The following is a 55,213-nucleotide window of genomic DNA, read 5'->3' as shown; positions in this document are numbered from 1 at the left end:
AAGACGACACTGCTCAAAGCCGCCGCAGGGCTAATCAAGCCAACTGCAGGAAAAATGCGGGTGGCAGGTGATGCGGGGATGCTCCTGCAGAACCCTTCGGACCAGCTCTTCGAGCGTACCGTAGCCCGGGAGGTCGCCTTTGGCCTTCCCAAGAAGAGCAGCCAACGTGCCCGCGTGCCGCTGGTGCTTGAACAGCTGGGCTTGGAATCCTATGCGCAGACCCATCCTTACGAGCTGCCGGCTTCGGCCCGCCGGCTCGTTGCCCTGGCCACCGTGCTGGTGCGCGAACCGCAGTTGCTCCTCCTTGACGAACCAACCGAGGCGTTGGACTCGGCTGGGCTTCATTGCCTGCACGGGGCCATCGATTCGATTCTCGAACGCGGGGGAGCGGTGCTGTTCTCCTCCCACGATGAGCGATTCATGTCGTCCACCGCGCACAGAGTGCACCGCATGAGGAGCAGTGACTGAGCTCACCGACCTTTGATTGACACGTCATCGACTTTCGAGATAGATCGGAGTAGCGTCCAAGGTATGAGGCCAACGGAAATCCCGTGACCATCTTGAAACGGAAAGTGGGTCCATCATGGCTCAGTATGATGTAGCAGATCGTTCGGCAGTAGTTACTGGTGCCGGTTCGGGCATCGGACAGGCTATCGCCATCCTCTTAGCCGCCAACGGAACCAAAGTGGTGGTCCAGGACCTCAACGCCGAGGCCGCCGGCGCTACCGTGGAAACCATTAAGGCCGCCGGCGGAGAAGCCGTAGCAGTTGCAGGAGATGCCAGCTCTTCGGCTGTCATCGACGAAACCATCAAGGCCGCCAACGCCATGGCTCCATTGAAGATCGGCGTCAACAACGCAGGTATCGGCGGCCGCGCCGCCAAGGTGGGTGAGCTGACCGACGAGGACTGGGACAAGGTCATCTCGGTGAACCTCAACGCCGTCTTCCGCGGAACCCGCGCCCAGGCCAACGCCATGAGCGAGAACGGGGGAGGGTCCATCGTGAACATGGCCTCGATCCTCGGCTCGGTGGGCTTCGCCGGCAGCTCCGCCTACGTTTCCACGAAGCATGCCGTGGTGGGCCTGAGCAAGACTGCCGCCGTGGAGTATGCGACCCAGGGCGTGCGCGTGAACAGCGTGGCCCCGGGCTTCATCGACACCCCGCTGCTGCAGCAGATGCCCAAGAAAGCCTATGACGCGCTGGTCGACAAGCACCCGATTGCCCGCTTGGGCAAGCCGGAAGAAGTGGCCGCGCTCGTGGCATTCCTGGCCAGCGATGCGGCGTCCTTCGTGACCGGCAGCTATCACCTGGTTGACGGCGGCTACACCGCCGTATAGCCCATCGGATCAAGCGGATGCGGTGTGGAGTTGTGCCGCATCCGCTGGTTTCCTGCTCCTGGCGAACCCGCGAATCCAATCAATGAGCGTCAGGCGATTCGAATGCTCTGGAGCCGTTAGCCAGATCATGTTCTTAGCCGAAACGGAATAAGTTGCTTGCGGAGGTAGTTACGCTGTGCAACTACAATTTCCAATTCAGGAGTCCCGCCCCATGGATCTGTTTTCCCCTCTCGCCCTCGGCGACCTCAAGCTGTCCAACCGCCTGGTCATGGCACCGCTCACCCGCTCGCGTTCGGGCAAGGACGGCGTGCCCAACGCAGATGTAGTCGAGTACTACCGCCAGCGCGCGTCCCTGGGCCTGATCGTCAGCGAGGGCACCTACCCGAGCTTTGCCGGTCAGGGCTTCGTCCGCCAGCCGGGCCTGGTCACCGAGGAGCAGATTGCCGGCTGGAAGAAGGTCACCGACGCGGTGCACGCCGAAGGCGGCCTCATCGTTGCCCAGGTCATGCACGCCGGACGAGTCACCCACCCGGAAACCACCGGTGCCGACTACGTCGAGGCGCCAAGCGCCATTGCGGTTGAAGGCGAGTCGCGCACCTACACCGGAAAGCACGCGTACCCGGTTCCGCATGCCCTGGGCACCGAAGAACTCCCAAGGATCATCGAAGAATTCGTTGCCGCTTCGCGCAACGCCATCGCCGCCGGATTCGACGGCGTGGAGCTTCACGGGGCCAACGGCTACCTGCTGCACGAGTTCCTGGCGCCTTCGGCCAACACCCGCACCGACAACTACGGTGGTTCCCCGGCGAACCGGGCCAGCTTTGTCATTGAAGTCGTGACCGCCGTGGCCAAGGCCATTGGCGCTGGCAAGACCGGCCTGCGCATTTCGCCGGAACACAATGTCCAGAGTGCCGTGGAAAATGATCGTGCGGATGTGCTGGCTACCTACACCGCGCTGGTCCAGGGCATCGCGCCACTGGGGCTGGCCAACCTGAGCATCCTGCACCATGACCCAGCCGGCGAGTTGGTCCAGTCGCTGCGCAAGGCCTTTGGCGGACCGGTGCTGCTGAATACCGGCTTCGCGGAGATCACCACCTATGAAGAAGCCGCACGCGTGGCTGCCGAAGGCTGGGGCGAAGCGGTTGTCGTGGGCCGCCCTGCGATTGCCAACCCGGATCTGGTGCGCCGCTGGAAGGAACAGCTGCCGTTGAATGAACCAGATTTTGCGACGTTCTACACTGAAGGTCCAAAGGGCTACATCGACTACCCATTCTGGGAGAACTAGCCTCTAAAACTTCTGACTTAGTTTAGATGAAGCCACCGCTTCCGTTCGTAAACGGAAGCGGTGGCTTCTCCAGATCCAGCGAGCTACACGTCATGCTCTAGAAGAGTTTGAGTTGTCGCACAGAGATGTTCGACCTTTGGATAAAGCTTGCTCGGTAGTTCGCTGTTGCCTATGGCCTCGGATTCATTTTCGAAAACTTCTGCCATGGCGATAGGCAGAGCGTACGTCATCGCACTCACTGTCATCCGCAACCACTCTTCATCTATTTTTGCTTCACGAGCAAATCTTGACCAATGTTTTGATGAGACTTTCCCGAACTGTCGCTCGCCCCCGATGGACATGGCGGCCTTCCGCAATCCATCGTTTTTCTTCGGAAAACCGTCGTTACTAACGTGTTCGTAGGGCAAGCCAGATGCGATGTCATAAAATGGCGCAAGCTGCACACGGCCATCAGGGAGATGGAGTATCGAGTAGTTCTTGCCGTGTGCGTCGGGAGCTCCCAAAAGGTAATTTCCTATTAGGCCTTCAATGAATTTTTGAACTTCAGTTTCAGGAGCACGAGCTTCTCGAAGGGTCTTAATGATCTTGAGTGCGCTGGGTCCTCGGTTCGACTCGTACTTGTTTGTAGATAAGGTCGAAGTGGCCTGGCAGAAGTCTTCTTGATGGACCCGATAGACGTTGTTTCCCTCAATAAGCCGATCGTACCGTTTCACCACGATTGCCGATTGCCCGTCAAACTGCGTGAAGTTGGTTTCGGCAACTTGTAATCCCATGCGTCCCAAAGTCTTCAGACAGAGGTGCTCATTGAGTGCTTGATCTCGAAAATCTTGGATGCCGGGCTTGAAAATGTGGGTTGTCGGTTCGCTGCCAGTGGCTTCATGCCATCCGTCCTGCCATCTCAAAGCGAATTTGCTTTGAGCTCCAGCTAGTGACCACCGTTCACGACCGACAGTCCACGATCCTTTCGGAGACGAAGATAAAACCCTGATGCGTTGACCGATTTCATTGTCGTTGCAAGCCACGAGTTCACCTGCGGAACGCGTTAACTCGTCAATTTCATCCGGCCGTACGAACTGCACTGCTCCTGCACATTCAAACCCAATATGCTCAAGTAAGGCGAAGGGATTCTTTGCCGAAATGCCAAAGTCATCAGCGAACGACTGGCGGACAGCTTCGCCTTCCGGAATTAGCCCCTCGATGAACGGATCAGTAATAGAGCGCTGGTAAGGGGTCTCTCGATAGGGCATTGCCAGGGATAATCTGGCTTGTCTAGAATCTTGTGGGACGAATTGAAATTTTCTGTTACCGGAATGATCTTGTTGAAGGATTCCGACAGGCTGCCCGTATAAAAAGGTCACGAGTTCTTTCATCGCGGGCCCTGTTCGTTGTTCTCATCTTTATTGTCCGGTTCATTGCATTCGTCATTATCAAGAAGTGCTTGATCCTGCTCGCTTTCTACGTCGTTCGCGGTACTTGAGTTGCGATCGAAAGTCGAAGCATCTGAACTAGGCAACCCTTTTCTAAGGGACTGTTGCAACGCCGATTGACCGAGATCGGAGGCGGCTAGGTTTCGGATGCCCGTTTGGATGCGCAGTTCTTTGGCGAACTTTTGGAATGAGGATTCGCCGAGCCCCGATGTGGCTAGTTTTCGGAAGGCCGATTGACCTATGTTCGAGGGTGCCAATCTTGGGAAAGAGGACTGATCCAAACTCGAGGCTTTTCTAATTGCTTCCGACGCGGCCGGAGAGATACGAGCTATCGAATGGTAGCGGTCTTCATCTGATGACTCGATTTCGGGTTCAGCATTGAAAGAAAGATTTATTGATATCCCGAGTGCTTCAAAGGTATCTAACACCTTGCCGAGTTCAGCTCTCGTGCGTACACCCTGCTCCAGGCCTATAAGCCATTTGCGCGAAACGCCTGCGCGGTCGGCTAGGGCTTCTTGAGTGAGGCCGAGTTTCATCCGGGCATCATGCACGAATGCTCCGAGTTCCTTTTGGGTCGAAACGTCGCGATTCATGAAACCTCCTGTTGTGCACGTATATACACATTATTATAAGTGAACGTACGTGCACAATCAAGAAAGTGAATATACGTACACTTTTACGAAAGTATACGTTTGTTCACATTCATTAATGTGAATGAACGTGCACTTAGGCTAAGGTCACTGGACAACAGGGAGGTCTCAATAGCGAAAGCTTTTGCGTCAAATCGCTCTTGATGAGCTTTTTCATTTGCGCAAAGTCCAAGTCATCTCGATCGCTGAACTTCATCACCGGAGAAGATATGAGGATTTTCGGCAGTCAGAAGTGCTCTTGGTACCTCAAAATAGGGGAGTTGAACGCAGGCCAGGCGTAAAGAGAGCCGGCTATGGGTCCCTCCAATGCGATGGTATGAATTTCCCTTACTATCACTTTCTTAGAAAATGATTGTAAGGATCCGTGTTGCTATCACTTTCCGCTTGGTGGTTCGTGGGGCATGAAAATCAGTCGAGGGCCGGAATGCCGGACATGGCTCCAGCAAAACCAAGCATCCTTCATCATGATCCAGGCAATGACCTGATCCAACCGTTGCGCGAGTCCTTTTGCGGACCGATCCGCTGAGTATCGGTCCGCCTCAATCACGGCCAATCAAGAAGTTGGAGGAGGTCCTGCTGCTTGCAAGGAAAGCGGCAAGCTTCTTGTGGCTTCGAACTTATCCGAACCAGGGCTTCTCGGCAGCCGCGAGAGTCCCATCGTTCTTGGCCATGTTCAGCCACTGGTTCACGTATTCCTGGAACTCGTCATCGCCCAGCGGCAGCAGGTACGCCTTCTGGGAGAAATTGAATGGCTGATCCGGGTGCACCGCGCACAGCTCGGGGTGCTCGTTGGCCACCCAGCGGGTCTCCGAGGCGTCGGTGGTCATCACGTCGGCACGCCCGGCAATGATCTCATCGAAGATCTTGTTGTTGTCCTCGAAACGGATGATCTCGCCCTTCCGGTAGTTCGCATCAGCGAACTTCTCGTTGGTCCCGCCAATCGGCGTGATGGAACGGACCCCGGGCTGGTTGATTTCCTTGACCGTGTCGTACTTCTCCACGTTCTCGCACAAGGTGATGGGCGTCTTGCCCTCGTCCAGGGTGGCTTCGCTGTAGTAGGCCTGCTGGGCGCGTTCCATGGAAATGGATACCCCGCCCACGGCGATATCGCATTTTGAGAGGAAGTCCGGCATCAAGTCCTTCCAGGAGGTCTGGATGAACTCGGGTTCTGCGCCCATCGACTCGGCAAGATTCTTGGCCATCGTGATGTCGATTCCCGACCATTGCCCGGTGTCCGGGTCAAGATAGGTGAACGGCCGGTAGTCTCCGGTGGTGCAGACCTTCAGCGTTCCGGCTTCAGCTACGCTGGCCAGCCGGGTGCTCTCGGAAGCTGGCTCCTGGGCGTCGCCGGAATCCGGGGCTGGAGCTGAACAGCCTGCAAGGAACAAGGCTGCGCATAGGGCCAGCAATGGCAACCGGCGGGTAATGGACGGATTCTTCTGCGAACTGTCGGTCATAGTCCATCAATCTATAAGCGCTCCAAGTCAGGGCACAAGAGTTCCGGGTTTTCTTACGCGAGCAGAAATCAGCCGGCAGCAGGAACCGCTGCGGTCAGGTCCAGCGCGGCCACGAGATCCTTGCTGTGCTGATGTTCCGCATTGCCCAGGAAATCGTTGAGCGGCCGATGCTCCACCAGCACGCCCTCGTAGAACACGGCTACGTCGTCACTCACATAGCGGATCACGTCCATGTCGTGGGAGATGACCACCAGGCTCAGCCCCATTCGCTCGCGCAAATCAAGCAGCAGGTCCAGGATGTGGCGCTGGGCTACCGAATCCAGTGCCGAGGTGGACTCATCGCAAATCAATACCTGGGGGTCGGTCAGCAGCGCCCGCGCGATGGCCAGGCGCTGGAGCTGGCCGCCGGAGCACTGGCCGGGCCGGCGATCCAGTAATTGCTCGGCCAATCCCACCTGGGCCATGGCTTGCGCCATGCGCTCGCCGGCCTGGATTGCCGGCAGCCGGTGCACCGCCGCGCTCATTGACGTGCGGATGGAAAGCCGGGGATCGAAGGACGAGTACGGTTCCTGGGCAATGACCTGCACCCGCGTTGCTTCGCCATTGCGGCGCGTATCGATGATCTGTCCGGTCGTTGGCTCTTCCAACCCGGCCAGCAGCCGGGCGAAGGTGCTCTTGCCCGAACCGGAGCGGCCCACCACTCCCAGGACCTGGCCGCCGTGCAGGCGCAAGCTTGTGGGCTTCAATGCTGCCGGGCCCTTTGCGCGGCGCGTGTAGTTCTTGCCCGCATCCACTGCTTCCAGCAAGCATGCGGAATCCTTAACGCGTGGCGTGCGCAGGGGAGGCAAGCTGGCTTCCACCAGCTCGCGTGTCTTGGAATGGCGGTCCTTGGAGAAGATGTGCGCGGTGGGGCACTGGTCCACAATTTGCCCGTCGCTGACTACTACGACGCGGTCTGCGATGTGCTGGATGCTGGCGATGTCGTGGGTGATGAACAGGACGCCCACGCCACGTTCCTGCTGCTTGCGGCGCAACAATTGCAGCACTTCGGCCTTGAGAATCGAGTCCAAGGATGACGTTGGTTCATCAGCCAAAATGAACTCCGGGTCAGCGGCCAAGGCGATGGCCAGCATGGCGCGTTGGGCCATCCCGCCGGAAAGCTGGTCCGGGCGCTGGCCGGCAATCTGCTGGGCAGGGGACAGGCCTACTTCTTCGAGCAAGGACAGCACCTGCTGCTCGTGCTGGCGGGCTTTGCCCCAGCCGTGGGCTCCCAGAGCTTCAAGCAGATGCGCGCGGATGGTCAGCCGCGGGTTCATCACGCGCTTGGGCTGCTGGAACAGCATGCTGATGCGCCGTCCGCGCACCGAGTCCATGGCCTTCTCGCCCAGCTGGTCAAGGCGCTGGCCGTCAAGCAGGATCTGGCCCTCGGCACGCAGCTGCTGGGGCAGCAGGCCGATGATCGCCTTGGTGAGCAGCGTCTTGCCGGAACCGGAACGTCCGACAACCGCCACCAATTCGCCGGCTCGCAGGGCGCCGCGTGCTTCGGAGAGCAATCGCTGATCGCCGGAGCTGACCGAAAGATCAATGAATTCAAGTTCTCTAGTCATGGGCTTCCGCCTTGGCCTCGGTGGCAAGCACGTCCTGCCCGCCCAGCACGTGGGTGATTCGATTGCCCAGCAAGGTGACGCAGAAGCTGACCAGGAAGATGGCTGCGCCCGGCGCAATCAGGCCCCAAGGGGAACGGATGGCATGGGGCTGGGCTTCGGCCAGCATTGAACCCCAGTCGGACTGCGGCGGCTGCACGCCGATGCCCAGATAGGACAAGGAGCCGAGCAATACCAGCAGCAGCCCGAAGCGCAATGCCGCCTGGGCCAGCACCGGTCCAGCCACGAAGGGCAGGACGTGGTGGCGCAGGATGAACCAGCGCGAAGCACCGACATGCCTGGAGGCTTCGACGTGGTGGGTGGATAAGGCCTGGGCCGCCATGGAACGCACCAACCGTGCGGTGGGGGTCCATGCCACGACGCCCACGGAAAGCACCATGGTGAAGAATCCGGGACCCATGACCGCGATGATCAGCAACGCAATCACGATTTCGGGCAGCGCGAGCAGCAAGTCGTTCACGCGCAGGAAGAGCTCATCCAGCCACCCGCCGCGCACCGCGCTGAGCAGGCCCAGTGCGGTGCCAACCAGCAGCGCGAACAGCGTGGTGATCAGCGCTACCGATAGCGAGAACCGGCCACCGTGCAGCACGCGGCTCAAGGTGTCGCGGCCCAGGGCATCGGTGCCCAGCAGATGGGACAGGCTGGGTCCCTGCAACCGGTCCGCCAGGTTCTGGGCGTCGGGGTTGTAGGGGGAAATCCACGGAGCGGCGATGGTCAGGATGACCACCGCCAGCAAGATGAACGCGGGAGGGGAAAGCAGGATTTCCCTGGAATGATTCCTAGCCATGTCGTACACCAATCCTCACATTGGGATCGCTGATCCTGTGCACCAGGTCAACGATTCCGGTCACCACTACAGCACAGGTGACGACCACCACCACGCCACCCTGGGCGACCGGGATATCGGCATCGACGATGGAGTCGAAGATCAGCCGGCCCATTCCGGGAATGGCGAAGATGACTTCCACGATGACCGACCCGCCCAGCAGTCCGGCAAACCAGACACCCACCATGGTCCACAGCGGCAGCAAACCGTGGGGAACCACATGGCGGACCAGCCCCTGGGTGCTGCTCAGCCCGCGGGCGCGGGCGGCCAGCACGTGCTCGGAGTCCAATGCCTGGCGCACCCCAGAGCGCACCGCGACGGTGAAGAAGCTGATGGGGCGCAAGGCCAGAATGAAGACCGGCAGCACCATCGAGGCCGGGGATTCGAAACCGGCCGAGGGAAGCAGCGAGAAGCGCACCGCGAAGAGCAGGACCAGCAGCGGAGCCAGCGCATATTCGGGGATGGCAATCAACGCATGGGTCGCCGAGGTGATCAGCCTATCGGGCCACCTCCCGGCACGGGTGGCCGACAGCACTCCCAAGACAATGGACACGGCGATGGCCACCACCAGCGCGCTGCCTGCCAAGGACAGGGTGACGCCAATGGCCGGCAGCACCTGGTCGGCTACCGGGGTGCCGCTGATATGCGAGATGCCCATGTCTCCAGTGGCGAACCGGCCCAGCCACCGTCCGAACTGCACCAGCATCGGGTCGTGCAGGCCGAATTGCTGTGCGTAGGCCTGCACCGTTGCCTCGTCGGCGGCCCCGATGTCCATGCGGGCGCGCAGCAAGGACCGCACGGGGTCCCCGGGGGAAACGAAGGGGACCAGGAATACCGCGAAGGATGAAAGCAGAACTGCTGCGCCGAGTCCAATGGCCCGGCGCAGCATGGTGGCTAGAGGAGACACGCTAGCTGGTCTTCGCCAGATCCTTGGTCAGCACGTAGCGAGTCAGCGGGTCCTGGACGTAGCCCTGGACCTTGGCTCCCACGCCGTCGATAGCCTGCTCGTTGACCAGCCAGACGTTCGCTGCATCGTCGGCGAGCAGATTGCCTGCCTGGCGGTACAGGTCGTGGCGCTGGGCCTCGTCCTTCTCTGCCAGTGCCTGGCCGATCAGCTGGTCGTAGTCCTTGTTGCAGTAGTGGCTCAGGTTGTAGCCGCCCTCGCAGGTGTAGTCGGACTGCAGGAAGCCGATCGGATCAGCGATGTCGATCATCCGGTTGCGCTGGCTGAGGATCATGTCGTAGTTGCCGGCCAGTACATCCGGCTCCGCGGCGCCATAGGATTTGGTCACCACGTTTGCCTGCAAGCCGATCTGCTTGAACTGCTCCTGGATGATGGCGCCTACCCCGGCGAACTCCGCGCGTTCGGTGATCGCAATGATTTCCAGCGGCTTGTCCTGCTTGTATCCGGAAGCTTCCACCAGCTTCTTGGCTTCTTCGATATTCACCTGCGGTACGGCCAGATCCGGGTTGGCCCACGGCTCGCTCGGGGCGAAGGGGCCGGTGGCAGGCTGCGCTGCGCCTTCGTAGATGCTGGCGGCCATGGCCGGCAGGTCCAAGGCCATGGTGGCGGCCTTGCGCAGCTCCCGGTTCTCGAATGGAGCGCGCGAGTTGTTCAGGTACAAGGTCGAGGTGCGAGGCGAGTCGGCCTTGAGCACGCTGATCTTGCTATCGGCTTCCAGAGCCGCCAGGCTGGTGGCCGGGATGGACATGGAAATGTCCGCTTCACCGGTCTGCACCTGGGTGGCGCGGGTGGCGCCTTCGGTGATGTAGCGGATTTCGCCGCCAGCCAGCTTCACCTCTCCGTCCCAGTAATTCTCATTGCGGTCCAAGGTCAGGGACTGCCCGGCTTTTTCGGAGACCGGGGCAAAGGGTCCGGTGCAGTGCTTCATCGGGTCGATGCCCTTGCCGGTGTACGCGGCAGGGGAAAGCACGCCGGCGTTCACGCTGGCCATGCGGTAGGGCAGCAACGGATCCGCGGCGGGGGTGGTGACGCGCACGGTATCAGCGTCGACGGCCTGGACCTTCTTGATGGTCTTGGGGTTCACCGCACGGGCTGGAGCGGTGGCCTTAAGGACGTGGTTCAGCGAGCCGGCAACGGCCTTGGCATCCATGGCGGTGCCATCCTGGAACAGCACGTTCTTGCGCAGCTCGAAATCCCATTCGGTATCCGAGGACTGCTTCCAGGAAGCAGCGAGCATCGGTTCAACGGTTTTGGTGCTCTGGTTGTATTTGGCCAGGGTTTCCAAGCAACCGGCGATGGAGAGCACATAGGCGTCGTCGCTTTCCAGCGCCCAATTGGATACCGGGGCGCGGAAATTGGCCACAATCACGCGGGCTTCCGAGTCCGCGGCTTGTTCCGGGGCGGAGCTCGCAGGGGTGGAGCTGCAGGCGGTCAGCGCCAGGGCAATGGCAGCAAAACCTGCGGCAGCGCTCAATCGTCCAAGTTTCATGGAAATCCTTCGGCATTACGTGATGGATTGGCATCTAATGCAATAGAGCCTCGGTAAGCGTACCCTAATTAGTTGACTCGTTTTGCTGATTATGGCCCGGCAAGGAAAGCGGAGGAAAAGCCCCCGCAGGGAGCCTGGGAAGAGTGGAAGCTGAGTAGTGCAAACTTGGGGTGCCCCGTGGAAATTCTGCGAGGGCAGCGCGTCATGTGTCGCAGTTCACGCACCCTGGGTCTGCAGGCCTGAACGCCTCACGAGCGATGCGCCAAGCCAGGAAGCAACGACCAGCGGAATGATGAGAACCAGCCACGGCAGGAATCCGGGGACGTGGCCCTGGCCGGCCTGGGACAAGAGCCAGCCCACCAGCAAATTCCCCAGTAGCACCGCCAGGCCGCCGCAACTGGACAGCAAGCCGAAGTAGGATCCGGTACCCCGGTGTCCGGCGAATCCGGGAACGAGCGAAAGAGCTGCAGGGTGCACGCTCATATGCCCCAAGGCCAGCAGGGTGACCGCGCACAAGATGCGTACCGCCGCGGTATTCTCGCCAAAAGCCGTGGCGGGGAGAAATGCGAGTACGCCGAACCCCAGGGCGCTGGAGAAATATCCGCAACGCAGGGTCGCCGCCGAGCCGATCCGTGCGGCGAGCCATGCGATGGGCAATTGCAAGCCCAGAGTTAGCACGGAGATCCACGCGAAAACCAGTCCCAGCCACTGGGTGGGCAGGCCGGTGCGTTCCAATTCCAGGGGAATGGCCAAATAGAGCTGGTTGTATGCCAGCAGGTCCGAGGCATGCAAGGCGCAGAAGGCCACGAATTTCCGGTCCGCCAGGCAACGGCGCAGGCTGCCAGGCTGGGCCGGCCGCTTGGCCCGGGATCCAGCATGATCCAGCGAAGTGACTTCCGGAGCGTAGCGGCGCAATGTCGCAGCCAGGAACAGTCCGATGGCGATGAAGAAGATTGCCCCGAAACCTGCAACGGCCGCGAACCCCCAATCCCACAAGGCCGCTCCCACCAGCGGTCCAGCCACCGCGCCGATTTCTCCGGTGACGCTCAGCCACGCAAAGAGCGTGGCCCGCTTGGCTCCCGTGGGCTGGCCCCTGTCGCGCGCGGTCTGGGCCGCACCCACCAGAATGCTCAGGCCCGGAGAGAAAAGTGCCCCGCCGAATCCGGTGAGCAATGTGCCAAGGATGAACAACCAGAGCTTCGGGTCACCCAAGGATAGGGAGGCGGCCAGCGTGAAGAACCCGGCGGCGCGCACTGCGCAGCCAATGAGGATCATGCGCCGGGCGCCGAAGCGATCGGCCAGGCTGCCTCCGGCCAGGAAGAGGCCCTGCTGGGCGAAGGTCCGGATGCCCAGGATCAGGCCCACCGCGGCGCCTGCCAACAGGAAGTCGTTGGCCAGCACTACGGCAAGAAAGGGAACCACGGCGTAGAAGCCGATATTGAACAGCGTCTGGGTTCCCAGCAGTACCGGGACTTCGAAGCGGGACGTGCTGGTTTTCATGGACCTCGGGGAACGGGCAGGTGCGCTGCGGGCAGATCGGGCGGACTCTTTGATCTTAGCCAACTCCGGTGCCCTGGGACGGGTCCTGCCCGCCGGGGCTGCCCGGCAGGATCCGTACCGGTCCGAGGAAACTTGCTGCCCTGTCCAAGACGCCATCCATCGCCTTCAGCTCGCATTCCCAGAGCGTCAGCGATTCCCAGCCAAGTGCCGCCAGGCTATCGCGATTGCGCTGGTCCCGGGCGATGTTGGCATCCAGCTTGGGGTTCCAGTACCCGGTATTGGATGCGGGGCGCCGCTGGCCCACCGGGCAGTCGTGGCCGTGCCAGAAGCAGCCGTTGACGAAGATGGCCTTGCGCCGGGCGCTGAAGACCAGATCCGGGGATCCGGGAAGCTTTCCGCCCCGCAGCGGGATGCCGGGATGCGCAGCACGCAGCTGGGCAACTTGCCGTGCGGGCAGGACGCCGTGCACGCTGTAGCGGTACCCGGCGGCATGCAGCAACCGGCGCAGGACCAGTTCCGGTCCGGTGTTCTTGCTGGAGATGCGCGACATGAGCGCCGAACGCTGCGCCGCCGACATGATGTCCATAGTCCATTGTGCGCCGCGAACAGGCCGCGCACTGCTGGCTGGGCTTTGGCTGGATGGCTTGCCGGTGCCATCGGATGAAACCTCTTGCAACGGTTCCCAAACCTTGGCTGCCGCAGTAGCTTGGAGCTGGAATGGCCGGCCGGGATCGGGCCGGTCGGCAACAGGCAGAAGAATCGAGGGGGAGCCATGCGCGCAGCACGGTACTACGGCCAGAAGGACATCCGGATCGAGGACATCGATGAGCCGGTGCTGAAGCCCGGAACGGTGGCCATCGACGTGGCCTGGTGCGGCATCTGCGGCACCGATCTGCACGAATACCTGGAGGGCCCGATCTTCATCCCGCCGGCCGGGCATCCGCACCCGATCTCGGGAGAGAGCGCGCCGGTGACCATGGGCCATGAGTTCTCCGGAACCATTACCGCCCTGGGCGAGGGCGTCACCGGACTTGAAGTCGGCGAGCACGTCGTGGTGGAACCGTACATCATCCATGAAGATGTGGACACCGGCAAGGGCCAGCAGTACCAGCTCTCCGAGGACATGAACTTCATCGGCCTGGGCGGTCGCGGCGGAGGGCTATCGGAGAAAATTGTCGTGGAACGCCGCTGGGTGCATCCGATCGGCAAGATTCCCCTGGATGAGGCCGCGCTGATCGAGCCGCTGTCGGTGGCCCACCACGCCTTCGTCCGCTCCGGGGCGAAGGCCGGGCAGGTGGCGATCGTGGGCGGTGCCGGCCCGATCGGCCTCCTGACCGCAGCGGTGCTTAAGGCCAAAGGGCTGACGGTCTACATCTCGGAACTCTCCGAGGCCCGCAAGGCGAAGGCGCGGGAAACCGGGGTTGCCGACGAGGTCTTTGATCCGAGGGACGGGGACGTGGCGGACAAGGTGCGCGAGGCGACCGGAGGACGCGGGGCCGATGCCGGATTCGAGTGCTCCTCGGTCCCGGTGGTGCTGGATATGCTCCTGGACGCGGTGGCTCCCGGCGGGGTGATCGTCAACGTTTCGATTTGGGGGCATAAGCCGCAAGTGGACATGCCCAAGCTGGTCTTGAAGGAAATCGACCTGCGCGGCACCATCGGCTACGCCAATGACCATCCGGACACCATTGCCCTGGTGCAAAGCGGCAAACTGGACCTGGCCCCGTTCATCACCGGGCGCATCGGGCTCGACGAGCTGGTTTCCGAAGGGTTCGACCAGCTGATCAACAACAATGAGGAACACGTGAAGATCATTGTTGATCCGCGGGCCTAGCCTGCAGCTATCGGGGCCAGTTGGATCACTGGCACTGGCCCCCTGGCTGCGGCTAGTGGTGGTGTTCTGCCTGTTTCATTTTCCCAATGATTCCCGGGTCGATGTCTCCCGAACGATGAGCGCCGTGCTCGGAATGCGGTACCGCGAGTTCTCCAGCGGACGAAGCTGCCAACCCCAAACTGGCAACCGCCGCAACCGCAACCGAACCGGCAAACATGCTCCCGAGGACAACTAGGCTGCTGGAACGCACTGCCCGGTGCGGATAGTTCTTCCGCCGCTTGCGCTGCCACACGAAGACCGCCAGCACCGACAGCTCAAGCAGCAGCAAGGAAGCAATCGTGAGATCCAGATTCTTCGCTTCCTCCGGGAACCCCCAAAGGCCGGCAACAATGCTGGCTAAATGCACGGAGGAGACGAGCGCCAGGCAGGGGACCGCAAGCTTCACGGCAGGGGCCGCTGCCTTCAGCAGGCTGGCAACGGCGTACACCAGCGCCACCCCGGCCCAGGCCGCGGATGCTATCGCGCCGAGCCACGCCCACCACGGTGCCGGGGCGGACCCGACCCCGAATGCCGATGCCAGGCTGGCGGAGGAGGCCGCGGCCAGCGCCGCGACTCCCAGTCCGGCGATCCCGGCATAGAGGCCGCCGAAGGCAACGGAGCTCGCAACTGCATCTCGCCCTTGGATGGCAGGTTCGGTGGCAGGCTCCGTGGCCTCATGGGAAATCATGACCGTGCAGTATGGGCTGCTGGCGTCCGGTCCTGGGACAGGCCTACCGACAGCAGGACAATCGCGCTGGCTAGATGCAGGACGTTATCCGCACCGTTCAGGGCAATGATGTTCAGTGCTGTAGAGGCCAAGAAGAGGCCGAGGATGCCAACCAGGAGGTAGACGGCGCCCACCGTGGTGTTGGCGAGCTTGGAAGCGCGCACGGATCCGAGCCCAGCGATGAGCAGTGCTGCGCCGATGGCCAGGTGGATGACGTTGTGAAGTGGATTGACCTCGAAAATGATCAGCTTCCCGCCCTCTGTTGCGAAGAAATCCACGCCGGCAGTGACAAGGAACCCGAGCAGGCCGACAAGGAGGTACACGGCCCCGAAAATCGTTGCGAGCAAGCGGTTAGGCGATGTGCGCATGGCAATCAGTCCTTCCTGGGACACGGATTCTAGTCCGTGTCGAGTTCTGCGGGTTCCGGAAGGAACCCTGTAGAAGTTCTTCGGAGAAGGACGGAAGGCGGATTGGTCTTGATTGGACTTATTTGCCGGCACCGGAGGCACCCAAGGATGCGGTAGGCGTTTTCGCATTGGTGTTCGGTTGGGGACGCTCTGGATCCCTCGGCAAGGAAGCTGATGCGTTGAGAGAGCGAGCCGAAGATGCGTTGGGCCGAAACAGCGAATAGCAGGTCATCGTGGATCTGCGGGCTTCATCTTCTCGCTGCCAGACGCTTCGCGACTATGAGCTGAGTTTCATCTGCTCGTAAGCATCCAATGCAGCCTGCCGCGATTGCTTCAGGTCCACAATGGGCTCCGCGGCCAGCGGCGCGAATCGAGCCGTGTAGCTTCCCTGGGGATCGAATTTCTTGGCCTGCAGTTCCGGGTTGAACACCCTGAAGTACGGTGCCGCGTCGGCGCCGCTTCCAGCGACCCACTGCCAATTGGCAGTATTGCTGGCGAGATCCGCATCTACCAAGGTGTCCCAGAACCAGCGCTCGCCGACCTTCCAATGCACTTGCAGGTTCTTGACCAGCAGGCTGGCTGCCACCATCCGCACCCGGTTATGCATCCATCCGGTCTGCCAAAGCTGCTGCATGCCGGCGTCCACTAGACCGAAACCGGTGCGTCCTTGTTGCCAACAGCTCATATATTCCGCGGCCTGCGGGTCTGCCTCAGGCCAGGCCCAGTCGAAATGATCGAACTGCGCACGCAGATTCCGCTCCGGAAGCTGCGGGTGATGGTAGTACAGGTGCCAGCAGAAATCCCGCCAGGCGAGCTGGCGGCGCATCGCGGTGGCACCGTCGGAAGCCTCGGGATTTACGGCGGCCAGACGGCCCAGCGCCTCCCACATCTGGCTTGCGCTGACATGCCCCCAGCGCAAGGCGGGGGAGAGGGCAGACGTTCCGTCCAGATCGGGGCGGTCATGGTGCTCCGGGTAGTCTTCGGCGATCGATTCCAGCACCTGCTCCAGGCGCTGGCGCGCAGGCGCTTCTCCGGGTTCCCATTGCGCGGCGAGCCCGTGAATCCAGTCCAAAGCCGGCAATAATTCCAAGCTCTCCAACTCGTCGCTGGCGGGAAGATTAGTGTCCGGGAGGGGTTCTTGTGCCTGTGGCGCGGGCAACGGAGGCCGGATCTCGCTGTCGCGCAACGCGTTGTAGAAGGGCGTGAAGACCTTGTAGCCGGTGTTGTTCTTGGTCAGCAGCTCCCAGGGCTCATGCAGGAGCGTCCCGCTGTAGCTGCGGGCGTGGACGCCTCGCGCGTGGAGGTCCTGCTTGATCTGCATGTCGACGGCGCGTTCGGCGTGGCCGTAGCGGCGGTTCCAGTGCACGGTCTGCACGTTGCCTTCGTGCACGAGTTCGCTGATGATCCCGGCGGCCGGGCCTTGGCGCAGGATGAGCGGGATTTCCAGTTTTTCCAGCGATCGGCGAAGGTCCTCCAGCGCCTGATGCAGCCACCATTTGGCCGCGCCACCCAGCGGGCGGATGCCGGCAGATGCCTGGTCCAGGACATATACCGCGATCACCGGACCGGAAGAAAGCGCGGCATCCAACGCTGGGTGATCGCTGGTGCGCAGATCATCGCGGAACCATACCAGCTGGGCAGGCAAAGCAGGCTGAGTCATTTGGAGTTCTCCATGGACTCATCCTAGTGGTTATTTAGCTTAGCTAGCTAAATTCTGGTGGATGCCCCGCCTAGCTCGGCGGTTACCGGGCATAGCAAGAGGCTGGTGGTTCCAATCAGTGATTGCACGCACCAGCCTCTTTCCGCGCCTAGGGATCAGGAGCCGTTACCCATATCCTTGGCCGTGTCCTTTGCTTCGCTGTGCAGATGCTCGGCTTCGGAGTTGGCTTCGGATTTGACGGTCTGCACGGATTCCTGGGCGTAATCCCGCAGGTCCTCTGCGGCCTGTCGCGCAGGCTCCCGCAGGTCTTCGGCAATCTGTTTCGCCGCATCCTTGGCCTCTTCGGCCAGCGGTTCTGCCTTGTCCTTGACCCGCTGGACCAGCTCGGCTTCTTTCTGGGTCCCCGGAAGCAGCGACGAGGCCAGCAGTCCTGCCCCGAAGGCGATGATTCCGGCGGCCAGCGGATTGCCCTTGGTCTGCTCCACCACCCTGTGCGGTGCGTCCCTGACGGCTTCCGCGGCGTCTTCACTGTAGTGGTGCAGCTGGTCACTTGTTGATTCACTGGTTCCCATGACGGAGTCCTTCACCTTCCTGAATGAGTCCTTGACCTTTTCGGATTGTCGGTGGGCAATGTGGCTGGGACTGACCCTGTCGGCAATCGCATCCACATCCTGTTGCATGTCGCCTCGTGTCTGGGCGATTTCCGCGCGGAGTTCTTCTGAATTCTTGCTCATGGTGCATCATCCTTCGGAGTAAAAGCTGATGGAATCCTCTTGACTGTCTCGGCCGTATTAGGCAGTCCCTTGATCTCTTGCATCTTCTTCTTGGCTGCGCTTGCCAAGACCAGACCGATCACCGCCCAGAGGGCGGCGACCACCAAGGCCGAGAAGCCGTAGCCAATCCAGAGCGACAATCCGAAGAAAGCCGCAACGGAAAGAAATAGCAAGACGAAATGGCCGGCAACACCGGCACCGGCATACATGCCTGCACCCTTGCCGGCGGAGCTGGCCGACTCCTTCAACTCCGTCTTTGCCAGCTCGATCTCTTGGCGAACCAGCAGCGATACGTTCTGGGTCAGGTCATTGAACAGGGCGCCGAGGGAACTGCGTTCATGTTCTGCGGAATCGGGATCTGGCGTCGTGTGAGTCATCGAATGCTCCTAGCGGTAGTCGGTGCTGCGCGGATCCCCAGGAGGGTAGGAGCGCAGCGGGTCAACATCCACCGAATCGTCATGCAGCGGGTTGCCTGCCGAATCCACGCGGGTGGTTCCCTGGAAGGACGGGGCAACCCGAACCGGACCTGGCCCGTCAACGCCCGAGGCGTTCGGTGCGCTGGTGGTGCCGGGGCGTGGTTCCTGGTCGCGGTGCCCTGTGGTGTTTTTCGGCTCGCTGGCATTCCGGGTCATACGTCCTGCCAGCAGCCCAGCGCCCAGCGCCAGCCCCAAGAAGGCGGCAGGGCGTTTGCGTGCAAAGCCCTTGACCTCATCCAGCAAGTCATGCGGCTCGCGCTGTTCGAGCCAATCGGCGGCCTGTCCGCTGTGATGCGAAGCCTGGTCCACCAGCATGGAGGCGGTTCCGCTCGCGCTGGACTGGTCGAGCATGGCGCGGAACTCATCGCTGATGTCGCGCAGGTTGGCCGCGACCTTGCGCTGCTGCGCGGAGGTCTGCTCCTTCAGGTCGGAGCCGAGTTCATCCCACAGATGGGTGGCCTGGTCCTTGGCCTGATCAGCGAGCATCGAGGCTTCCTGCTTGGCGCTGTCAAGTACGTGGGTGGCGGATTCCTGGCCCTCGCGCGCCAGATCCTGGGCTGCCTGCGCTTTGCCCGACGTACTGCCGCTTCCTGCGGACTGCAGGTCATCGGAATCATGCGCGTCGGCCGGTACCGGTTCGACAGTGCCCGAAGGGAACAGGTCGGTTTGCGGCTCGGTCAACGGATCCGGATCGTTCAAGCCGTGGCGGACGGTTCCGGGTTGCGGGGTGCTGCGCGGGTCATCGGGGAATGGATTCGAACTGGTGTGATCGTTGGTGCTCATGTCTTCCCTTCCTCTGCTGCTGTCGTCAGCTGCGGGTGGCGCGGCAGGTGGCCGCGCATCCGGCTCCGCAGTCCGTGCGGAGCGCTGCTGGTTGCCTACGACGCTAGGCAAGAGCGCGCCGCAGGTCACAGATCGCGGCCAATCCGCAGGAAGCATTCAGGTTCGGTGGCGACAGCTCGGAGCTTCCAGGAAAGCAGGAGGCAAGCGAGTAGGATCGAGCCGGATCCCGAGCGTCCAGCGCACCACCCGGCGCAGCTGCGAGGAGTCCAGCAGTACTGCAATCCCTGCTGCGGCCCAGTTCGCAGCTTTGGAGGAGCAGCGGCACTTTCCGTGGCGAACACGCCAATACCCGACGAGTCCGGGGCATTGGCGACGGGAGCTGGAAGACTGGGCGCTAAGTGTCCAACAAGCGAATCTTCGAAGGAGCACCATGTCCACTTATGCCGTTACCAATCCCGCCACCGGCGTAGTCGAAGCAACCTACCCGACTGCCACCGATGCGCAGATCCAGGATGCCATCGCCGAGGCGCACAACGCCTACACCCAGTGGTCGGTCTCCGCGCTTCAGGAACGCGTCGCCCTGCTGGAGCGGGTGGCTGACATCTACGAGGCACGCGCCGATCAGCTGGCCGCGATCATCACCCGCGAGATGGGCAAGCCCATCAAGCAGTCGCTGGGGGAAATCGGCATCGTGGCGGCGATCTACCGCTACTACGCCAAGAACGGTCCGGGGTACCTGGCCGACGAGGAGCTGGAGATCGCTTCGGGCGGCAAGGCGCTGGTGCGCAAGGAAGCGGTCGGTGCGCTGCTGGGCATCATGCCGTGGAATTTCCCGTACTACCAGGTGGCACGCTTCGCCGGGCCGAACCTGATGAACGGCAACACCATCCTGCTCAAGCACGCGCCGCAGTGCCCGGAGTCGGCGCTGGCCATGGAGGAGATCTTCAAGGAAGCAGGAGCCCCGCAAGGCGCGTATGTGAACATCTTCGCCACCAATGACCAGGTCGCGGACATCATCGCCGACCGCCGGGTGCAGGGAGTATCCCTGACCGGTTCCGAGCGCGCCGGAGCGGCCGTGGCAGAGATTGCCGGGCGCAACCTGAAGAAGGTGGTGCTGGAACTGGGCGGCTCGGATCCATTCGTGGTCTTCGACGACGCGGACGTGGCGCGCACCGCCAAGCTGGGCATGCGCGCCCGCTTCGGGAACACCGGCCAGGCCTGCAACGCGGCCAAGCGCTTCATCATCGATTCCTCGGTCTACGAGGACTTCTCCCAAGCGCTGGTGGAGCAGGTGGCCGGAATCAAGGTGGGCGACCCGGCCCAGCCGGAGAACTTCCTTGGCCCGCTGTCCTCGGCCGCGGCCCGCGACGGCTTGGCCGCACAGGTGCAGGATGCCATCGACAAGGGTGCCCAGGTCCTGGCCGGCGGCAAGCCGATCCAGGGCGAGGGCGCATTCTACGAGCCGACCATCCTTGCCGGGGTGACCCCCGAGATGCGTGCCTTCTCCGAGGAGCTCTTCGGCCCGGTCGCCGTGCTCTACAAGGTGGATGGCGAAGAAGAAGCCGTGGCCCTGGCCAACAACACCGACTACGGGCTGGGAGCTTCCATCCACACCCAGGACATGGAACGCGCAGAGCGCGTTTCCGTGCAGCTGCAAAGCGGCATGGTGGCCGTCAACGAGCCTTCGGCTTCCTACCCTGAGCTGCCTTTTGGCGGCGTGAAGCGCTCGGGCATCGGCCGCGAGCTGGGCAAGTACGGCATGGACGAATTCATCAACCACAAGCTGGTGAAGATCGCCGGGCGCTAAGCCAGGGGAGTGCGGCAACGGTCCTGGCTTTCCCGGAGAATTCCGGAAAAAGCCAGGACCGTTGGTCGAAAATGGCCTATATGAGGTTAGCAACGAGTCGTTGAATCAGCGGCACCTGGGCGGGACCTCCGGTGCCCCGGCAGTTAGCTGCGCGTCATCGCCAGCGGCCACTGTTCTTCCGGGGTGAAGACTGGCAGGGCATTGGCAATGGCCGTGTGGGTCCAGTACCGAACCCGGAAAGCCAGCATTCCTTTTTCCTCCGCTTGCTCGAAGAGCGTGCAGATCCGGGTATTCGCAGGAGTCTCATCGACGATTCGAAGAGCACCGTTGGGAGGCGAGACATGGATGAAACGAAGCTGCTCGCCTTGGCCGTCCAGTATCGCCACGAGAACAGCGCAATTGTGAACGGAAGCGAGGCCCATGACGTCGTCTACCGGCTCGTTGAGTTGTGCAATGATCACGGGCATTCCTTGGATCCACCCGTACTCACTCAAATGGGAGCGTCCTTCGCGCGATCCCAGGAGTTCGGCGACACGTTCAGCAGTCTTGGACCTGACTATACGTCCTGGCATGAGTACTACCTCCACTTTGTTCGTAACTTTCGAGTAAGCCCCCATAAGTCACGCCACTTCGCAGATTGCGGATTAGCCTGCCGGCAGGCAAGGCTCGCCGTCGTTGAGAAGCGGAGTGTGTTTCAAACCTAGGCCATTTCATCTGCGACCGGGAGGGGTGGCCCTGGGCTCCTAGCTTTTTTTCAGTCAAAGAGGAGCGCTTTTTGAACTTATTTCCCGGCCTAGCCAGTAGTTTGTTTGGTCTGCCGCGGACTGCCCGTCGCTAGGCCACGCATGTACGCCGGAACGGACCGCATTTCCAAGGTCCACAGCCGTGCTTGCTGTTCGCCGCAGCTGCGGGCAGATCGTTGCCGCTTCCAGAGCCAGTTGTGATGTCCAGGGACAGTGTTCTGCCCCCGCGCGCAACGACGTCGTGCCGATTAGGGACGTGTCTATCCACACCACGCGCAGTCGAGCGCTGTAGAGTTCGGGATATGTCGAGTCCCGAGTCAGACAAGTCCGGGGTTGTCGGTCACACCGCCAGCCCCTTCAACCAGTAGTTACGACGCCCACGATCTGTGTGGGCGTATGTCTGGCGTACCCGGGGTGCTGGCCGTGGTGACAAGAAGAACCATTTCTTGATTTCTCACCTCGGAGTACTCGATGCCTTTTGCTCTCTACATGCTTGCCTTGGCGGTTTTCGTCATGGGCACTTCAGAATTCATGCTCGCGGGATTGCTCCCCGCGATCGCGACCGAGCTTGACGTCTCGGTCGGCACGGCGGGCCTGCTGACTTCGGCCTTCGCGATCGGTATGGTCATCGGCGCGCCAGTGATGGCGGCATTCGCTCGCCGTTGGCCACCGCGGCTCACGTTGATCGTCTGCCTTCTCGTGTTCGCGGGAAGCCACGTCATCGGAGCGATGACACCCGTGTTCGCTCTCCTCCTCATCACCCGGGTGCTCAGCGCTCTTGCAAACGCAGGATTCCTCGCCGTAGCACTGAGCACGGCCACTACTCTCGTGCCAGCGAACCAGAAGGGGCGTGCACTGTCGATCCTGCTCTCCGGCACGACGATCGCAACCGTCGCGGGTGTCCCCGCTGGGTCTCTGCTCGGCACAGCGTTGGGCTGGCGAACGACGTTCTGGGCAGTCGCCATCCTCTGTATTCCGGCGGTCTTCGGAGTCGTTCGAGGGATCACGAACAATGCCGGTCAGACCGCAACTGCCGGGTCCTCGCCAAGGCTTCGTGCCGAGCTCAGCCAGTTGGCGACGCCGCGGCTCATCCTGGCCATGGCACTTGGAGCGCTGATCAACGGAGGGACCTTTGCGGCGTTCACCTTCCTCGCCCCCGTAGTGACCGAGACTGCGGGGATGGCTGATGGGTGGGTGTCCTTCGCACTGGTGATGTTCGGCGTCGGATCATTCCTTGGCGTCACGATCGCTGGGCGACTGTCAGATCAACGCCCCGGCGTCGTGCTTGCAGTCGGCGGCCCGCTGCTGCTGACAGGATGGATCGGATTGGCATTGGTCGCGTCGCATCCCGTTGCGCTTATCGTCCTCGTCTTCGTTCAGGGCTTCCTGTCGTTCGGCGTTGGCAGCACCTTGATCACGCGTGTGCTGTATGCAGCGTCGGCTGCTCCAACGATGGGCGGTTCGTACGCAACCGCGGCATTGAACCTCGGTGCCGCGGCGGGTCCTGTGCTTGGCGCGTTCGGGCTCGCGGCAGGGTTGGGGGTGCTCGCGCCGGTCTGGGTGGCCGCGGCATTGGCGGCGGCCGCGCTCTTGACCATGGTGCTGAGCCGGCGCACGCTTTTGGAAACCACTGCGGAGGCCAATCGATGACTGATCCAAATGCGCTGCTCACGCCTCGTACCCGTCTCCGGATAGCCCGTCTGATTGTTGAAGACGGCTATCCGGCCACGATGGCAGCGAAGATGTATATGCTCTCTCCGATCACTGCCCGGAAGGGGGCCGGTCGTTGACGGGAAGAGGGTGGGCATGGGATGCAGGATCGCTCCAGCAGGCCGCATTGCAGTCCAGGCAGGACGCCCGAGCATGCCTAGAAGAAGCAGATCATCAATCTGCGCTTGCGACTTCGGCTGGTCCAGCCCAGATCGCTGCGTGACTTGGTCTCCCGGCGTCCATGGTTCACGCGGTCCTCGCCCGTTGCCGCGTGAACCGCCTCTCCCTTATCGATCGTGTCACTGGTGAGCCCTTGCGGCGATATGGACACCCTTATCCGGGATCGTTGATCCATGTCGATGTCACGAAGTTCGGGAATATCCCCGACGGTGGTGGACATCGTTACGTTGGTCGACAGCAAGGCGCACGGAACAGAACCGCCACTCCGGGACTGCCCAGAGGCAAAGACCACAAGCCGCGGACTGGAACGGCGTTCGTTCACACAGTGATCGACGACCACCCCCGAGCCGCTTATGCAGAGATCTGCATGGACGAGCGGGCAAGCGCAGCGGTGGGAGTTCTCGAACGCGCTGTGGCCTGGTTCGCTGAACGGGGCGTGACCGTCGAGCGAGTCCTATCCGACAACGGGTCGGCCTACAGATCCCACCTTTGGAGGGACTTCTGCGCTCGGATTGGCATCAGACACAAGCGAGCACCTCCCTACCAGCCGCAGACGAACGGGACGATCGAGCGGTTCCACCGCACACTCGGGGGGGCGGGTGGGCTTATGCCAAGTTTTACGGTTCAAACGCCGAGCGATGCCTGGCTCTGCCCGGCTGGCTCCACTTCTACAACCACCACCGACACCACTCAGCGATTGGCTGCGCACCCTTCGCCCGACTAAACAATGTCCCTGGACCTCACAGCTAGTTCAGATTTCATGTCCGATTCATTCTGGGTTGATGGGAAAACCATGAGAATCCATCGGGCAAGCAGATGCAGCCAGGCTACGGGATCTACTGTTTCAGAATCCGCTTACGCAGAACGCAAGCCGCCGAGGCGGATGAAGCTGCGGCCATCCGGAAATTCGCAGCCTAACTGAAAGGGGATTGATCATGCGGCAATCCGTTCCGCGCAAGAAGAAAGATGAGCAGCTCCCCGCTAGTTCGCATCAGGCAGACCAGATTAGCCAGCAGTAAGTCCACACAGGCCGGTTGCTGGTCCGACGCCCTAGCAGCCATATTCCGGGAGGCACGAAATGAGCACCTTTGGCATTGAAGAAGAATTCTTCATGTTCGACGCAGAAACAGGGTTGCCGGCCAGCACGGATAAAGAAGCGTTACGGCAAGCGCTGGATTCGCAACGAGATGGCGAAGTGCAGAACGAATTGCTTGCTTGCCAAATAGAACATGCCAGCGCCATCTGCGAAGACCGGGATCAGGCCCTGCATGAGCTGGGAAGTTTCCGCAGGGCTCTGGCAGGCGAAGCGGCCTCCCGCGGCCTGCTGGTCGCGGGTTTGGGCGCGGCGCCGATGATTGCCCAGCAGGCTCCGGAGCTGACCGATAATGCAAGGTATCGGGAAATCGGCAACTTCGTTTCCGGAATAGCGTCAGAGCATTACATGTGCGGTTTGCACGTCCATGTGTCCATCCCTGATTCCGAAGCGGGAATTCGTGCGCTGAACTTCTTGCGTGGCTGGCTGCCATTTCTTTGCGCCCTGGGCGCCAATTCTCCGTATTGGAGAGGGGTCGACAGCAACTTTTCATCGTGGAGAACCATTCATTACCGAAAGTGGTCCGTCCAGGGGATTCCGCCGTACTTCAAGGATTCGAAAGACTATGGGACTCGGCTTGCGCGAATCAATGGAACCGATGCGGTTCCCGACCCAGGCCACATCGGATGGTCCGCCCGGTTGTCGGAAAAGTACCCGACACTCGAAATTCGGGTCGCGGACTCGCAGTTGCGAGCGCAAGATTCGGTATTGCTGGCCGTGCTCATGCGAGGGCTGGTCGAGACTGCGGTGGCCGGCGAATTCGATGCGATCGAGTATCTGCCCGAAGTCCTGGATCTGTCACTGTGGCAAGCGGCCAAGAACGGAATCACCGGAGTGCACGTGGACACGCGAACCGGAGAGCCGGTCGCTGTGGAGGAACTGGCCCGCAGAATGCTCCGACTCATTGAGGGCGCACTGAAGGAACATGGAGATTACGACTATGCTGTGATTTCACTCAGGAACATGCTGGAGACAGGCAATGGAGCGGTCCGCCAGCGGGCTGCATTCGAGCGCGGTGCTTTCACGCATCTGTTGGCCAATGCCCATTCCGAGATGCAGATGTAGCTTGCCGTCCAGGGATCCTCAACGCAGACTGCAGACTGCAGACTGCAGACTGCAGGGTGTGGCCGGGGCCGGTGAAAGCTGGCCCCGGCTCGAAGCATCCGGGCTGGCACCGGAAAGATCCGGGTGCGGAATCCTCTAGATTCCGAGGGAATCGCGAAGTCGCGCCACATGCCCCTGGGCATCCACGGCATATTCAATTTGGCGGATGCTGCCGTCTTCATCGATGACAGCGGTGGAGCGCAGGGTGCCCACGACGGTCTTTTCCCCGATGTTCTTTTCACCGTAGGAGCCGTAGGCTTTGGCAACTTCGTTGCCCGGGTCGGAAAGCAGCGGGAAGTTCAGCGATTCATCGCTAGCGAAGGCTGCCAGCTCTTCTGGCGCGTCCGGGGAGATGCCCAGAACGGAGAATCCTGCGGCCTGCAGCGAATTGAGGTTGTCGCGGAAATCGCAGGCCTCGGTGGTGCAGCCGGGAGTCGCGGCCTTGGGGTAGAAATACACGATGACTTTCTGCCCTGAATAATCCGAAAGCGAGATGGTCTCTCCCTTGGCATCTTGCAGGGAGAAGGCTGGCGCTGGCTGGCCGGCGGTGAGCGGAGAAGAATGGGCAGTCATCGATTCAACTTTCATATAGTGATATTTTGTTTTCATTCTAATTCAGTGGATGCACTCAATGCCAGAGACTTCTGGGATATATTTCCAACGGACTGGACCACTGAGCATTCGCGCCCTGATGCTCTGGTGTCCTCGCGGTTACCGAACTTTCCGGGGTGTTCCTGCCTGCCAGAGCAGAACGCCAGCCGGGAGCGATCCAACGACTTCTGGAAGGCAATAACCTCGCCATGGACCGTGTCGCACACTTCCAAGGCATCAAGGAAGGCTTGGCTGGTGCAAAAGATTGCTTTCCCGTTGGCAGTTCTGCGTGCTGGCGAAACTGTCGCCCGGCCAATTGATCACCATGCGAGTCCCGCAGGCCTTCAGCCATCCGCGATGCACTAGGGCAGTGGACACCGCGCAGAAAGCTGCCCTGCACCAACGAAAACACCGAGGCGGGCAACTGGCAACAGCTGCGCGACCCGGTGCATCCGGTTACCGGCCAGAATGCGGCCTGCTAGCGGTTGGCGGCCTTGGCTTCGAGGGAACGCGTCCACCGTTTGGCCATGGCCTGGATGGCAGAAGCGCTTGCCCCCGAGATCACGGCGAACGCCAGCACCTTGCCTACGGCGGCCTGCTGCTGCTTTTCGGGGTTGGCCAGGGATGGCGGTTCTTCACCCATGGCTTTATGCCAGACCCCGGAGACGAGCTTGGCTCCGAGCCAGCCTGCGCCGAGCGAAATCAGGGTTCCGAAGATCTTTACCAGCAATTTCATGTTCTGCTCCTCTGTTAGTGGTTAGTTGGAGTTTGGTTCCCGGCCGGATCTGCCGGTTCCCAGCGGACCTCATCCGGTTGCTTCTCTTCGCGCCAGCCGCGCCACACCGGATGGCGCAGAAGGCGGTCCGAGGTCAGTTCGCTGTATCGGACTTCTGCCACGTATTTCGGACTCACCCAGTGGGCATCGCTTTGATGCGCTGCCGGGATGTTCTTGGCCGGGGGAGTCTTGCGTTCGATCTTTTCAAGCCGCTCGCGGATTTCGGCCAGTTGCGCGTCGCTGAATCCGGTGCCCACCCGGCCGGCGTATTCCAAGCCGCCATTTCCCGGAATGGCCAGCAGCAGCGAGGCCAGGCTGCGGCTACGCGACCCCTGTCCAGACCGCCAGCCAATCACCACAGCTTCCTGGTGCCGCTGGTGCTTGAGCTTCACCCAGCTGGTGCTGCGCCGGCCCAGCTCGTAGACGGAGTCGCGTTCCTTGGCCACCACGCCTTCCAGGCCCAGCGCACGGCTGGTCTCGATGGCCTGCTCCAAGGTCCCGGTGTGGGCCGGTGGCACCTGCACGTACTGGTGGTCGAGATCCAGGCCCGCAAGCCGTTGGCGGCGTTGCTCGTAGGGCAGAGCCGTCAGATCCACCAGTCCTGCATCCTTGTCATATGGCAGCTGCAGCACGTCGAAGACCAGGTACTGGATCCTGATGGCCGAGGCCTGCTTCGTGCGTTTCTTCCGCTGGTGGGCCACCCGTTGCTGGAGCAGCGAGAAGTCAGGGCGGCCCGAAGAATCCAGGGCGACGATTTCCCCGTCCACCACACAGCGTTCCGGCAGCAGCGAACCGAGGATTTCGAGTTCCGGGAAGTCTCCGGTCAGGTCGTGGCCGTTGCGGCTGATCAGCTTGGTTTTGGCGCCATCGACTACTGCCAACGCGCGGTAGCCGTCCCATTTCATTTCAAAGCTCCAACCCCGCTCGCCGGAGATCTCCCGAGCAGTGCCGGCAGTGGCCAGCATGGGGCGCAACGCTTGGCCCGACAGATCAGCCACGGCCTGCTTGGCGCTAGGCTCGCGAGCAGCCTCCGGTTCTCCGCCACCGGAATCAGCGGACGTTCCCGCCTCGCCTCCGCCCGGCTGTTCCTTGGCCAGCTGCAGCAGCCAATTGTCCTTGCCGCCCATCCCTGCGGCCTGGATCAGCACGAACCGCCGGTCCACTCCACCCAGCCCGCCCTCGCGGGAGCCGGTGAGCACTGCGATGACTTCTTTGCCTTCGCGCCACTTCTCGATGGTGCAACTTCCCGAATCCCAGATCGATACTTCCCCGGCACCGTATTGGCCCTTGGGGATGCTGCCTTCGAAGCTTGCGTAGGAGAGCGGATGGTCTTCGGTCATGACCGCCAAGCGCTGGATTCCTGGTTCCAGGGGTGGACCTTTGGGCACCGCCCAGGAGACCAGCACTCCGTCGTGCTCCAGGCGAAAATCCCAATGCAGCGCGCGGGCATGATGTTCCTGGATGACAAAGGAGAGGCCGGTGCCGTCCTTTCCGCCCGGCTGCATGGACTGGGAATTCCCGGATTGCTCCGGCACCGGTTCAGGTGTCAGCGCCGCATCGCGCTTGGAGCGGTAGACCGCCAGGCGATCGGGATCCTGCTGTTGTCCCGAGGCCAGCTGCGCCAGCGGATCGATTCCATCAGCAATGCGGTCCAGCACCTCGTGGAAGTCCAGCTGCTCCAACCCCGGCGCTTCGATTTCCTCCCAGGTCCGCGGGGCCGCGACAGTGGGCCGTGCGCGGCCGCGCAGAGAATACGGGCACACGGTAGTCTTCGAGGCGTTGTTCTGGCTCCAGTCCACGAACACCTTGTTCTCGCGCAGCGAGCGCTTCATGCTGGCGAGAACCAGTTGCGGATGCTCCTTCTGCAAGGTGGAGGCCAATTCCTTGGCCACCTCGTTGACTTGCTCCGAGGTGTATTTGCCATCCAGTCCGGCATAGAGGTGGATGCCCTTGGAACCGGAGGTCACTGGAAAGCTGGGCAGGTCCATGCCGTCGAGAATCTCCCGGCAGATCAAGGCGACTTCAGCGCACTGCTCCAAGCCGGCGCCCGGACCGGGATCCAGGTCCAGCACCAGCCGGTCCGGATTGGCAGGTTCCAGCGAGGAATCGAAGCGCCACTGGGGAACATGGATTTCCAGCGCAGCCACCTGGGCCATCCAGGCCAGCACCGCCTCGTTGTTGACTAGCGGATAGATATTGGAGTGGGTCTTGTGCTGCAGCTTGGCCGAGGGAATCCAGCCTGGGGCAGAGTCCTCGAGATCCTTGCGGAAAAACACCTTGCCCGGTTCTTCGGGGGTCCCCACGCCGTCCACCCAGCGCTTGCGGGTGGCCGGGCGCCACGCGGCATGCGGAATCAGCACCGGGGCCACCTGCTGGAAGTAGTCCATGACTTCGCCCTTGGTGGTCCCGGTCTGCGGGTACAGGACCTTATCCAGATTGCTGACCTTCAGCGTGTGCCCCGCGACGGTGACGGTTTGCTCCCTGCGTGCCATGCGCTGTCCTTTGCTTTGCCTTATGAGGACCAATCTTCCCGAGCGGCGCCGGGGAATCCAGCGTTCCAAGCAAGCTTTGCGTTTCGCGCTGCCGAACCTCAGCGCCGCCTGCCAGAATCACTAGGGCAGTGACACACTGGCTGGAAAGATGCTTCACTATGCCCATGCGAGCTATCTGGACTGGATCAATTGCCTTCGGCCTGGTGAACGTGCCGGTCAAGGCCTACGGCGCCACCGAGGACCACGACATCGACCTGCACCAGGTCCATGACAAGGACGGCGGACGGATCCGCTACGAGCGCCGATGCGAAGTGTGCGGGAAGAAAATCGCCTACAAGGATCTGGACAAGGCCTATGAGGACGGAGAACGGACCATTGTGCTCACCGATGAGGACATGGACGCGTTGCCTGCGGAGAAGAGCCGCGAAATCGAGGTGGTCCAGTTCGTCCCGGCCAGCCAAGTAGATCCCCTGATGCTGGAGAAGAGCTACTATCTCCAGGCGGACTCCAAATCGCCCAAGGCCTACGAGCTATTGCGCCGAACGCTTCAGGACACCGAGAAGCTGGCAGTGGTGCGCTTCGCCCTGCGCCAGAAGACCCGGCTGGGCATCTTGCGTGTCCGATCCAAGGTGATGGTGCTGCAAGCGGTCATGTGGGCGGACGAGCTGCGCGATGCCGAGGCAGTGGCACCGGAGAAATCACCGCGGATCAGCGAGCAGGAACTGAAGATGTCTGCCTCCCTGGTGGACCAGTACAGCAGTGATTTCACGCCGGACGAGTTCCAGGATGACTACCAGGTCCAGCTGCAGGCGCTGATCGAAGCGAAAATCGAGCAGGGTGAGGACCTGGATACCGAGGCGACTTTCGGTTCCCCGGACCAGAGCAGCGAGTCCGGGGAGGTCATCGATCTGATGGAGGCGCTCAAGCGCAGCATCGACGGGCGCAAGGCCAAGGCCCCGGCGCAGACCGACGAGGATGGGAAGGCCCCTGCAGCGAAGAAGCCAGCGGCGAAGAAACCTGCGAAGAAAACGGCAGCCAAGAAGCCGGCCACGAAGAAGGCAACGGCAAAGGAGGCCTCCTCCTCGCCACACAAGAAGAAGGCCTCCGGTTCCGGGAAGAAAAGCGCCTAGCCGCTAGGGCTTGAGCACCACCTTGATACACGCATCCTGCTTCTTCTGGAAGGTCTCGTACATCTGCGGACCGTTCGAGAGCGGCTGCTCGTGCGTGACCAAGTCGTCCAGGCCCAGCGGGTCGGCTGCATCCTCGGCCAGCGGCAGCAGCCTCTGGGTCCATGAGCGCACATTGCATTGGCCCTGGCGGATCTGGATCTGCTTGTCGAACAGCTTTACCATCGGCATCGGGGTGGCGGCCCCGGCATAGACACCGCTGATCGACAGGGTGCCGCCGCGGCGCACGGCATCGATGGCCGAATCCAGCACGCTGGTGCGGTCCGCGGAGACGTTCTCCATGGCCAGCTGCGCGGCCCTGTCCGGCAGCAACCCGGTGGCTTGCTGGAACATCGAGGAGACCGGGGAACCATGGGCTTCCATGCCCACCGCATCGAGCACGGCATCGGGGCCTCGACCGGTGCGCCCGCGCAATTCGCCCACGGTGTCCTTGGTGAAGTCCAGGGTCTGGATGCCGTGGCGCTCCGCCATGGCGCGGCGTTCTGCCACCGGGTCGATGCCCAGCACCTCATAGCCCAGGTGCCGGCCGATGCGCGCGGCGAGCTGGCCCACCGGCCCGAGCCCGTAGACCGCGAGGGTTCCGCCGTCGGGGACATTGGCGTAGTGCACGCCCTGCCACGCGGTGGGCAGGATATCGGAGAGGAAAAGGTAGCGGTGGTCGGGCAGCTGGTCGCCAACTTTCACCGCACCGTAATCGGCATGGGGCACGCGCAGGTATTCGGCTTGGCCACCGGGCACCTGTCCGTAGAGTTCGGAGTATCCGAAGAATTGGGCGCCCTTGCCGTGCTTGCGCACCTGGGTGGTCTCGCACTGCGACTGCAGGTCGTGCTGGCACATCCAGCAGTGGCCGCAGGAGATGTTGAACGGGATGACTACCCGGTCGCCTACCGACAGCTTGGTGATGCCGCTGCCAACTTCCTGGACGATGCCCATGGTTTCGTGGCCCAGCACGTCGCCGGCATGCATGTAGGGGCCCAGCAGCTCATAGAGATGCAGGTCCGATCCGCAGATCGCGGTGGAAGTGACCTTGATGATGATGTCCCCGGGATCCTGGATCACCGGATCCGGGACATCGCTGAAACCGATCTTTCGCTTGCCTTGCCATGTCAATGCTTTCAAGAGGTTATCTCCTAGTCGTATCGTTGCCGGCGGAACACAAACGCGGATCAGTCGGTATTGAACTGGTCGGTGTCAACCTGGTCCGGGTCCTGCTCCTCGGCTGGCTGCTCGAACGCGTCTTCGTGGTCCCCGACAGAATTCTGTTTTTCCTCCGCGGGCTCATCGGGCGTTGGAGTGATCCCCGCGTGCCGCTCTTCTTCTGGCTGGTTGGATTCCATGGATGGTCCTTTCTTCATCAGATGGGCGATGGCACCGACCATTCCACACCGGGCAGCAGGCAACAAGGCAAGTTTGATGGGCATTGCCTGTGAGTCGGGGATCCCCGGAATTCCGGGGATCAAGCGTGCACTGCCGGGGCTGATTCCTGCAAGGTTGCTGAACGGCACTGCAGGCCCGGGCGCGACTTCCTAATGTGTGCTGTGGGAGCGGGCCAAACTGCTGCCCTGAGAGCTGCGAGGTGCTGATGAGCGTGCAAGAGCCCGAGAAGCGCACGGTGGGATTAATTGCCGACCCTGGCATAGCCGATGCGATGGCCAATCGGATCGCTGCCCGGCTGGAAGGGGTCATGGAGAAGCTGCAGGAGCACGAGCAGCAATGGGACGTGCAGGTGGCACCCTTTTCCCTGCCCTTGGGGGAGAGCGGACGGGTCGCGCTGAACGACAAGGTGCCCAGGCTCCGGGAGAAGCATGGCTGGGACTTCATCATCTACCTCACGGATGCACCGCACTATGTGCAGAACCGGCCGGTGCGTTCGGTGATTTCCGTCGAGGATGCCTCGGCCGTGCTTTCCATGCCGAGCCTCGGGTTGGCCCGACCACGCACCGTGGCACGGGAACTGGCCGAACTGGTCAGGGAATTGGCTACCGGCAAGCAGCCGGCTCCGCCTCCGACCCCGCTGGGAAGGGCGATGAGCGTGCACGCCAGCCGGCAGGACGGGCAGAACGAGCAGAACCGCATCTCGAGCATCGAGGGTTTGCGCGGGCGGCTGCTGCTGATTGCCGGGATGGTGCGCAGCAACCAGCCGTGGAAACTGGTGCCGCGGCTTTCCTCCGCGATGGCAGGTGCGGTGGCCACTGGTGCTTTCGGCGTGTTCTACACGAGCATCTGGTCCATGGCCGACTACCTGCCTGCCGGGCGGCTTTCGCTGATCACGGTCTCAAGCATCCTGATCCTCACGCTCTGGCTGCTGCTGCACAACCGGTTGTGGGAGAGGCCCAAGGGCAACCGCCGCCGCGAGCGGATGGTCGTTTACAACGCGGCCACCGTGCTGACGGTCGGGTTTGCCGCGACAGTCATGTACCTGCTTTTGTTCCTTGCCCTGCTGGCCGGCTCGCTGATTGTCATTGACCAGGAATATCTCGCCTACCAGCTGCGCCACGATGTCACGATGGCCGAATACATCAACCTTGCCTGGCTGGCATCCTCGCTGGGAACCATGGGCGGAGCCATCGGCTCCAGTTTTGACGAGGTCAAGGAAGTCCAGCGCGCCACCTTCAGCCAGCGCGAATACGAGCGGAGGAATATGGAATTCACCATCAGCAAGGATGACGTGGAATGATCCCCGGGCCCTATCGCCCGGGGACCTTTTCGCCGTGCTACGGCTGGTTCTTGCCGCCGTTCACGTGAACCGTGGAACCAACCACGTAGGAAGCCTCATCGCTGGCCAGGAACACATAGGCCGGGGCCACTTCCACCGGCTGGCCGGCCCGGCCAAGCCAGGTATCGTGGCCGAACTCAGGCAGCGCTTCGATCGGCTGGCCATCCGAAGGCTGCAATGGAGTCCAGATGGGGCCCGGAGCCACGGCATTGACCCGGATGCCCTTCTTCGCTGCCTGGGACGCCAGCGACTTGGTGAAGTTGCTGATCGCGCCCTTGGTGGCGGCATAGTCCATCAGGTGATCCGAGGGATCGAAGGCCTGGATGGAGGTGGTGTTGATGATGGATCCGCCTTCGGGAAGCACCTGCAGGGCTGCGCGGCTCAAGGCGAACATCGCGAAAATGTTCACATCGAAGGTGGCTTCGACCTGCTCGTCGCTCAGCTCTTCCAAGGACTCGACGCTGATCTGCTTGCCGGCGTTGTTCACCAGGATATCCAAGCCATCCAAGGCGGTCACCGCCTCGTCGATCAATGAATCGCGGTAATTGCGGTCCCGCAGGTCCCCGGGCAGCAAGTGGACTTCGACTCCCGCATCTTCCAGGACCCCGGCGATGGCATCGGCATCAGGCTGTTCGGCGGGCAGATAGGCCAAGGCGACCTTGGCTCCCTCGCGGGCAAAGGCGATAGCCACCGCCGCGCCAATGCCGGAGTCGCCGCCGGTGACCAGGGCGCGTTTTCCGGCCAGCCGGTCCCGGCCCTTGTAGCTGCGCTCGCCATGATCCGCCTTGGGCTTCAGGTCCCGGTCCAGGCCGGGTTCCTCCTGGCGCTGTTCGGGCGGGCTGATCTTTTCCTTGCCGGCGCGGTCTTCGCTTTCGGTACCGAGCGGCTCAGTGCGGTCCTGGGGATTCTTCTCGGGCATGGGATCTCCTCCTGCTGTTGCGGCAGGACGCCGGCGCGGTGCGCTCAGCGGCGTCCGGGTTCAATTCCAGTTTGCTCCGGGCCTTCCGCTGCGCCAGGATCACCTCCACCTTCGGCGGCAACAGCCAGACTTTTTTCTGCGAAGATCCAGTTTCGCACCCCGCTGCATGAATTGTGCTACCGCTGAAGTCTGGGATTCAGCGCAAAGTCCGGCAGGGGCACTGTCCCCTGATCAGTGAAGTGGCTAGCGTGGAACGCACAGTGCTGGCACTGCAAAAGGGCCAGCTGGCGAAGCGTACGAGGGAGGAAACCCATGGCAGGCAAGAGCCGGATCAAGGATGAAGAACTCTACGAGGAGCTGCGCGAGGAGGGGAACTCCAAGCAGAAGTCGGCGCGCATCGCCAACGCCGCCGCCCGCGACGGCCGGTCAGCATTGGGCAAGCGCGGAGGCAAAGCCGGAGACTACGAGGACTGGACGGTCGGGGAACTGCAGGACCGGGCCAAGGAAATCGGGATTAATGGCCGTTCGAAAATGCGCAAGGCCGAACTCATCGAAGCCCTGCGCAATTCATAGCAGACCGCCATGGAAGGAGAAGCAATGAGTGAACGCGAGAAGCCTGAAAATCCGGCGCGCACCACCCAACCGGATGAGGATGCCCAGCCAGGGGACGAGCGCGTGGTTCGCCGCGGCAGCATCAACGAGAACACCGAAGATGAATCCGAGGAAAGGGAAGAACGCTATGACGCGGGCTGAACTTTCCCTCCAGCGAAGGGAAAAGCCATGACTGGCAAACCAGTGGACAGCACCCGCAGGCGTCGGCCTGGTCTATGGCTGGTGATTGTGGGCGGACTGGTGGCAGTAGGATTCGCCATCTATGCGCTGCTCGCAGCGCCGGACAGCACCTCGGGACCGCTATGGATCGTGGCCGGCTGGGGCGCATTGGTCTTCATCTACGGCCTGTACCGCATTATTCGCGGACCGAGCTCACTGGATGATCCACGCGCCGGCACCGACGCCAACGGACGGTGACGGCGATCCCTTGAGGAGAATCGCAGCAGAACAAGGGCAGAGCGTCCGGGAAAACCATGGTTTTCCCGGACGCTCTGCCCTGCGATCCTGCTGAGCTGGCTGCTCTAGTCCTGGGAAATCCCCTCGACCAGATTGCCGGTGCTCTGCTGGTCGTAATAGCGGGCAATGTCCGCCTGGGCGAGCATTCCGACCAGCGAATGCCCGTCGATGACCGGAAGCCTGCGCACCTGGTGTTCCTGCATGGTGCGGATGGCTTCTTCGACCGAGTCGTCTGCTCCGATGGTGACCGGCTTGCCCTGGGCGTAATCGGCCACCTTGGTGCTGGAAGTCACGACGCCGTCGGCAACGCAGTTGATGACAATGTCGCGGTCGGTGATCGTGCCGGCCAGGCGGTTGTCCTTGCCGCAGATCGGCAGCATGCCGACCCCGAGGTCCTTCATCATCTGGGCGGCCACTTGAATCGAGTCCTGCTCCTTGACGCATTTGGCAGGCGAGGTCATTAGTTCCTTGGCTGCAACCATGATCGTGCTCCTTTCGCGTATTCCTCTGGGACACCCTCCACGCTCCAGCACAGCAAGCTGGTCTTCAACCATTGCCAGCGAGCTTGCAGATGCGCCCCCTCGACTCTGGCAACAGCCGATTAATCATGTACTTGTGCCGCCAATAGCTGGTAGTTGGTAGAGAACCGGGAAACGCAACGTGAGGAGAATGACCATGGGATTCATCGACAAAGCCAAAGATGCCATTTCGCATGCTGCCGACAGATTCAAGGATCCTGACAAGGACCTGGTTGAGAATCTCTGGCCGCTGGGGCAACCCGACGATGAGCACCTGCCAGCCGACTCCGGGGAACCATCAGAAGAGGACCTGGAGCAGCCCGGCAATCACCTGCCTCCTGTCCAAGGAGCCGACCCCGACCTCGACGATTCCCCGGAAGACCAGTATTCCGAAGGCGAAGGGGACCGCTAGCTGTTCCATGGCCAATCCGAGTTCAGGAGGCAATCCATGCAGACCTGCGATATCTGCGGCAATGCAAGCGAAACGGTGTTCACGCTCAGCCGGAACGGGCGCTCGGGCCGCTTCGACAGTTTCGAATGCGCCATCCACGCCATGGCCGAAAGGTGCGCGCACTGCGGTTGCGCCATTCTGGACCACGCCGTCCACCACGTCCAGAAGGCGTACTGCTGCCAGCACTGCGCCGAACACGCTGAGCCATGAGCGCGACAAGCGACTTCAGCCACCCCGCGCTGCTGCTCATTGACCTGCAAGAAGGATTCTTCGAGGACCCGGTTCTGGCACTGGCCCGCCAGGATCTGGCAGCCCGCTGCAACCAGCTGGCCGTAGCGGCGAGAGCGTCCGGATACCCGGTGATCAGCGTGCGCACCGTGCACAAGGAAGACAAATCCACCTGGACGCTGAAGATGCTCGAAGACGACCAGGGCTACCTGTTCGAAGGAACGGAGCAGGCCGCGTACCTGGCGGAGCTGGAACTGGACGGGGCCATCGAGGTGGTCAAGCGCAGGGACAGCGCTTTCTGGAATACGGCGCTCAAGGACCTGCTGCTGCAGCACCGCGCCAGTTCGCTGGTGCTCGCCGGGGTTTCCTCCGAGACGTGCATCTCCGCCACCGCGGCCGATGCCTTCGCTGCGAACTTGCCGGTGGCGGTGGCCACCGACGCCACCGCATCGGCCGACCCGGATTTCGAAGGGACTACCTTGGAATTCATGCGCAAGCAGCATCGGCAGAAGCTGAAGACCACCTTGGAAATCATTTCCGATTGGAAACACGAGAAGGAGCTGGAATGTCACTGAATAATTCTGAATTCGACGACGTGCGCAAGGACTCGGACACGGACGAGCCGTTGGATGGGCGCGATAGCCAGCCGGCGGCTGGGTCATCGGATGCACCCCAGGCCCAGGACGCCGAGGATCCATTGCGCGGAGCAGACCGGGTGCTGGAGGAAAACGACGGCGATCCCTTGGCGCTCAATCCCGATACGCTGCTTCCCGAACCGATTGACGGGCAGCGTCCGGTCGACGATACGCTGCTGGACTACCCCGACCAGGATGACGAGCAAGGGCTGGACGCCGAGCGGACCGCCAACCTGCCGGACCAGCGCGAAACACCCGATCAGCAGTAGCGCACCGGTGGGCTGAGAACCGCAGAAGGGGCATCCCATTCAGGGATGCCCCTTCTGCCCTTGCCATCCCATGGTCACGGGCGGGATTCGGCTTCCTGGGTGAAGAAGGAAATCTTGCCGCTGGCTTCCAGGATCGCCAGCCGGATGCTGCTGTAGTTCTCGATGCCTGCTTGGCGGGCGAGCATGCTTAATTCGTCCAGCCCAATGCGCTCGTTGTGCAGGGCCTTGCGGTCCAGGACCCCGTCGCGGATCAGCACAATCGGGCGGCCCTGCATCAGCTTGCCCAGCTTGGGCCAGCGCATATTGGCGAAGTTCAGCGCAGCGGCCAAGACCACCATAGTGAATACTGCCAGCAGGCTGCCGGTGAGCGAACGGTCCTCCATGGTGATGCCCTGCTGAACCAGGTCGCCCAGGACGACGAACAGCACCAGCTCGAAGGAACTGAGCTCGCCCAGGGTCGATCTGCCGGCGGCGCGCGTGACCAGCCACAGGATGATGAAGGCGGTGGCTGCGCGGATGACTATTTCCATCAGGGGATCCTCCAAGTTCTGATCTTCAGGTCGGTGCTTTCGCCGTTGACCGTAATTCCGAGCACGCCCTTGGCGCTCGGCGACCATTCGTCCGAAGCCCGGCCCGTGAGGGTGGCAACCATCTGCCGCGACCCCGGTGCCGGGGCCACCTCGAATTCAATGGTTCCGTCAGCTCGGCTCGACTCGGACTCGGGTTCGGGAAAGGCCGAGAAGTCCTCGAAGAGCACGAGATAGTCCTCGCTCAGGTCCAGTGTGATGGTCTCGGGCAAAGGGTCGGCAGAGGTGATCTCAATCCTCAGCTGGATTTCATTGCCAGCACGGACCACCGCGGGAAACTGCAGCTGGACCGTGAAGCCGTCGGCCTGTTGTTCCATGCTCTTCTTCTGGTCGAATGCGCCCAGCAGAGCCGCCAGTACGAAGGCTGCAATCACGAGCAGGGCGGCGAGGCTCAGCAGCCGGCGTCTGCGATTGCTGTCCTCCGAGGTGATGTCATCCAGCGTCGAGTCGCTGATCTTGGCCTGGAAGATATTCAGCATGGGATTCTGCCCTCCTTGCGCTCTTGCTATCGAGGCTAAGCCGATTCGCCTGCGCCAGGACCAGCGGAGTTCCGGTTCACAGGCGGCATCCAGTTCGCAGCGGCTGGCGCTGTTGCCAACCTGTGCGTTGCGGCCGACCGCTTGAGCCGGCCCGGAAGTGGTGCCACAGTTGCACCAGGAGGAGGAGATCATGACCGTAAACGACCGCATTGAAAGCACCGAATTGGCCTCTCGGCTGGAGACTCTGCCGCAGTGGCGCAAGCTGGCCGGCAAGCTCTGCACCGTGTACGAGACCAAGAGCTCGGCAGAGGCCATTGAATTGTTCAGCGACATCGCTGGCGCAGCGCAGATGGCCAACCACCATCCGGATGTGGACTGGCGCTACAACCTCTTGTTCGTTTCGACCGTGTCCCACGACGCCGGGGGTGACATCACCGAAAGGGACCTCGCGCTGGCCTCGGAAATCTCGCAGCGGGCCGCCGCCTTGCATGCCAAGGCGCGCCTGGATTTGATCAAGGTGGTGGAAATCGGCATCGACACCGACGACGCCCAAGCCATATCCGGACAGTGGGCCGCTGGACTGGGCTACCGCGAGCAGCCCGACGGCAGCCTTGCCGATCCAGCGGGCAGATTGCCGGCCATCTGGTTCCAGGACACACCGACGCCTCATCCCTCCCGGCTGCATCTTGATGTGTGGGTTCCCCACGCCGAAAGCGCCGGCGTGCTTTCGCGGCTGGAGAGCCAAGGTGCGGTGCTCGATGAGCGCAGCGCTCCCGCTTTCACCATAGCCAGCGACCACCAGGGCAACCGCTTCTGCATCTGCACCGAGCAGGACCGCTAGCGGCCTTGGCATGAGCCGGCGATTTCTCCCGTTGCAATCGGCCGGATTCTGGACTGTGCTGCCGGCCAGGGGATAGATTGACAGCGGATAAGCCAGCGGGGCCTTAGGGGCTCAGATGCTGGGCGCGATGGAAGGAAGCCAATGAGCAGCACCGCACAGGAAATCACCGCCTCGATCTCGCAGCAGCTGCCCTGGCAGGAGGAGCTCTATAAGCATTTCCACCGGCATCCGGAGCTGGGCCTGGCCGAGCACGAGACCTCGGCGCGAATCTGCGAGGAACTGGAGGATCTGGGCTGTGAAACCTGCCTGATCGGCGGTACCGGAATCGTCGGAATCCTGCGCAACGGCGAGGGGCCTGTGGTACTGGCCCGGGCCGACATGGATGCCCTGCCGGTCGCCGAGGACACCGGGCTGGAATATTCCTCCACGGTCCCCGGTGCCATGCACGCCTGCGGCCATGACATGCACATGGCCACCTTGCTGGGCGCGGCCAGGTTCCTGGCCGGGAACCGCGAGCGCTGGTCCGGCACCTATCTGGCGTTGTTCCAGCCAGCCGAGGAGACCGCCGCAGGGGCCAAGGCCATGGTGGCCGATGGGCTGGTGGAGAGGATACCGAAGCCCGATGTGGCGCTGGCCCAGCACGTGATGCCTGTCGAAGCCGGGAAAATCGGCACCACCGCGGGACCGATCCTTTCCGCCGGCGACAGCCTGCGCGTCACCGTCTACGGGCGCGGGGCGCACGGTTCGATGCCGCATAATTCGGTGGACCCGGTGGTCTTGGCCTCGTCCATCGTGCTCAAGCTGCAGACCATTGTTTCGCGTGAAACCCGGCCCGGGCAGTTCGCAGTATTGACCGTCGGCGCGTTGAACGCCGGCAGCGCCGCGAACATCATCCCGGACCGGGCCCAGCTGCTGCTGAACATCCGCACCTATGATCTCCAGCTGCGCCAGCGCGTCATCGACTCCATCCAGCGCATCGTGCGCGGCGAATGCGCCGCGGCCGGCTCGCCCAAGGAACCGGACTTCGAGTTCTACGACCAGTTCCCGCTGACCAGCAATGACGCGGCGGCCAACGAGAAGGTCACCAAGGCCTTTGAAGTGCATTTCGCCGACGGGCAGGTCTACCAGGCTGACCCGGCCACCGCCTCGGAAGACTTCAGCACCATTCCCGATGCCTTCGGGATCCCGTACGTCTACTGGACCGTGGGCTGCGCCGATCCAAAGACCTACCAGGCAGCGCTCGCCGAAGGGACTGTCGCCTCGAAGATCCCGGCGAACCACTCGCCATTCTTCGCCCCGGCCATCAACCCGACATTGGAAACCGCGACCCGCACCCAGGTGGTGGCCGCTTTGGCCTATCTGGGCCACGGGGCACAGGACTAGGCAGAACGGTGATGTCCACCGTCCGGGGCAACTAGTGACGCCAATGGGCGAGCTGCCCGGCAAACCGATCGGTTCGCCGGGCAGCTCGCCCATCCAGTGCCGCCGGCGGGTATTCAACGCCCGCGGGTATTGTGCCTATGCCACCAATGCGTAGAGCAGCCAGCACAGCGCGAAGCTCATCACGCCGATGGCGGTGGCAATCACGGTCCACGTCGACAGTGCAGTCTTCGTGGAGATGCCCAGGAAACGGCTCACCAGCCAGAAGCCCGAGTCGTTCACATGGGACAGGGTAATTGCGCCAGCGACGATCGCCACGACGATGCAGGCCAGCGCGAGCGGTGATTGGTCGCCGGAAGCGGCAACGGCCGGAGCCATCAGCCCGGCGGCCGTTGTGCCGGCCACGGTGGCGGAGCCCTGGGCGACGCGCATGATCACGGCGATCAGGAAGCCAGCCAGGATCAGCGGCATGCCCACGGCCTGGAGGCTCGAAGCCATCGCCCCGCCGATGCCGGTGGCGGTGAGGACCCCGCCGAAGATGCCGCCGGCGCCGGTGATCAGGATGATCGAGCAGACCGGAGCGAGCGCGTCGTCGACAACTTTCTCCAGGGCCCCGCCGGTCGGGCCCTCATGTCCCCGGATGATCAGCAGATACATGGCCAGCAAGGTGGAGATCAGCAAGGCGATGGGGGTATTGCCGATGAATACCAGGATTTGGACCCACAGCGCATCTTCCGGTACCGCGCCCGTGGCCTGCAGGGTCTTGAATCCGGTATTCATGAAAATCAGGACCAGCGGCAAGAGCAGCAGGCTGAGCACTACCCCGAAGCTCGGCGGGTTCTCCTGGTCTTCTTTGGGCTTGCCCAGCAGCTCGGGGACGGAAACCATTTGGGTGCGGGCGGCGAGCACCAGCGCCAGCCGGTATCCGGCAACATACCAGGTAGGAAGGCCAACGAGCAGTCCGACCATGAGCACCAGGCCGACGTCGGCGCCGACGATTCCGGCAGCTGCAACGGGTCCCGGGTGCGGTGGCACCAGTGCGTGCATGACCAGGAATGCGCCCGCCGAGGGCAGCGCGTAGCGCAGCAGTCCGCCGCCCACCCGGCGCGCCACCGTGTAGATGATGGGCAGCATGACGATGAAGCCGGCATCGAGGAAAATGGGGAATCCGAAGAGCAGGGAAGCGACGGACAACGCCAGCGGGGCGCGCTTCTCGCCGAACAGGCCGATCAGCTTCCCGGAGATCACCTGGGCGCCGCCGGAGGTTTCGATAATGCGTCCCAGCACCGCGCCGAATCCCACCAGCATCGCCACATTGCCCAGCGTCTTGCCGAAGGGCCCGACGATGGTGTCGAGCAGATCCTGTGCGCCCACTCCGGCGGCGACCGCGGTCAGCAAGCTGACGATGATCAATGAGAAGAACGCATGCATGCGCACCTTCATGATCAGGAACAGCAGCAAGGCTATGGCCAGCACCGCGATCAGCAGCAGGACGGGAATGGGCAGCGTCGCCTCGGGTGCCGTAGCTGCTGCCACCCTGAGGGAGGTCAATTGAATCATGGGGTCTCCAGTTGAATTTGGCGGGCGCGCGCTTCATCGAGCACGAGGCCGAAGTTGGCTGGGTCATGGGCGAATCGGCCCAGGAAGAGGCCATCGGCCTCGGGAAGGCGGGGGAGCAGGCCCGGGCCTGCGCTGCCACCGTAAATCATCGCTACGGGTTTTTCGCCGCGGGTCAGTTCTTTGCGGATAATCCCCAATACGGCATTGATGTGCTCGGCGGATGCCGGTTGGGCGGCGCCAATCGCCCAGACCGGTTCATAGGCGAAGAGCACCGAGGCCGGATCGACCGCTTCTTGGGTCCCGCTGCCCAGCGCTGCGGCGATCTGCTGCAGGCATTGGCGTGCTGCGCTTGGCGCGTCGCCGTGTTCCAGCTCTCCGATGCACAGCAGGGGGCGCAGGCCGGCCGCGGCGGCAGCGCGTACCTTGGCTGCCACCACATGGTCGTCTTCACCGAAGTCTGCACGTCGTTCGGCATGCCCCAGCTCCACGATCTGCACCCCGAGCTCTGCAAGCATCCCGGCACTGACCTCACCGGTGATGGCACCCTCGGAGGCCGCACAGTTCTGTGCGGCCAATTGGCACCCTGTACCGCGCAGTATCCGCGCCGCTGATTCGAGCACCGGGAAGGACGGAGCAACAAAGGCAACGACGTCTGAGGTTGCTGTCCCTGGCGCATCGTGCGCAAGCAGTTGCTCGCGGATCCCTTCGAGCCAAGCCAGGGACCGTGCGTAGCCCAGATACATTTTTGTGCTGACGCCAATGTATTGGGATTCGGGGCGAATGATCGCGGACATGGACCGCTACTGGGCGTTCTGCGTCGCCAGGGGCGCCGGGCCGAGTTCCTTGAGCAGCTTGCCCATCTTCACGTACGCCTCGTTGCGGTAGGCGATCAGCTCCGGCAGCTGGTCCGCAGGCACATCCAGGAAGCCCCCGCCGGACTTGGTGCCCAGTTTGCCTGCCTCGATCTTTTCGGTGAGAATCCCTGGGGTGGCGAAGCGTTCAGGGAAGTCGGACTGCAGGGAGGTGTAGCAGAAGTTGTATACATCCAGCCCGGCCATGTCGGCGATCGCGAAGGGACCGAAGAACGGCAGGCGGAAGCCGAAGGTGGTGCGGACCAGGGTGTCGATGGCCTCGGCAGAGGCAACGCCATCCTCCACCAGCTGGGTAGCTTCGTGGAAGAGCGCGTACTGCAGGCGATTCAGGACGAAACCGGTGACGTCCTTGACCACCGCTGTCTCCTTGCCGGTGGCCTCGACGTATCCGACGGCCGTGTCGATTGTTGCCTGGGAGGTTCCCTCATGGGGAATGATCTCGACGCCTGGAATGAAGGGCGAGGGATTGGAGAAATGCACGCCCAGGAAGCGCTCCGGATTAGCTACGGCACTGGCCATGTCGCCAATCGAGATGGTCGAGGTATTGGAACCGATGACGGCTTCCGGATCCGCGGCGGCGCTGATCTGCCGGAGGATGTCGTGCTTGATGGACAGGATTTCGGGGACTGCTTCCTCGATGAACTGCGCCCCGGCAACCGCTTCCTCCAAGGATGGCGCCGCCGACAGGTTCTGCTTCAGGATTTCGGTGGCGCCTTCCGGGAACAGGCCGCGGGATTCGAAATCAACAGATTCGGCCAGCAGGCGTTCCAGGTTCTTCTGCGCAACCTCTGCCGAGGTATCGGCCAAGGCTACGCGTGCACCGGCCAAGGCCAGCACCTGGCCAATGCCGCCGCCCATGTAACCCGAACCGATGATTGCTACTTTGATATCCATAATGTGTGTCTTTCTGGGAAGTTGATGAGTTGGCCTTGCAGCGGGCTTAGTTTGCTTCGGGCTCGTATGAGCAAATTGCGTCGACCTTGGCAGCGGATCCGCTGGTGGCGTCGAATTCATACCCTAGCCATTCGGTGGCCAGCTTCTTAGCCAGCTCCAATCCGATGACGCGCTGGCCGAAGGTGAGCACCTGGGCGTTGTTGCTGAGCACCGAACGCTCCACCGAGTAGGAGTCATGGGCGGTGACGGCACGGATGCCGGGAACCTTGTTGGCGGCGATCGCGACACCCAAGCCGGTGCCGCAGATCAGCAGCGCGCGGTCCGCTTCGCCCGCGGCCACCCGCCGTGCGGCGGCGACAGCAACATGCGGGTACGCCGTTGAGTCGTTGGATCCCACGCCGGCATCCACCACGGATTCCACGCGGTCATCGGCTTCGAACAGGGCTTTCAGTGCGAGCTTGTAGTCCACTCCGGCTTCGTCGTTGCCGATGATGATTTTCAGTTTCTTTTCCATAGCTTTCCTCGTTCTGCTGTGCTTCGTGGGGTCAGGCCAGGGTGCTGCTGGCGTGCTGCGTGGCGAGGCCGGCAACGATCAGGGCAAAGGAATACGCGCCCGGGTCCTGGTGGCCCAGCGATTTCTCCGACAGGGGGCGGGCCCGGCCTTTCTTCGGCCGCAGATTCGCCGTGGCCGCCGCCGCTGCCACGGCGTTGCCGGCCGCGTCTTCCAGGACCTGGTCCACCGGATTGCCGGCGTCAATGCCTTCGCGGATGGCCTGCGCGTAGGGGAGCAGCGCATCGACCATGGTCTTGTCGCCCAGATCCGTTTTGCCCAGGGTGATGACCGCAGCGCCGAAGGACTCGACAGCGTGGGCCAGATCGGCGGCGCTGTATTGCTCGCGGTTGCCCAGCGACACTCCGATGGCGGTGATTCCGGCTCCCCAGAGGGCGCCCGAGGTTCCTCCGGCTTTCTCGCTCCATGCCTCGCCGGCGGCAGCCAGGACATCGCGCACGCTGCGGTTTCCGGCCGCGGCCTTAGCGGCACCGACCGCCGCTTCGATGCCGCGGCGCATGCCGATCCCGTGGTCGCCGTCCCCGGCGATGGCGTCGAGATCCCCGAGTTCCGCTTCGTGGCGCACGATGATTTCCCGTGTGGTTTCCAGCAGCCCGGCGGCCTGCTGGCCCAGCTGCGCCGAAGCTCCGGTGGCCACCTCGTGGGCCGATTCCTCGGTGTCGTCCACCGTGAAGTTGCGGCGCTCGGCGGTCGTGAGGTTGCCGCGCCGGAAGGCCGGAGTATCGGCCGGGGCGCTCCAGAGCCGTTCGAGTTCCTCGTCCACCCAGAACAGGGTCAGCGAGGCACCGGACATGTCCAGGCTGGTGACCAATTCACCGCATTCTGGCTCAACTACCTGCAGGCCGGCGGCGCTCAGCAGCCGCTCCACGTGGCCGAAGAGCACGAAGAGCTCCTCGTATTTGACCGTGCCCAAGCCGTTGACAAGAGGCACGACCCGGTTACCTGACTCGGCTGGACGGTCTGCCAGCAGCCGGGTGACCAGCAGCTCGGCTAGCTCGCGGGAGGTAGGCAACTGGTGCTCGGAGATCCCCGGTTCGCCGTGGATGCCCAGGCCCAGGGACATGCCCTGTTCCGGAACGTGGAATAGCGGGGCGTCGGCACCGGGCAGGGTGCAGCCGTCAAAGGCCACGCCAAGGCTCCGGGTCCGCTCGTTGGCCTTCTGCGCCAAGCGGACGGTTTCGTCGAGGTCCGCACCTTCTTCCGAAGCGGCCCCGGCGATCTTGAAGACGGTCAGGTCCCCGGCGATTCCGCGGCGTTCATGCTTGCGTTCCGGAGGGGCGCTGGCAATATCGTCAGTGACCACCACGGTGCGGGTTTCGATTCCGTCCGCGGCCAGCCGTTCAGCGGCCTGGCCGAAATGCAGTACATCTCCGGCGTAGTTGCCGTAGCTGAGCAGTACCCCGCCGCCAGTGGAGGCGGCCTTGGCCACCCGGTAGATCTGCCCGGCGGAAGGCGAAGCGAAGAGGTTGCCGCAGGCGGAGCCGGCAGCCAGGCCGGGACCGACCAGGCCGGCGAAGGCCGGGTAGTGCCCCGAGCCGCCGCCGATGACGACGGCAACCTGGTTCTGCTTCATCTCGCTGGCGCGAACCACGCCGCCGTCAACCCGTTCCAGGCGGTTGCGGTGGGCCGCGACCAGGCCGTCGATGGCTGCATCAGCGAATCCTGTGGGATCGTCAAAGATTTTTGTCATGTCTTCTGGAACCTGCTTGTGCTTGTCGGGAAACGGACTAGGACGCCTGGAGCTGCTGGCGGCCCTGGGCAACCAAGGGGGTGCCGAGCTGGTAGTCGGCGGTCTTGGGCAGGATCTGCTCGCGCAGGTAGCGCTGGTTGGTGGCGCTGACGCTTAGTCCGTCTCCGCCGTAGTGCTCGGTGCAGATGATGCCCTGGAAACCGTGCTCGAGGGCCACCTTGAAAGCTTCGCGGTAGCTGATCACGCCTGTTTCCAGCGGGGCCGGCACGGCGGAGAACTGCCCGCGGACCACATTCTCATCGCGCAGATAATTCTTCACATGCCAGTAGTTGGCGTAGGGCATGGTCTTGGCGATGAGCTCGTGGATGTCTTCGATGGGGCGGTGCACCCTCACCAGATTGCCCAGGTCCGGGTTCAGCCCGACGTTGTGCAGGTCGATGTCCTGGAGCAGGCGCACGGCCGAGTCGCCGGTGCCGATGTAGGTGTCTTCGTACATTTCCAGGGAGACCAGGAGCCCCAGCTCGGCGGCATGGGTGCCCAGCTCGCGGATTCTCGTTACCGCCTTCTCCCAGGTTTCGCTGTCGCCCACAGGATCCTGGTGGCCTTCAACTGTCCAGAACCACAGCTGCTCGCGCTGCGCGGCAGTCAGGGCCTGGTGCAAACCGAAGGAAACGACTTCGCAACCCAATTGGGCGGCGGCCTCCAGGGTGCGGTGGCTGTAGGCCAGATTCTCTTCCCAGTTCCGCGCATCGATGACGCTGCGGCGGATGGCCGAGATGGCTGGTGCGCCGACGCCGGCCGCTTGCGCGGTGGCCTTGAGCTCATCCAAGCGCTGCGTGCTGAGATCGCCGGGACGGACCCAGCCGTCGAAGAGATCGACGTTGGCGAAGCCGGCTTCGCGCACTTCGGTGAATACGTCGAGCCACACTGAGGCATCGGCGTCTTGGACGGTGCCTCCGGAGCGCAGTTCGTGGGGGAACTGCAGCAGGGCTGCGGTGATCGGCCAGTCGGCTGCGGTATAGGTCATTCTGCCTCCAATATTTGAATCCAATATCCTATAGGATCTACGAAAGTGTGATCTGTGTCAATAGCTTGATCTGGAAGGTAGACCCAATGCGTGCCGACGAATATATGATGGTTTGATGGCTTCCGTCTTTTCCCAAACCTCGCTGCCCTCACGCCAGGTACTGGCTGATCGCGTGCATGAGGAGCTGCTCGCCGCCCTGATCGATGGGCGATTCGAGGCTGACGCCGCGTTGAGCATCGACGGAATTGCCCGCGACTTGGGAGTCTCGCCGACCCCGGTGAGAGAAGCCTTGGCGCGCTTGGAACACACCGGAATGGTGCGGCGAGCGGCCCTCAAGGGCTATCGGGTGGCGCCGCTGATGACGGCAGAAGAACATGGCCAGCTGGTGGCCGTTCGGAAACTCATCGAAGCCGAGAATGCGGAACTGGCCTGCGCCCGGGCCGATGGGAACATGGTGGCACAGCTCGCCGACACCATCGAGCGGCTGCGCACCGCCCCGACCGGCGGGTCCTACAGCGAATTCCGCGACTATTGGAAAGCCGATGAGGACTTCCACCGGCTTATCGCGGAATTCACCGGCAACCCCTTCCTGCTTACCGCCTTCCAGGCCCTCGGCGGCCAGGTGCAGCGTTTCCGGCTCTTCGCCGGACGCGGCGTCACCGACGCCGATTGCGCCATCTCCGAGCACACCAGAATCCTCCAGGCCTTCGAAGCCGGGGATCCGCACGCCGCCCGAGCAGCCATGGAGAAGCATCTCGAAGGTGTCGGTCGGCGAGCGGTGGAAGACAGCAGCGAATAGCTATTGGACAGCCCCGCTAGGCTCCGCTGGGCGCAGCTTCCTGGAGCTGCTGCGAAGCCACAGGGCTCACCTTCACCGGCGTATCCATGACTCGTCCCTCCGGGACCTCGCGCACTTCACCGGTGATCGCGAAGGAACCGGCCAACGGCAGATCCTCGCTGCTGGTGCCCAGCTGGACGGCAAAGCTGCCAGGTTCCACGATGCGCCGGTTCTCCAGCCCGGTGAATGAGGTGCGATCCGCGTGCACCAAGAAGCTCACGCGCTTGGACTCGCCTGCCTCCAGCGCCACCTTGGCAAAACCGGCCAGCCAGCGGCGCGGCCGGACCACCGAGGAAAAATCATCGCCCAGGTAGAGCTGGATGACCTCGGCTCCCGAGCGCTCTCCGATGTTCGCGACCGTCGCCGAGATCTCCACGGTGCCGTCATTGGCGATTTCTGCAGCCGAGATCTGCAGTTCCGACAGCTCGAATCCGGTGTAGGACAATCCGTAGCCGAAGGGATACAGCGGCCGCGGATCAAGGTTGGACACGCCATCGGAGTACCAGCCTAGCGGGGGCTGGAGGTAGGTGCCGGGCTGCCCGCCGATATGATCGGGGATCTGCACCGGCAGCTTGCCCGAGGGATTGACCGCTCCGGTCAGCACCGAGGCCAGGGCCGGTCCGCCTTCCTCGCCGGGCATGAATGCCTGCACGATTCCGGCGGCCCGCTGGGCGAAGGAGCCCAGAGAGTACGGACGACCAGTCACCAGCACCAGGATGGTCGGCGTGCCGGTAGCCAGCACGGCTTCAACCAGATCAGCCTGCCGGCCCGGCAGCGAGAGGTCCACCACATCGCACCCTTCCCCGGAGGTGCCGCGGCCAAAGAGGCCCGCGAGGTCGCCGACGGTCACAATGGCCACCTCGGCCGCGCGGGCGGCGTCTGCCGCAGCAGCGATGCCGCTGCCATCCGGATCGGTGAAATCGACACCGCGCTCGTAGCTGATCTGGGTTCCGGCAAGACCTGGCGCCGCGCGCAGCGAATCAAGAATGGACGGCAACTCAATGCCGTGGGCATCCTCGCCGAAGAAGCGCGAGAGCACGTGGTTGGTGAAGGAGTAGCAGCCCAGGTGGGCTCGCGGCTGGGAGGCCGAAGGGCCCACCACGGCGATGGATGCGGGAGCCGTCTGGGCGTCTAGCGGCAGGATCCCGGTGTTCTTGAGCAGGATGATGGATTCTTCGGCCATCTTTCGCGCATGGGCGCGGTTGGCGGGCGAGTCGAAGTCCACCTGCTCACCTTCCCAATCCGCTTCCGGCGACCATCCTGCGTCCAGCAGCCCGAGCTCGGCCTTTTGCACCAGCACGCGGCGGACCGCAGTGTCCAGCACCTGGGCATTGAGCCGGCCGTCGGACACGGCCTGGGCCAGGTTGCGGAAGGCATTGGTTTCGGGCAGCTCGACGTCCATCCCGGCGGCCAGCGAGATGATGCCGGCCTCGTCCTGGTCCTTGGCAATGCGGTGCATGGTTTCCAGGAAGCTGATGGCCCAATAATCAGAGACCACGGTTCCGGTGAAGCCCCAGCGTTCGCGCAGCACCTCGGTGAGCAGCCGGTGGCTGGCCGCGGGGGTCTCGCCGTCGATATCCGAATAGGAGTTCATCACCGACTTCACGCCGGCTTCGCGCACAGCACGTTCGAAGGGAGGAAGGATGACATCCTCGAATTCACGATGCCCGATGGTCACCGGGGCATGGTTGCGTCCGGCGCGCGAAGCGGAGTACCCCGCGAAGTGCTTCAAGGTGGCGTGGACCCCGGAGCCCTGGATGCCACGCACATAGGCAGTTGACAGCTCCGAGACCAGGTGGGGATCTTCGCCCAGGGTTTCTTCCACTCGGCCCCAGCGGTAATCCCGTACCACGTCGAGCACCGGAGACAGGCCCAGGTGCACCCCGGCCTTCTTCATATCCGCGCCAATGCGCGTAGCCATCTCGCCCACCAGCTGCGGATCCCAGCTGGCGCCCCACGCGATCGAGGCGGGGTAGCAGGTGGCGCCCAGGGTGGTGAAACCGGTCAGGCATTCTTCATGCGCCAGGGCAGGAATGCCAAAGCGGTTGGCTGCCATGACCTTGCGCTGCAGCTCGGCCAGCCGGGCCCTGCCCTCGGAGGGTTCCAGCGGTGCAGACCCGAAGGCGCGAGTGATCTGCCCCAAGCCATCAACAATTTCGGCGTCGAAACTAGCATGATCCTTGGAGAAGGTGTTTTCCATGGGGGCCACGTTGCCCTCGCCATTGCTGTTGCGCTCTGCCGGGCGAATCCAGAATGAACCGAGCTGGGAGACCTTTTCTTCGATGGTCATCTCGGCCATCAAGGCCTCGACGCGGGTGGCAATTGGCTGGCTAGCGTCATGCCAGGGCGAAATATTGGAGTTCACAATGTTCCTTTGCAGAAGTTCTTGGGGATTACTTGCTGAAGCCAGCGGTCAGGCCTGCCACTAGCTGGCGGCGGCCGAGAATGTAGGCCGCGAGGATCGGGACGCAGGAGAGGACCACGGCGGCGAGTACCGCCGGGATATCCACTGCGAATTCGCCCTGGTAGGTCCACAGGGACAAGGGCAATACGCGCACTTCCGAACTCTGGGTCAGGACCAGCGGGAAGAGGAAGCTGTTCCATACCTGCAATGCGTTGTAGATGCCCACGGCCATAATGGCTGGCTTGGATAAGGGAAGTACCAGCAACCGGAACATCTGCCAGTGGCTGGCACCATCTATCGTCATGGCCTCGTAGAGCGAGGAAGGAACATCACGCAGGAAGTTGGTCAGGATCAGGACGCTGATCGGAATGGCGAAGGCGATGCTCGGCAGGATCAAAGCCAGCAATGAGTCGTAGAGGCCCATTTTCACGATCATGTAATAGACCGGGATGATGGTCGCCTGGATGGGGATCGCAATGCCCAGCAGGAACAGCCGGTGGCTGAACTTCGCGAAAGCTCCGCGGTTGCGCACAATCACGTAGCTTGCCAGCAGCGAAATCATCAGCACTACCGCGACCGACACCACGGTGACTAGAGCGGAATTGAAGAAGTACAGTGCAAAGTCGTTTTCCAGGACCCGGCCGTAGGCCTCGAAGCTGAGTTCCTTCGGCCATGCCAGCGGGTTGGAGCTGAAATACTCCTGGCGTGGCTTCAGGCTGGTGAGCACGATGTAGTAGATCGGCACCACGGTGACCAGCAGCCAGAAGGTTGCAGCGAGACCGCCGGGAACGTTCGGAGCGTAGCCGCTCTTGGTTTGCAGTTTCATCAGGCGCCCTCCTGCTGGCTTTCCATCTTGTTGGTGTCGCTGAATTTGTTCAGCAGCAGCGAGACCAGCAGGCCCACGACCACCAGGATCACTGCAATGGCGCTGGCCGCACCCATTTGGTAGCTGCGGAACCCGGTGAGGTACATATCCAGCGGCAGGATGCGCGTGGCATTTCCCGGACCGCCGTTGGTCATCACGAACACCAGATCGAAGTAGGTCAGGGACCCGACAATCATCAGCGTGGAGCTGGTGATGACTGTGTACTTGATCTGCGGGAGCGTGACCGAGAAGAAGGTGCGCACGCGTCCCGCCCCGTCGAGCATGGCCGCCTCATTCATGGAGGTGGGGATCTGCCTGACCGCTGCTTGGTAGAGCAACGAGTGGAAGGGAACGAAGCACCACGAGATCACGAAAATCAGGACGTAGAAGACCAGATCGGTGCTGCCGAGCCAGTCCTGGCTCAGCAGACCGATATTGAAGGCCTTGGACAATCCGAAATTCGGGTCCAGCAGCGCTTTGAAAGCGATGCCCACGGCGGCTGCGGAGAAGAGCAGCGGCAGGAAATAGAGCACCGAGTACACGGCACGATATTTCTGCTCGCCAGCCATGAACACGCCAATCAGTATGGAGATCGGCGCCTGGGTGAGGTAGCACAGCACGGTCATGGCAAAAGTGAGCCACATGGCGTTCAGCGTGACCGGGTTGGAGAAGGTCTGCTGCCAGTTGGCCATGCCCGCGAAGGACGGGGTGCCCAGCCCGTCCCAGTGCATGAACGAGAGTACGGCCACGCCCAGCAGCGGAACCAGGGCAAAGACGGCGAAGAACACCAGTGCCGGTGCCAGCAGCCAATTGCTCGGGCCGATGCTGGTGGCGCGCCGTTGGCGCGACCGCACCGGCGCAGTATGGGATTTCATCAGCATCAGGGCTACTTAATGGTCGAGTTCATGGTTTTCACAAACTGCTCCGGGGTAATGGAACCCTGGAAAATTTGCGACAGGTTCGTCAGCAGGACCTGTGCCTGGTCGGGGGCCAGTGCTTGGTCCCAGGACAACTGGAAGTTCGGAGCGTCCTGCACCGACTTGTAGGCGTAGCCAAGGAAGTCCGAGTCCTCGCTAGCGGCGATGGCTTCCTCGGCACCGTCAACGGAAGGCACCAGGCCCAGGCCGATGAAGCTCTTCACCGATTCCTCATTGAGCGTGTAGTCGTTGAGGTACTCGAAAGCAGCCTGCTGGGCTTCCTCGGAGGCATCAGCCGACACCGACCAGAAGTTCGCCGGGTTGCCCACGATATTCGAGGGATCGCCCTTGCCTCCCTCGATAGTCGGGAATGGGGCGAAGCCCAGGTTCTCTTCCTCATACCACTGCGGAGCATCGGCCTTGAACCCGGCGTAGAGCCAGGATCCCTGCAGCAGCATGGCGGCCTTGTCGGTGTGAACCAGGGCGGCGTCGGCGTTCGCGTCGGCAACCACGGAGCCGAAGGAATCGCCGAAGCCGCCGGCATCGACCAGTTCCTGGATCTTGGTTAATGCCTCGGTGACCGCTGGGTGGCTCCAGGCGTCGGGCTCGTTATTCTGGATGGCTTGGAAGACCTCCGGGCCGCCGATGCGGTCGGTCAGGTAGGCGATCCACATCAGGTAGGGCCACTGGCTCTGTCCGGCGACAGCGAAGGGAGTGATGCCCTCGGCCTTGAAGGCCTTGACCACGTCGAGGGTTTCCTGCCAGGTGGTGGGGGCTTCGACGCCTACCTGCTCGAAGAGCTTCTTGTTGGTGTAGAGCACCACCGGCTGGGTGCTGTTGTTCGGGACGGCATACTGCACGCCGTTGACTTCACCGGTCTTCTCGATGGCCTCGATGGCACGTTCCTCCAGCGCATCGACCTTGCCGGTCAGATCCACGACATTGCCGTTGGCCACGTAGTCCGCTAGCGTGCCGCCGGACCAGTTGAAGATCAGTGTTGGTGCATTGCCGGCACCGACTGCGGTGCGGACCTTTTCCTTGTAGGCATCGTTGGCGAAAAAATCGGCCGCGATGGGCTGCTCCGGATTTCCCTCATTCCATTGGGCGAAGGAATCCTTGAACGCGTTCTGCTGGGTACCGGTCAGCGCCCAAGCGGAGAATTCGCCGTTGGCTTCTCCGCCCGGTTGCGCGCCGCCACAGGCGGACAGCGCCAGTGGGGCAATCATGGCTGCCGAAACCAGCAGCCGCCGCGGGGTGCTGAACTTCCGCGGAGATAAGGAGGGCGAGTTCTTGGCGTTGCGCATTGCGGGATTCCTTTGCTTGGCAGGGGCGTGACAACAATCAACCGACGCATGCGAACGAAAGTTTCGGAAAGTTCGCGGCGGTGGAGAAAGGTTATAGTGTGGCGCAGGTCTCGTCAAGGATGAATTCCGGAAGTATGAGTTTCTGAATTCTCGCTATGAATCAGCGCTAATGCAGCATTCAAGGATCGAATGTGGCGACGGTCGACGTGCGGAAATCTCCCTTTAGTTCGTTTTGGTCGTGAGAATGTTTCGAAAGTTTCGTAGTGGCGCTGGAAGATTTGCGATATATTATGTCGTGCATCACATATGATGCGAGTCGAGAGCTGGGCGATCGACAGAACGCATGATTAGGAGGTGGCTCTGTGGTTATTCGACTTCAGGACGTTGCCGCGGCCGCGGGCGTGTCAATGTCAACGGCTTCGAAGGCGCTCAATGATCGCGGGGACGTCAGCGAGTCGGTGCGCCGGAAAATCGCGGCCATTGCCGAAGACATGGAATATGCGCCCCGCCGCCGTTCGAAAGAGGGCAATAGCCGCCAGCCAGTGGTTATCGTCTTCGACCACTTCAATAGCCCGTATGCGGCAACGGTGCTCAATGGGGCAATCCGCGCCGCGAAACGCGCGGGGGTTGAACTGGTCAATACCTGCATCGAGGGCGAGGCCCGGGGGCATGACGTGCTATCGATGGCCTGGCTGCGGGAGCAGGTGAAGAACGGCGTCGCCGGGCTGGTTCTTGTCACGACCTTCCTGGAAGACAGCAAGGTCCGCTGGTGCAGGAGCCATGAGCTGCCGGTGATCGTCATTGATCCCTCCGCGCCCAATGCGGAGCATATGGTTTCCATCGGGGCTACCAACTGGCAAGGGGGAAAGCAGGCAACTGAGCATCTCCTTGCCCTAGGGCACCGGAGAATCGGCTTCGCCAGCGGGCCACGCCATTCGGTGCCGGCTGGGGAGAGGCTGCAGGGCTTCCGCACCGCAATGCAGGAAGCCGGCGTCCGGGTTGAGGAATCCCTTGTTGCAGGAGATAGCTTTACGCCTGAATCCGGTCGTGCGGCAGCGTTGAAAATGCTCCATGCAGAGAATCCGCCGACCGCGATCTTCGCGGTTTCCGATGATGTGGCGCTGGGCGTGCTGCGTGCGGCGGAGGAGCTGGGCATCGGGATTCCGCAGAAGCTCAGCGTGGTTGGCTTTGACGATGCGTC

56 protein-coding genes and 1 pseudogene (2 of these 57 running past the window's edge) are annotated in these 55,213 nt (G+C 62.4%); 22 read left to right on the top strand and 35 right to left on the bottom strand.

What is annotated here, in order from left to right; genetic code table 11:
* From M2368_RS11080 to M2368_RS11070, 3 genes are all read left to right on the top strand, one after another.
* Positions 1-468: the 3' portion of an ABC transporter ATP-binding protein gene (locus M2368_RS11080; RefSeq protein ID WP_498724475.1), read on the top strand. The gene continues 933 nt to the left of window position 1, outside the view; 468 of the gene's 1,401 nt are visible here — the last part of the coding sequence; the start codon falls outside the window, past its left edge; the stop codon is at positions 466-468.
* A 115-nt stretch (positions 469-583) separates the two neighbouring features.
* Positions 584-1,336, top strand: a complete 753-nt coding sequence (locus M2368_RS11075; protein ID WP_388023646.1) for an SDR family NAD(P)-dependent oxidoreductase — start codon at positions 584-586, stop codon at positions 1,334-1,336.
* A gap of 211 nt (positions 1,337-1,547) precedes the next feature.
* Entirely contained in the window at positions 1,548-2,621 is a 1,074-nt protein-coding gene (locus tag M2368_RS11070; protein WP_498724474.1) for an alkene reductase, read from the top strand.
* Positions 2,622-2,704: 83 nt separating this feature from the next.
* Here M2368_RS11070 and M2368_RS11065 read toward each other — a convergent pair whose 3' ends face one another.
* The 9 genes from M2368_RS11065 to M2368_RS11025 all read right to left on the bottom strand — a co-directional run bounded on the left by M2368_RS11065 (position 2,705) and on the right by M2368_RS11025 (position 13,184).
* Positions 2,705-3,991, bottom strand: coding sequence for a type II toxin-antitoxin system HipA family toxin (locus tag M2368_RS11065; RefSeq protein ID WP_498724473.1), 1,287 nt, complete (start codon positions 3,989-3,991; stop codon positions 2,705-2,707).
* Positions 3,988-4,641 (bottom strand): helix-turn-helix domain-containing protein, encoded by a 654-nt coding sequence (locus M2368_RS11060; protein WP_498724472.1) that lies wholly within the window; start codon positions 4,639-4,641, stop codon positions 3,988-3,990. The genes M2368_RS11065 and M2368_RS11060 overlap by 4 nt, the downstream gene beginning before the upstream one ends.
* A 674-nt stretch (positions 4,642-5,315) precedes the next feature.
* Positions 5,316-6,155, bottom strand: a complete 840-nt coding sequence (locus M2368_RS11055) for a transporter substrate-binding domain-containing protein (protein ID WP_498724471.1) — start codon at positions 6,153-6,155, stop codon at positions 5,316-5,318.
* Positions 6,156-6,223: 68 nt separating this feature from the next.
* Entirely contained in the window at positions 6,224-7,762 is a 1,539-nt protein-coding gene (locus M2368_RS11050) for an ABC transporter ATP-binding protein (RefSeq protein ID WP_498724470.1), read from the bottom strand.
* Positions 7,755-8,606 carry an ABC transporter permease gene (locus M2368_RS11045; protein WP_286172304.1) on the bottom strand — a complete coding sequence of 284 codons (852 nt, stop codon included), beginning with the start codon at positions 8,604-8,606 and terminating at the stop codon, positions 7,755-7,757. The genes M2368_RS11050 and M2368_RS11045 overlap by 8 nt, the downstream gene beginning before the upstream one ends.
* Positions 8,599-9,552: an ABC transporter permease gene (locus M2368_RS11040; RefSeq protein WP_286134640.1), complete on the bottom strand. Its 954-nt coding sequence runs from the start codon at positions 9,550-9,552 to the stop codon at positions 8,599-8,601. Before M2368_RS11040 ends, M2368_RS11045 begins: the two co-directional genes overlap by 8 nt.
* A 1-nt stretch (position 9,553) precedes the next feature.
* Positions 9,554-11,098 (bottom strand): ABC transporter substrate-binding protein, encoded by a 1,545-nt coding sequence (locus M2368_RS11035; protein ID WP_498724469.1) that lies wholly within the window; start codon positions 11,096-11,098, stop codon positions 9,554-9,556.
* 216 nt (positions 11,099-11,314) lie between these two features.
* Positions 11,315-12,598 (bottom strand): MFS transporter, encoded by a 1,284-nt coding sequence (locus tag M2368_RS11030; protein WP_498724468.1) that lies wholly within the window; start codon positions 12,596-12,598, stop codon positions 11,315-11,317.
* Between the two features lie 55 nt (positions 12,599-12,653).
* On the bottom strand, positions 12,654-13,184 hold the full coding sequence (locus M2368_RS11025) for a very short patch repair endonuclease (protein WP_219844105.1): 531 nt from the start codon (positions 13,182-13,184) through the stop codon (positions 12,654-12,656).
* 186 nt (positions 13,185-13,370) lie between these two features.
* Here M2368_RS11025 and M2368_RS11020 point away from each other — a divergent pair, with 186 nt between their 5' ends.
* The gene (locus tag M2368_RS11020; RefSeq protein ID WP_498724467.1) at positions 13,371-14,432 is read left to right on the top strand and encodes a 2,3-butanediol dehydrogenase; all 1,062 of its coding nucleotides are present in this window, start codon (positions 13,371-13,373) and stop codon (positions 14,430-14,432) included.
* 52 nt (positions 14,433-14,484) lie between these two features.
* Here M2368_RS11020 and M2368_RS11015 read toward each other — a convergent pair whose 3' ends face one another.
* The 6 genes from M2368_RS11015 to M2368_RS10990 form a co-directional block, all read right to left on the bottom strand.
* Positions 14,485-15,159, bottom strand: coding sequence for a hypothetical protein (locus M2368_RS11015; protein WP_498724466.1), 675 nt, complete (start codon positions 15,157-15,159; stop codon positions 14,485-14,487).
* The gene (locus M2368_RS11010) at positions 15,156-15,566 is read right to left on the bottom strand and encodes a DUF4383 domain-containing protein (RefSeq protein WP_041650329.1); all 411 of its coding nucleotides are present in this window, start codon (positions 15,564-15,566) and stop codon (positions 15,156-15,158) included. Before M2368_RS11010 ends, M2368_RS11015 begins: the two co-directional genes overlap by 4 nt.
* 316 nt (positions 15,567-15,882) lie before the next feature.
* Positions 15,883-17,265 (bottom strand): cryptochrome/photolyase family protein, encoded by a 1,383-nt coding sequence (locus M2368_RS11005; protein WP_498724464.1) that lies wholly within the window; start codon positions 17,263-17,265, stop codon positions 15,883-15,885.
* A gap of 155 nt (positions 17,266-17,420) precedes the next feature.
* A complete protein-coding gene (locus tag M2368_RS11000) occupies positions 17,421-17,999 on the bottom strand; it encodes a DUF3618 domain-containing protein (RefSeq protein ID WP_498724463.1) in 579 nt (192 codons plus the stop codon).
* Positions 17,996-18,415 (bottom strand): phage holin family protein, encoded by a 420-nt coding sequence (locus M2368_RS10995; RefSeq protein WP_066142299.1) that lies wholly within the window; start codon positions 18,413-18,415, stop codon positions 17,996-17,998. The genes M2368_RS11000 and M2368_RS10995 overlap by 4 nt, the downstream gene beginning before the upstream one ends.
* 9 nt (positions 18,416-18,424) lie before the next feature.
* Positions 18,425-19,297 (bottom strand): hypothetical protein, encoded by an 873-nt coding sequence (locus M2368_RS10990; protein ID WP_498724462.1) that lies wholly within the window; start codon positions 19,295-19,297, stop codon positions 18,425-18,427.
* Between the two features lie 430 nt (positions 19,298-19,727).
* On the opposite strand from M2368_RS10990, the gene M2368_RS10985 reads away from it, so the two are divergent.
* Complete coding sequence (locus M2368_RS10985) at positions 19,728-21,104, top strand: NAD-dependent succinate-semialdehyde dehydrogenase (protein ID WP_332727745.1); 1,377 nt, start codon at positions 19,728-19,730, stop codon at positions 21,102-21,104.
* Positions 21,105-21,247: 143 nt separating this feature from the next.
* Here M2368_RS10985 and M2368_RS10980 read toward each other — a convergent pair whose 3' ends face one another.
* A complete protein-coding gene (locus tag M2368_RS10980) occupies positions 21,248-21,565 on the bottom strand; it encodes a hypothetical protein (protein ID WP_434689401.1) in 318 nt (105 codons plus the stop codon).
* Between the two features lie 678 nt (positions 21,566-22,243).
* Here M2368_RS10980 and M2368_RS10975 point away from each other — a divergent pair.
* From M2368_RS10975 to M2368_RS10960, 4 genes and pseudogenes are all read left to right on the top strand, one after another.
* Complete coding sequence (locus tag M2368_RS10975; protein ID WP_124770126.1) at positions 22,244-22,297, top strand: chloramphenicol resistance leader peptide; 54 nt, start codon at positions 22,244-22,246, stop codon at positions 22,295-22,297.
* Positions 22,298-22,318: 21 nt separating this feature from the next.
* On the top strand, positions 22,319-23,497 hold the full coding sequence (locus M2368_RS10970; RefSeq protein WP_105662086.1) for a Cmx/CmrA family chloramphenicol efflux MFS transporter: 1,179 nt from the start codon (positions 22,319-22,321) through the stop codon (positions 23,495-23,497).
* Positions 23,494-24,487 (top strand): annotated as a pseudogene (locus tag M2368_RS10965) (DDE-type integrase/transposase/recombinase). The gene M2368_RS10970 and the pseudogene M2368_RS10965 overlap by 4 nt, the downstream one beginning before the upstream one ends.
* Positions 24,488-24,815: 328 nt before the next feature.
* On the top strand, positions 24,816-25,895 hold the full coding sequence (locus tag M2368_RS10960) for a carboxylate-amine ligase (RefSeq protein ID WP_332727811.1): 1,080 nt from the start codon (positions 24,816-24,818) through the stop codon (positions 25,893-25,895).
* Positions 25,896-26,030: 135 nt separating this feature from the next.
* Here M2368_RS10960 and bcp read toward each other — a convergent pair whose 3' ends face one another.
* The 3 genes from bcp to M2368_RS10945 form a co-directional block, all read right to left on the bottom strand.
* On the bottom strand, positions 26,031-26,507 hold the full coding sequence (bcp, locus tag M2368_RS10955) for a thioredoxin-dependent thiol peroxidase (RefSeq protein WP_105656374.1): 477 nt from the start codon (positions 26,505-26,507) through the stop codon (positions 26,031-26,033).
* 496 nt (positions 26,508-27,003) lie between these two features.
* The gene (locus M2368_RS10950) at positions 27,004-27,261 is read right to left on the bottom strand and encodes a DUF4235 domain-containing protein (protein WP_105656071.1); all 258 of its coding nucleotides are present in this window, start codon (positions 27,259-27,261) and stop codon (positions 27,004-27,006) included.
* A 14-nt stretch (positions 27,262-27,275) separates the two neighbouring features.
* Entirely contained in the window at positions 27,276-29,792 is a 2,517-nt protein-coding gene (locus M2368_RS10945) for an ATP-dependent DNA ligase (RefSeq protein ID WP_498724461.1), read from the bottom strand.
* A gap of 164 nt (positions 29,793-29,956) precedes the next feature.
* Here M2368_RS10945 and ku point away from each other — a divergent pair, with 164 nt between their 5' ends.
* Positions 29,957-30,922, top strand: a complete 966-nt coding sequence (gene ku / locus M2368_RS10940) for a non-homologous end joining protein Ku (protein WP_332489357.1) — start codon at positions 29,957-29,959, stop codon at positions 30,920-30,922.
* Positions 30,923-30,925: 3 nt separating this feature from the next.
* Here ku and M2368_RS10935 read toward each other — a convergent pair whose 3' ends face one another.
* Both M2368_RS10935 and M2368_RS10930 read right to left on the bottom strand, forming a co-directional pair.
* Positions 30,926-32,098, bottom strand: coding sequence for an alcohol dehydrogenase catalytic domain-containing protein (locus M2368_RS10935; RefSeq protein WP_498724460.1), 1,173 nt, complete (start codon positions 32,096-32,098; stop codon positions 30,926-30,928).
* Between the two features lie 47 nt (positions 32,099-32,145).
* Complete coding sequence (locus M2368_RS10930; protein WP_332499153.1) at positions 32,146-32,316, bottom strand: hypothetical protein; 171 nt, start codon at positions 32,314-32,316, stop codon at positions 32,146-32,148.
* Between the two features lie 245 nt (positions 32,317-32,561).
* Here M2368_RS10930 and M2368_RS10925 point away from each other — a divergent pair, with 245 nt between their 5' ends.
* Positions 32,562-33,656, top strand: coding sequence for a hypothetical protein (locus M2368_RS10925; RefSeq protein ID WP_332489360.1), 1,095 nt, complete (start codon positions 32,562-32,564; stop codon positions 33,654-33,656).
* 37 nt (positions 33,657-33,693) lie between these two features.
* Here the strand turns inward: M2368_RS10925 and M2368_RS10920 are convergent, their stop codons facing one another.
* Positions 33,694-34,614: an SDR family oxidoreductase gene (locus M2368_RS10920; protein ID WP_332503942.1), complete on the bottom strand. Its 921-nt coding sequence runs from the start codon at positions 34,612-34,614 to the stop codon at positions 33,694-33,696.
* Positions 34,615-34,926: 312 nt separating this feature from the next.
* Here M2368_RS10920 and M2368_RS10915 point away from each other — a divergent pair, with 312 nt between their 5' ends.
* Genes M2368_RS10915 through M2368_RS10905 form a run of 3 tightly spaced genes read left to right on the top strand, consistent with a single transcriptional unit; the run spans position 34,927 to position 35,643 of the window.
* Positions 34,927-35,187, top strand: coding sequence for a DUF7218 family protein (locus M2368_RS10915; RefSeq protein ID WP_332728642.1), 261 nt, complete (start codon positions 34,927-34,929; stop codon positions 35,185-35,187).
* Between the two features lie 24 nt (positions 35,188-35,211).
* Entirely contained in the window at positions 35,212-35,367 is a 156-nt protein-coding gene (locus M2368_RS10910) for a hypothetical protein (protein WP_181149051.1), read from the top strand.
* A 27-nt stretch (positions 35,368-35,394) separates the two neighbouring features.
* Positions 35,395-35,643, top strand: a complete 249-nt coding sequence (locus M2368_RS10905) for a hypothetical protein (protein ID WP_498724459.1) — start codon at positions 35,395-35,397, stop codon at positions 35,641-35,643.
* A gap of 104 nt (positions 35,644-35,747) precedes the next feature.
* On the opposite strand, the gene M2368_RS10900 is transcribed toward M2368_RS10905, so the two are convergent.
* Positions 35,748-36,164 (bottom strand): CBS domain-containing protein, encoded by a 417-nt coding sequence (locus M2368_RS10900; protein WP_402696762.1) that lies wholly within the window; start codon positions 36,162-36,164, stop codon positions 35,748-35,750.
* Between the two features lie 193 nt (positions 36,165-36,357).
* Between M2368_RS10900 and M2368_RS10895 the strand changes: the two genes are divergently transcribed.
* The 4 genes from M2368_RS10895 to M2368_RS10880 are packed head-to-tail and all read left to right on the top strand — an operon-like array spanning position 36,358 to position 37,783.
* Positions 36,358-36,612: a hypothetical protein gene (locus M2368_RS10895; protein WP_332728707.1), complete on the top strand. Its 255-nt coding sequence runs from the start codon at positions 36,358-36,360 to the stop codon at positions 36,610-36,612.
* Positions 36,613-36,648: 36 nt separating this feature from the next.
* Complete coding sequence (locus M2368_RS10890; RefSeq protein ID WP_498724458.1) at positions 36,649-36,861, top strand: metallothionein; 213 nt, start codon at positions 36,649-36,651, stop codon at positions 36,859-36,861.
* Positions 36,858-37,454, top strand: a complete 597-nt coding sequence (locus tag M2368_RS10885; protein ID WP_332595007.1) for a cysteine hydrolase family protein — start codon at positions 36,858-36,860, stop codon at positions 37,452-37,454. The genes M2368_RS10890 and M2368_RS10885 overlap by 4 nt, the downstream gene beginning before the upstream one ends.
* Complete coding sequence (locus M2368_RS10880) at positions 37,445-37,783, top strand: hypothetical protein (RefSeq protein ID WP_332503933.1); 339 nt, start codon at positions 37,445-37,447, stop codon at positions 37,781-37,783. Before M2368_RS10885 ends, M2368_RS10880 begins: the two co-directional genes overlap by 10 nt.
* A gap of 74 nt (positions 37,784-37,857) precedes the next feature.
* Here M2368_RS10880 and M2368_RS10875 read toward each other — a convergent pair whose 3' ends face one another.
* Complete coding sequence (locus M2368_RS10875; protein WP_133834812.1) at positions 37,858-38,313, bottom strand: DUF421 domain-containing protein; 456 nt, start codon at positions 38,311-38,313, stop codon at positions 37,858-37,860.
* A complete protein-coding gene (locus M2368_RS10870) occupies positions 38,313-38,849 on the bottom strand; it encodes a hypothetical protein (protein WP_498724457.1) in 537 nt (178 codons plus the stop codon). The genes M2368_RS10875 and M2368_RS10870 overlap by 1 nt, the downstream gene beginning before the upstream one ends.
* Before the next feature lie 190 nt (positions 38,850-39,039).
* Here M2368_RS10870 and M2368_RS10865 point away from each other — a divergent pair, with 190 nt between their 5' ends.
* Both M2368_RS10865 and M2368_RS10860 read left to right on the top strand, forming a co-directional pair.
* Complete coding sequence (locus tag M2368_RS10865) at positions 39,040-39,690, top strand: 4a-hydroxytetrahydrobiopterin dehydratase (RefSeq protein ID WP_105656086.1); 651 nt, start codon at positions 39,040-39,042, stop codon at positions 39,688-39,690.
* A gap of 141 nt (positions 39,691-39,831) precedes the next feature.
* Positions 39,832-41,073 (top strand): amidohydrolase, encoded by a 1,242-nt coding sequence (locus M2368_RS10860; protein WP_498724456.1) that lies wholly within the window; start codon positions 39,832-39,834, stop codon positions 41,071-41,073.
* 135 nt (positions 41,074-41,208) lie between these two features.
* Here the strand turns inward: M2368_RS10860 and M2368_RS10855 are convergent, their stop codons facing one another.
* The 6 genes from M2368_RS10855 to M2368_RS10830 are packed head-to-tail and all read right to left on the bottom strand — an operon-like array spanning position 41,209 to position 47,684.
* Positions 41,209-42,630, bottom strand: coding sequence for a GntP family permease (locus M2368_RS10855; RefSeq protein WP_498724455.1), 1,422 nt, complete (start codon positions 42,628-42,630; stop codon positions 41,209-41,211).
* The gene (locus M2368_RS10850) at positions 42,627-43,424 is read right to left on the bottom strand and encodes a triose-phosphate isomerase family protein (RefSeq protein ID WP_498724454.1); all 798 of its coding nucleotides are present in this window, start codon (positions 43,422-43,424) and stop codon (positions 42,627-42,629) included. The genes M2368_RS10855 and M2368_RS10850 overlap by 4 nt, the downstream gene beginning before the upstream one ends.
* Positions 43,425-43,430: 6 nt before the next feature.
* The gene (locus tag M2368_RS10845; RefSeq protein ID WP_498724453.1) at positions 43,431-44,396 is read right to left on the bottom strand and encodes a 3-hydroxyacyl-CoA dehydrogenase family protein; all 966 of its coding nucleotides are present in this window, start codon (positions 44,394-44,396) and stop codon (positions 43,431-43,433) included.
* Between the two features lie 46 nt (positions 44,397-44,442).
* Positions 44,443-44,910 carry a ribose-5-phosphate isomerase gene (locus M2368_RS10840; protein ID WP_402741550.1) on the bottom strand — a complete coding sequence of 156 codons (468 nt, stop codon included), beginning with the start codon at positions 44,908-44,910 and terminating at the stop codon, positions 44,443-44,445.
* 31 nt (positions 44,911-44,941) lie between these two features.
* Positions 44,942-46,657: a dihydroxyacetone kinase subunit DhaL gene (gene dhaL, locus M2368_RS10835; protein ID WP_498724452.1), complete on the bottom strand. Its 1,716-nt coding sequence runs from the start codon at positions 46,655-46,657 to the stop codon at positions 44,942-44,944.
* A 37-nt stretch (positions 46,658-46,694) separates the two neighbouring features.
* A complete protein-coding gene (locus M2368_RS10830; protein WP_498724451.1) occupies positions 46,695-47,684 on the bottom strand; it encodes a sugar phosphate isomerase/epimerase family protein in 990 nt (329 codons plus the stop codon).
* Between the two features lie 115 nt (positions 47,685-47,799).
* Between M2368_RS10830 and M2368_RS10825 the strand changes: the two genes are divergently transcribed.
* Positions 47,800-48,483, top strand: a complete 684-nt coding sequence (locus M2368_RS10825; protein ID WP_498724450.1) for a GntR family transcriptional regulator — start codon at positions 47,800-47,802, stop codon at positions 48,481-48,483.
* A gap of 16 nt (positions 48,484-48,499) precedes the next feature.
* Here the strand turns inward: M2368_RS10825 and M2368_RS10820 are convergent, their stop codons facing one another.
* Genes M2368_RS10820 through M2368_RS10805 form a run of 4 tightly spaced genes read right to left on the bottom strand, consistent with a single transcriptional unit; the run spans position 48,500 to position 54,012 of the window.
* Positions 48,500-50,887, bottom strand: a complete 2,388-nt coding sequence (locus M2368_RS10820) for a glycoside hydrolase family 3 N-terminal domain-containing protein (RefSeq protein WP_498724449.1) — start codon at positions 50,885-50,887, stop codon at positions 48,500-48,502.
* A 28-nt stretch (positions 50,888-50,915) separates the two neighbouring features.
* Positions 50,916-51,752 carry a carbohydrate ABC transporter permease gene (locus M2368_RS10815; RefSeq protein WP_498724448.1) on the bottom strand — a complete coding sequence of 279 codons (837 nt, stop codon included), beginning with the start codon at positions 51,750-51,752 and terminating at the stop codon, positions 50,916-50,918.
* Positions 51,752-52,672: a carbohydrate ABC transporter permease gene (locus M2368_RS10810; protein ID WP_402741556.1), complete on the bottom strand. Its 921-nt coding sequence runs from the start codon at positions 52,670-52,672 to the stop codon at positions 51,752-51,754. Before M2368_RS10810 ends, M2368_RS10815 begins: the two co-directional genes overlap by 1 nt.
* Before the next feature lie 5 nt (positions 52,673-52,677).
* Positions 52,678-54,012 (bottom strand): ABC transporter substrate-binding protein, encoded by a 1,335-nt coding sequence (locus tag M2368_RS10805; RefSeq protein ID WP_022875664.1) that lies wholly within the window; start codon positions 54,010-54,012, stop codon positions 52,678-52,680.
* Between the two features lie 362 nt (positions 54,013-54,374).
* Here M2368_RS10805 and M2368_RS10800 point away from each other — a divergent pair, with 362 nt between their 5' ends.
* On the top strand, positions 54,375-55,213 hold the 5' portion of the coding sequence (locus tag M2368_RS10800) for a LacI family DNA-binding transcriptional regulator (protein WP_498724447.1). 175 nt of this gene lie beyond the right edge of the window; the window shows 839 of its 1,014 coding nt (coding positions 1-839); its start codon is at positions 54,375-54,377; its stop codon lies beyond the right edge, outside the window.

This window comes from Arthrobacter sp. JUb119 (assembly GCF_024807995.1).
Taxonomy (GTDB): domain Bacteria; phylum Actinomycetota; class Actinomycetes; order Actinomycetales; family Micrococcaceae; genus Glutamicibacter.
This window is presented reverse-complemented; position numbering and strand designations above follow the sequence as displayed.

Excerpts from the sequence above, each read along its gene's own strand:
- M2368_RS10905 (WP_498724459.1), top strand. The coding sequence starts at position 35,395 with ATGACTGGCAAACCAGTGGACAGCACCCGCAGGCGTCGGCCTGGTCTA.
- M2368_RS11010 (WP_041650329.1), bottom strand. The coding sequence starts at position 15,566 with ATGCGCACATCGCCTAACCGCTTGCTCGCAACGATTTTCGGGGCCGTG.
- M2368_RS10885 (WP_332595007.1), top strand. The coding sequence starts at position 36,858 with ATGAGCGCGACAAGCGACTTCAGCCACCCCGCGCTGCTGCTCATTGAC.
- bcp (WP_105656374.1), bottom strand. The coding sequence starts at position 26,507 with ATGACTGCCCATTCTTCTCCGCTCACCGCCGGCCAGCCAGCGCCAGCC.
- M2368_RS10895 (WP_332728707.1), top strand. The coding sequence starts at position 36,358 with ATGGGATTCATCGACAAAGCCAAAGATGCCATTTCGCATGCTGCCGAC.
- M2368_RS10900 (WP_402696762.1), bottom strand. The coding sequence starts at position 36,164 with ATGGTTGCAGCCAAGGAACTAATGACCTCGCCTGCCAAATGCGTCAAG.
- M2368_RS11070 (WP_498724474.1), top strand. The coding sequence starts at position 1,548 with ATGGATCTGTTTTCCCCTCTCGCCCTCGGCGACCTCAAGCTGTCCAAC.
- M2368_RS11030 (WP_498724468.1), bottom strand. The coding sequence starts at position 12,598 with ATGAAAACCAGCACGTCCCGCTTCGAAGTCCCGGTACTGCTGGGAACC.
- M2368_RS11045 (WP_286172304.1), bottom strand. The coding sequence starts at position 8,606 with ATGGCTAGGAATCATTCCAGGGAAATCCTGCTTTCCCCTCCCGCGTTC.
- M2368_RS11075 (WP_388023646.1), top strand. The coding sequence starts at position 584 with ATGGCTCAGTATGATGTAGCAGATCGTTCGGCAGTAGTTACTGGTGCC.
- M2368_RS10915 (WP_332728642.1), top strand. The coding sequence starts at position 34,927 with ATGGCAGGCAAGAGCCGGATCAAGGATGAAGAACTCTACGAGGAGCTG.
- M2368_RS10950 (WP_105656071.1), bottom strand. The coding sequence starts at position 27,261 with ATGAAATTGCTGGTAAAGATCTTCGGAACCCTGATTTCGCTCGGCGCA.
- M2368_RS10930 (WP_332499153.1), bottom strand. The coding sequence starts at position 32,316 with ATGGAATCCAACCAGCCAGAAGAAGAGCGGCACGCGGGGATCACTCCA.
- M2368_RS11035 (WP_498724469.1), bottom strand. The coding sequence starts at position 11,098 with ATGAAACTTGGACGATTGAGCGCTGCCGCAGGTTTTGCTGCCATTGCC.
- M2368_RS10875 (WP_133834812.1), bottom strand. The coding sequence starts at position 38,313 with ATGGAAATAGTCATCCGCGCAGCCACCGCCTTCATCATCCTGTGGCTG.
- M2368_RS10960 (WP_332727811.1), top strand. The coding sequence starts at position 24,816 with ATGAGCACCTTTGGCATTGAAGAAGAATTCTTCATGTTCGACGCAGAA.
- M2368_RS10970 (WP_105662086.1), top strand. The coding sequence starts at position 22,319 with ATGCCTTTTGCTCTCTACATGCTTGCCTTGGCGGTTTTCGTCATGGGC.
- M2368_RS10870 (WP_498724457.1), bottom strand. The coding sequence starts at position 38,849 with ATGCTGAATATCTTCCAGGCCAAGATCAGCGACTCGACGCTGGATGAC.
- M2368_RS11020 (WP_498724467.1), top strand. The coding sequence starts at position 13,371 with ATGCGCGCAGCACGGTACTACGGCCAGAAGGACATCCGGATCGAGGAC.
- M2368_RS10850 (WP_498724454.1), bottom strand. The coding sequence starts at position 43,424 with ATGTCCGCGATCATTCGCCCCGAATCCCAATACATTGGCGTCAGCACA.
- M2368_RS10855 (WP_498724455.1), bottom strand. The coding sequence starts at position 42,630 with ATGATTCAATTGACCTCCCTCAGGGTGGCAGCAGCTACGGCACCCGAG.
- M2368_RS11015 (WP_498724466.1), bottom strand. The coding sequence starts at position 15,159 with ATGATTTCCCATGAGGCCACGGAGCCTGCCACCGAACCTGCCATCCAA.
- M2368_RS10825 (WP_498724450.1), top strand. The coding sequence starts at position 47,800 with ATGGCTTCCGTCTTTTCCCAAACCTCGCTGCCCTCACGCCAGGTACTG.
- M2368_RS10995 (WP_066142299.1), bottom strand. The coding sequence starts at position 18,415 with ATGACTCACACGACGCCAGATCCCGATTCCGCAGAACATGAACGCAGT.
- M2368_RS10805 (WP_022875664.1), bottom strand. The coding sequence starts at position 54,012 with ATGCGCAACGCCAAGAACTCGCCCTCCTTATCTCCGCGGAAGTTCAGC.
- M2368_RS11000 (WP_498724463.1), bottom strand. The coding sequence starts at position 17,999 with ATGAGCAAGAATTCAGAAGAACTCCGCGCGGAAATCGCCCAGACACGA.
- M2368_RS11060 (WP_498724472.1), bottom strand. The coding sequence starts at position 4,641 with ATGAATCGCGACGTTTCGACCCAAAAGGAACTCGGAGCATTCGTGCAT.
- dhaL (WP_498724452.1), bottom strand. The coding sequence starts at position 46,657 with ATGACAAAAATCTTTGACGATCCCACAGGATTCGCTGATGCAGCCATC.
- M2368_RS10890 (WP_498724458.1), top strand. The coding sequence starts at position 36,649 with ATGCAGACCTGCGATATCTGCGGCAATGCAAGCGAAACGGTGTTCACG.
- M2368_RS10845 (WP_498724453.1), bottom strand. The coding sequence starts at position 44,396 with ATGGATATCAAAGTAGCAATCATCGGTTCGGGTTACATGGGCGGCGGC.
- M2368_RS11005 (WP_498724464.1), bottom strand. The coding sequence starts at position 17,265 with ATGACTCAGCCTGCTTTGCCTGCCCAGCTGGTATGGTTCCGCGATGAT.
- M2368_RS10815 (WP_498724448.1), bottom strand. The coding sequence starts at position 51,752 with ATGAAACTGCAAACCAAGAGCGGCTACGCTCCGAACGTTCCCGGCGGT.
- M2368_RS11055 (WP_498724471.1), bottom strand. The coding sequence starts at position 6,155 with ATGACCGACAGTTCGCAGAAGAATCCGTCCATTACCCGCCGGTTGCCA.
- M2368_RS10910 (WP_181149051.1), top strand. The coding sequence starts at position 35,212 with ATGAGTGAACGCGAGAAGCCTGAAAATCCGGCGCGCACCACCCAACCG.
- M2368_RS10990 (WP_498724462.1), bottom strand. The coding sequence starts at position 19,297 with ATGAGCACCAACGATCACACCAGTTCGAATCCATTCCCCGATGACCCG.
- M2368_RS10925 (WP_332489360.1), top strand. The coding sequence starts at position 32,562 with ATGAGCGTGCAAGAGCCCGAGAAGCGCACGGTGGGATTAATTGCCGAC.
- ku (WP_332489357.1), top strand. The coding sequence starts at position 29,957 with ATGCGAGCTATCTGGACTGGATCAATTGCCTTCGGCCTGGTGAACGTG.
- M2368_RS10920 (WP_332503942.1), bottom strand. The coding sequence starts at position 34,614 with ATGCCCGAGAAGAATCCCCAGGACCGCACTGAGCCGCTCGGTACCGAA.
- M2368_RS11050 (WP_498724470.1), bottom strand. The coding sequence starts at position 7,762 with ATGACTAGAGAACTTGAATTCATTGATCTTTCGGTCAGCTCCGGCGAT.
- M2368_RS10830 (WP_498724451.1), bottom strand. The coding sequence starts at position 47,684 with ATGACCTATACCGCAGCCGACTGGCCGATCACCGCAGCCCTGCTGCAG.
- M2368_RS10860 (WP_498724456.1), top strand. The coding sequence starts at position 39,832 with ATGAGCAGCACCGCACAGGAAATCACCGCCTCGATCTCGCAGCAGCTG.
- M2368_RS10840 (WP_402741550.1), bottom strand. The coding sequence starts at position 44,910 with ATGGAAAAGAAACTGAAAATCATCATCGGCAACGACGAAGCCGGAGTG.
- M2368_RS10810 (WP_402741556.1), bottom strand. The coding sequence starts at position 52,672 with ATGCTGATGAAATCCCATACTGCGCCGGTGCGGTCGCGCCAACGGCGC.
- M2368_RS10880 (WP_332503933.1), top strand. The coding sequence starts at position 37,445 with ATGTCACTGAATAATTCTGAATTCGACGACGTGCGCAAGGACTCGGAC.
- M2368_RS10865 (WP_105656086.1), top strand. The coding sequence starts at position 39,040 with ATGACCGTAAACGACCGCATTGAAAGCACCGAATTGGCCTCTCGGCTG.
- M2368_RS10985 (WP_332727745.1), top strand. The coding sequence starts at position 19,728 with ATGTCCACTTATGCCGTTACCAATCCCGCCACCGGCGTAGTCGAAGCA.
- M2368_RS11065 (WP_498724473.1), bottom strand. The coding sequence starts at position 3,991 with ATGAAAGAACTCGTGACCTTTTTATACGGGCAGCCTGTCGGAATCCTT.
- M2368_RS11025 (WP_219844105.1), bottom strand. The coding sequence starts at position 13,184 with ATGGACATCATGTCGGCGGCGCAGCGTTCGGCGCTCATGTCGCGCATC.
- M2368_RS10945 (WP_498724461.1), bottom strand. The coding sequence starts at position 29,792 with ATGGCACGCAGGGAGCAAACCGTCACCGTCGCGGGGCACACGCTGAAG.